Source organism: Shinella yambaruensis (assembly GCF_050859155.1).
GTDB lineage: Bacteria > Pseudomonadota > Alphaproteobacteria > Rhizobiales > Rhizobiaceae > Shinella > Shinella yambaruensis.
On record NZ_CP150638.1, the window covers coordinates 110,123 to 165,289 of the forward strand.

Annotated in this window: 57 protein-coding genes, 2 tRNA genes and 1 riboswitch (2 of these 60 only partly in view); of the genes, 42 read left to right on the forward strand and 17 right to left on the reverse strand. The window is 64.2% G+C overall.

Annotated features, from left to right (window positions below; translation table 11 throughout):
* Positions 1-350 carry the 5' portion of a hypothetical protein gene (locus WMC41_RS00565; protein ID WP_432346634.1) on the reverse strand. 79 nt of this gene lie to the left of the window's left edge, so 350 of the gene's 429 nt are visible here — the first part of the coding sequence; the start codon lies at positions 348-350; its stop codon lies beyond the left edge, outside the window.
* 197 nt (positions 351-547) lie between these two features.
* Between WMC41_RS00565 and WMC41_RS00570 the strand changes: the two genes are divergently transcribed.
* Positions 548-796, forward strand: coding sequence for a hypothetical protein (locus tag WMC41_RS00570; protein ID WP_432346636.1), 249 nt, complete (start codon positions 548-550; stop codon positions 794-796).
* A 140-nt stretch (positions 797-936) separates the two neighbouring features.
* On the opposite strand, the gene WMC41_RS00575 is transcribed toward WMC41_RS00570, so the two are convergent.
* Both WMC41_RS00575 and WMC41_RS00580 read right to left on the reverse strand, forming a co-directional pair.
* Positions 937-1,830: a M10 family metallopeptidase C-terminal domain-containing protein gene (locus WMC41_RS00575; RefSeq protein WP_432346638.1), complete on the reverse strand. Its 894-nt coding sequence runs from the start codon at positions 1,828-1,830 to the stop codon at positions 937-939.
* A 358-nt stretch (positions 1,831-2,188) separates the two neighbouring features.
* Positions 2,189-2,437, reverse strand: a complete 249-nt coding sequence (locus WMC41_RS00580) for a helix-turn-helix domain-containing protein (RefSeq protein WP_432346640.1) — start codon at positions 2,435-2,437, stop codon at positions 2,189-2,191.
* A 103-nt stretch (positions 2,438-2,540) separates the two neighbouring features.
* Between WMC41_RS00580 and WMC41_RS00585 the strand changes: the two genes are divergently transcribed.
* The 9 genes from WMC41_RS00585 to WMC41_RS00625 all read left to right on the forward strand — a co-directional run bounded on the left by WMC41_RS00585 (position 2,541) and on the right by WMC41_RS00625 (position 6,147).
* The gene (locus WMC41_RS00585; protein ID WP_432346642.1) at positions 2,541-2,882 is read left to right on the forward strand and encodes a hypothetical protein; all 342 of its coding nucleotides are present in this window, start codon (positions 2,541-2,543) and stop codon (positions 2,880-2,882) included.
* Positions 2,882-3,085, forward strand: coding sequence for a hypothetical protein (locus WMC41_RS00590; RefSeq protein WP_432346644.1), 204 nt, complete (start codon positions 2,882-2,884; stop codon positions 3,083-3,085). The genes WMC41_RS00585 and WMC41_RS00590 overlap by 1 nt, the downstream gene beginning before the upstream one ends.
* Positions 3,085-3,453: a hypothetical protein gene (locus tag WMC41_RS00595; protein WP_432346646.1), complete on the forward strand. Its 369-nt coding sequence runs from the start codon at positions 3,085-3,087 to the stop codon at positions 3,451-3,453. The genes WMC41_RS00590 and WMC41_RS00595 overlap by 1 nt, the downstream gene beginning before the upstream one ends.
* Entirely contained in the window at positions 3,454-3,723 is a 270-nt protein-coding gene (locus WMC41_RS00600) for a hypothetical protein (RefSeq protein WP_432346648.1), read from the forward strand.
* A gap of 34 nt (positions 3,724-3,757) precedes the next feature.
* Complete coding sequence (locus tag WMC41_RS00605; RefSeq protein WP_432346650.1) at positions 3,758-4,486, forward strand: hypothetical protein; 729 nt, start codon at positions 3,758-3,760, stop codon at positions 4,484-4,486.
* Complete coding sequence (locus WMC41_RS00610) at positions 4,486-4,656, forward strand: hypothetical protein (protein ID WP_432346652.1); 171 nt, start codon at positions 4,486-4,488, stop codon at positions 4,654-4,656. Before WMC41_RS00605 ends, WMC41_RS00610 begins: the two co-directional genes overlap by 1 nt.
* Positions 4,653-4,790 (forward strand): hypothetical protein, encoded by a 138-nt coding sequence (locus WMC41_RS00615; protein WP_432346654.1) that lies wholly within the window; start codon positions 4,653-4,655, stop codon positions 4,788-4,790. Before WMC41_RS00610 ends, WMC41_RS00615 begins: the two co-directional genes overlap by 4 nt.
* Positions 4,791-5,016: 226 nt before the next feature.
* Positions 5,017-5,496 (forward strand): thermonuclease family protein, encoded by a 480-nt coding sequence (locus WMC41_RS00620; RefSeq protein WP_432346656.1) that lies wholly within the window; start codon positions 5,017-5,019, stop codon positions 5,494-5,496.
* Positions 5,497-5,556: 60 nt separating this feature from the next.
* Entirely contained in the window at positions 5,557-6,147 is a 591-nt protein-coding gene (locus WMC41_RS00625; protein ID WP_432346658.1) for a hypothetical protein, read from the forward strand.
* Between the two features lie 345 nt (positions 6,148-6,492).
* Here the strand turns inward: WMC41_RS00625 and WMC41_RS00630 are convergent, their stop codons facing one another.
* The 4 genes from WMC41_RS00630 to WMC41_RS00645 form a co-directional block, all read right to left on the reverse strand.
* Positions 6,493-6,981 (reverse strand): hypothetical protein, encoded by a 489-nt coding sequence (locus WMC41_RS00630; protein WP_432346660.1) that lies wholly within the window; start codon positions 6,979-6,981, stop codon positions 6,493-6,495.
* Positions 6,982-7,078: 97 nt separating this feature from the next.
* Positions 7,079-7,345, reverse strand: a complete 267-nt coding sequence (locus WMC41_RS00635) for a hypothetical protein (RefSeq protein WP_432346662.1) — start codon at positions 7,343-7,345, stop codon at positions 7,079-7,081.
* 202 nt (positions 7,346-7,547) lie between these two features.
* A tRNA-Thr gene (locus WMC41_RS00640) sits at positions 7,548-7,623 on the reverse strand.
* Between the two features lie 126 nt (positions 7,624-7,749).
* A complete protein-coding gene (locus WMC41_RS00645) occupies positions 7,750-8,712 on the reverse strand; it encodes an NAD(P)H-dependent flavin oxidoreductase (protein ID WP_432346664.1) in 963 nt (320 codons plus the stop codon).
* Positions 8,713-9,384: 672 nt separating this feature from the next.
* On the opposite strand from WMC41_RS00645, the gene WMC41_RS00650 reads away from it, so the two are divergent.
* Positions 9,385-10,509 carry a biotin transporter BioY gene (locus tag WMC41_RS00650; protein ID WP_432346666.1) on the forward strand — a complete coding sequence of 375 codons (1,125 nt, stop codon included), beginning with the start codon at positions 9,385-9,387 and terminating at the stop codon, positions 10,507-10,509.
* Between the two features lie 12 nt (positions 10,510-10,521).
* Here the strand turns inward: WMC41_RS00650 and ppk2 are convergent, their stop codons facing one another.
* Positions 10,522-11,403, reverse strand: a complete 882-nt coding sequence (gene ppk2, locus WMC41_RS00655; protein ID WP_244767325.1) for a polyphosphate kinase 2 — start codon at positions 11,401-11,403, stop codon at positions 10,522-10,524.
* 146 nt (positions 11,404-11,549) lie between these two features.
* On the opposite strand from ppk2, the gene phoR reads away from it, so the two are divergent.
* From phoR to phoB, 7 genes are all read left to right on the forward strand, one after another.
* Positions 11,550-12,845, forward strand: coding sequence for a phosphate regulon sensor histidine kinase PhoR (gene phoR / locus WMC41_RS00660; RefSeq protein WP_272804267.1), 1,296 nt, complete (start codon positions 11,550-11,552; stop codon positions 12,843-12,845).
* A 186-nt stretch (positions 12,846-13,031) separates the two neighbouring features.
* Positions 13,032-14,066, forward strand: coding sequence for a substrate-binding domain-containing protein (locus tag WMC41_RS00665; protein ID WP_244767327.1), 1,035 nt, complete (start codon positions 13,032-13,034; stop codon positions 14,064-14,066).
* 168 nt (positions 14,067-14,234) lie between these two features.
* The gene (gene pstC, locus WMC41_RS00670; RefSeq protein WP_244767328.1) at positions 14,235-15,719 is read left to right on the forward strand and encodes a phosphate ABC transporter permease subunit PstC; all 1,485 of its coding nucleotides are present in this window, start codon (positions 14,235-14,237) and stop codon (positions 15,717-15,719) included.
* Entirely contained in the window at positions 15,716-17,044 is a 1,329-nt protein-coding gene (pstA, locus tag WMC41_RS00675) for a phosphate ABC transporter permease PstA (protein ID WP_288078403.1), read from the forward strand. Before pstC ends, pstA begins: the two co-directional genes overlap by 4 nt.
* Positions 17,045-17,057: 13 nt before the next feature.
* The gene (gene pstB, locus WMC41_RS00680; RefSeq protein ID WP_432346670.1) at positions 17,058-17,873 is read left to right on the forward strand and encodes a phosphate ABC transporter ATP-binding protein PstB; all 816 of its coding nucleotides are present in this window, start codon (positions 17,058-17,060) and stop codon (positions 17,871-17,873) included.
* Between the two features lie 54 nt (positions 17,874-17,927).
* Positions 17,928-18,656 carry a phosphate signaling complex protein PhoU gene (gene phoU / locus WMC41_RS00685; protein ID WP_244767331.1) on the forward strand — a complete coding sequence of 243 codons (729 nt, stop codon included), beginning with the start codon at positions 17,928-17,930 and terminating at the stop codon, positions 18,654-18,656.
* A gap of 19 nt (positions 18,657-18,675) precedes the next feature.
* The gene (phoB, locus tag WMC41_RS00690) at positions 18,676-19,359 is read left to right on the forward strand and encodes a phosphate regulon transcriptional regulator PhoB (protein ID WP_244767332.1); all 684 of its coding nucleotides are present in this window, start codon (positions 18,676-18,678) and stop codon (positions 19,357-19,359) included.
* A 146-nt stretch (positions 19,360-19,505) separates the two neighbouring features.
* On the opposite strand, the gene WMC41_RS00695 is transcribed toward phoB, so the two are convergent.
* Positions 19,506-20,036, reverse strand: a complete 531-nt coding sequence (locus WMC41_RS00695; RefSeq protein WP_432346673.1) for a GcrA family cell cycle regulator — start codon at positions 20,034-20,036, stop codon at positions 19,506-19,508.
* Positions 20,037-20,459: 423 nt separating this feature from the next.
* Here WMC41_RS00695 and WMC41_RS00700 point away from each other — a divergent pair, with 423 nt between their 5' ends.
* The 3 genes from WMC41_RS00700 (at position 20,460) to WMC41_RS00710 (ending at position 23,942) form a co-directional block, all read left to right on the forward strand.
* Positions 20,460-21,650, forward strand: coding sequence for an aspartate aminotransferase family protein (locus WMC41_RS00700; protein ID WP_244767334.1), 1,191 nt, complete (start codon positions 20,460-20,462; stop codon positions 21,648-21,650).
* Positions 21,651-21,677: 27 nt separating this feature from the next.
* The gene (gene argF / locus WMC41_RS00705; RefSeq protein WP_432346676.1) at positions 21,678-22,589 is read left to right on the forward strand and encodes an ornithine carbamoyltransferase; all 912 of its coding nucleotides are present in this window, start codon (positions 21,678-21,680) and stop codon (positions 22,587-22,589) included.
* Between the two features lie 360 nt (positions 22,590-22,949).
* Positions 22,950-23,942, forward strand: coding sequence for an Hsp33 family molecular chaperone (locus WMC41_RS00710; RefSeq protein WP_432348409.1), 993 nt, complete (start codon positions 22,950-22,952; stop codon positions 23,940-23,942).
* A 184-nt stretch (positions 23,943-24,126) separates the two neighbouring features.
* Here the strand turns inward: WMC41_RS00710 and apaG are convergent, their stop codons facing one another.
* Both apaG and WMC41_RS00720 read right to left on the reverse strand, forming a co-directional pair.
* Positions 24,127-24,519, reverse strand: coding sequence for a Co2+/Mg2+ efflux protein ApaG (apaG, locus tag WMC41_RS00715; protein ID WP_244767336.1), 393 nt, complete (start codon positions 24,517-24,519; stop codon positions 24,127-24,129).
* 126 nt (positions 24,520-24,645) lie between these two features.
* Positions 24,646-25,830: an O-succinylhomoserine sulfhydrylase gene (locus tag WMC41_RS00720; protein WP_432346678.1), complete on the reverse strand. Its 1,185-nt coding sequence runs from the start codon at positions 25,828-25,830 to the stop codon at positions 24,646-24,648.
* 43 nt (positions 25,831-25,873) lie between these two features.
* Positions 25,874-25,952, reverse strand: a riboswitch (SAM riboswitch).
* A gap of 162 nt (positions 25,953-26,114) precedes the next feature.
* Between WMC41_RS00720 and WMC41_RS00725 the strand changes: the two genes are divergently transcribed.
* The 8 genes from WMC41_RS00725 (at position 26,115) to WMC41_RS00760 (ending at position 34,676) form a co-directional block, all read left to right on the forward strand.
* Positions 26,115-27,224 (forward strand): 2'-deoxycytidine 5'-triphosphate deaminase, encoded by a 1,110-nt coding sequence (locus WMC41_RS00725; RefSeq protein ID WP_432346680.1) that lies wholly within the window; start codon positions 26,115-26,117, stop codon positions 27,222-27,224.
* Positions 27,225-27,410: 186 nt separating this feature from the next.
* On the forward strand, positions 27,411-28,553 hold the full coding sequence (locus WMC41_RS00730; protein ID WP_432346682.1) for an ABC transporter ATP-binding protein: 1,143 nt from the start codon (positions 27,411-27,413) through the stop codon (positions 28,551-28,553).
* 22 nt (positions 28,554-28,575) lie between these two features.
* Positions 28,576-29,808, forward strand: a complete 1,233-nt coding sequence (locus tag WMC41_RS00735) for an ABC transporter substrate-binding protein (RefSeq protein WP_432346684.1) — start codon at positions 28,576-28,578, stop codon at positions 29,806-29,808.
* Between the two features lie 90 nt (positions 29,809-29,898).
* Positions 29,899-30,843, forward strand: a complete 945-nt coding sequence (locus WMC41_RS00740; RefSeq protein ID WP_432346686.1) for a carbohydrate ABC transporter permease — start codon at positions 29,899-29,901, stop codon at positions 30,841-30,843.
* Positions 30,836-31,648, forward strand: a complete 813-nt coding sequence (locus WMC41_RS00745) for a carbohydrate ABC transporter permease (RefSeq protein ID WP_432346688.1) — start codon at positions 30,836-30,838, stop codon at positions 31,646-31,648. The genes WMC41_RS00740 and WMC41_RS00745 overlap by 8 nt, the downstream gene beginning before the upstream one ends.
* A 2-nt stretch (positions 31,649-31,650) precedes the next feature.
* Positions 31,651-33,351, forward strand: a complete 1,701-nt coding sequence (locus WMC41_RS00750) for an amylo-alpha-1,6-glucosidase (RefSeq protein WP_432346690.1) — start codon at positions 31,651-31,653, stop codon at positions 33,349-33,351.
* Positions 33,352-33,365: 14 nt separating this feature from the next.
* Complete coding sequence (locus WMC41_RS00755) at positions 33,366-34,397, forward strand: LacI family DNA-binding transcriptional regulator (RefSeq protein WP_244767344.1); 1,032 nt, start codon at positions 33,366-33,368, stop codon at positions 34,395-34,397.
* 205 nt (positions 34,398-34,602) lie between these two features.
* Positions 34,603-34,676, forward strand: a tRNA-Gly gene (locus WMC41_RS00760).
* A 210-nt stretch (positions 34,677-34,886) separates the two neighbouring features.
* Here WMC41_RS00760 and WMC41_RS00765 read toward each other — a convergent pair.
* A complete protein-coding gene (locus WMC41_RS00765; protein WP_432346692.1) occupies positions 34,887-35,669 on the reverse strand; it encodes an IclR family transcriptional regulator in 783 nt (260 codons plus the stop codon).
* A 251-nt stretch (positions 35,670-35,920) separates the two neighbouring features.
* Here WMC41_RS00765 and WMC41_RS00770 point away from each other — a divergent pair, with 251 nt between their 5' ends.
* Positions 35,921-38,005 carry a TonB-dependent receptor gene (locus WMC41_RS00770; RefSeq protein WP_432346694.1) on the forward strand — a complete coding sequence of 695 codons (2,085 nt, stop codon included), beginning with the start codon at positions 35,921-35,923 and terminating at the stop codon, positions 38,003-38,005.
* Between the two features lie 60 nt (positions 38,006-38,065).
* On the opposite strand, the gene WMC41_RS00775 is transcribed toward WMC41_RS00770, so the two are convergent.
* From WMC41_RS00775 to WMC41_RS00790, 4 genes are read right to left on the reverse strand one after another with little or no spacing between them, the layout of a single operon-like run.
* A complete protein-coding gene (locus WMC41_RS00775; protein WP_432346696.1) occupies positions 38,066-39,019 on the reverse strand; it encodes an ABC transporter substrate-binding protein in 954 nt (317 codons plus the stop codon).
* Between the two features lie 10 nt (positions 39,020-39,029).
* The gene (locus WMC41_RS00780; protein ID WP_432346698.1) at positions 39,030-40,094 is read right to left on the reverse strand and encodes a FecCD family ABC transporter permease; all 1,065 of its coding nucleotides are present in this window, start codon (positions 40,092-40,094) and stop codon (positions 39,030-39,032) included.
* Entirely contained in the window at positions 40,091-41,104 is a 1,014-nt protein-coding gene (locus tag WMC41_RS00785; RefSeq protein ID WP_432346700.1) for a FecCD family ABC transporter permease, read from the reverse strand. The genes WMC41_RS00780 and WMC41_RS00785 overlap by 4 nt, the downstream gene beginning before the upstream one ends.
* Positions 41,101-41,895, reverse strand: coding sequence for an ABC transporter ATP-binding protein (locus tag WMC41_RS00790; RefSeq protein WP_432346702.1), 795 nt, complete (start codon positions 41,893-41,895; stop codon positions 41,101-41,103). Before WMC41_RS00790 ends, WMC41_RS00785 begins: the two co-directional genes overlap by 4 nt.
* Before the next feature lie 107 nt (positions 41,896-42,002).
* On the opposite strand from WMC41_RS00790, the gene WMC41_RS00795 reads away from it, so the two are divergent.
* Positions 42,003-43,310 (forward strand): NtaA/DmoA family FMN-dependent monooxygenase, encoded by a 1,308-nt coding sequence (locus WMC41_RS00795; RefSeq protein WP_432346704.1) that lies wholly within the window; start codon positions 42,003-42,005, stop codon positions 43,308-43,310.
* A 113-nt stretch (positions 43,311-43,423) separates the two neighbouring features.
* Here the strand turns inward: WMC41_RS00795 and WMC41_RS00800 are convergent, their stop codons facing one another.
* Positions 43,424-44,272, reverse strand: a complete 849-nt coding sequence (locus WMC41_RS00800) for an IclR family transcriptional regulator (RefSeq protein WP_244767352.1) — start codon at positions 44,270-44,272, stop codon at positions 43,424-43,426.
* Positions 44,273-44,421: 149 nt separating this feature from the next.
* Between WMC41_RS00800 and WMC41_RS00805 the strand changes: the two genes are divergently transcribed.
* The 11 genes from WMC41_RS00805 to WMC41_RS00855 all read left to right on the forward strand — a co-directional run.
* Positions 44,422-45,423, forward strand: coding sequence for a Bug family tripartite tricarboxylate transporter substrate binding protein (locus tag WMC41_RS00805; protein ID WP_432346707.1), 1,002 nt, complete (start codon positions 44,422-44,424; stop codon positions 45,421-45,423).
* A 106-nt stretch (positions 45,424-45,529) separates the two neighbouring features.
* Positions 45,530-46,948: an MmgE/PrpD family protein gene (locus WMC41_RS00810; RefSeq protein WP_432346709.1), complete on the forward strand. Its 1,419-nt coding sequence runs from the start codon at positions 45,530-45,532 to the stop codon at positions 46,946-46,948.
* 45 nt (positions 46,949-46,993) lie between these two features.
* On the forward strand, positions 46,994-47,443 hold the full coding sequence (locus WMC41_RS00815; RefSeq protein ID WP_244767355.1) for a tripartite tricarboxylate transporter TctB family protein: 450 nt from the start codon (positions 46,994-46,996) through the stop codon (positions 47,441-47,443).
* A gap of 3 nt (positions 47,444-47,446) precedes the next feature.
* Entirely contained in the window at positions 47,447-48,952 is a 1,506-nt protein-coding gene (locus tag WMC41_RS00820; RefSeq protein WP_272804286.1) for a tripartite tricarboxylate transporter permease, read from the forward strand.
* A gap of 163 nt (positions 48,953-49,115) precedes the next feature.
* On the forward strand, positions 49,116-49,991 hold the full coding sequence (locus WMC41_RS00825; protein ID WP_432346711.1) for an SMP-30/gluconolactonase/LRE family protein: 876 nt from the start codon (positions 49,116-49,118) through the stop codon (positions 49,989-49,991).
* A gap of 13 nt (positions 49,992-50,004) precedes the next feature.
* Entirely contained in the window at positions 50,005-50,622 is a 618-nt protein-coding gene (locus WMC41_RS00830; protein ID WP_432346713.1) for a glutathione S-transferase N-terminal domain-containing protein, read from the forward strand.
* Positions 50,619-51,251 carry an RraA family protein gene (locus tag WMC41_RS00835; protein WP_432346715.1) on the forward strand — a complete coding sequence of 211 codons (633 nt, stop codon included), beginning with the start codon at positions 50,619-50,621 and terminating at the stop codon, positions 51,249-51,251. The genes WMC41_RS00830 and WMC41_RS00835 overlap by 4 nt, the downstream gene beginning before the upstream one ends.
* A 216-nt stretch (positions 51,252-51,467) precedes the next feature.
* Positions 51,468-52,214 carry a transporter substrate-binding domain-containing protein gene (locus WMC41_RS00840; protein ID WP_244767360.1) on the forward strand — a complete coding sequence of 249 codons (747 nt, stop codon included), beginning with the start codon at positions 51,468-51,470 and terminating at the stop codon, positions 52,212-52,214.
* 60 nt (positions 52,215-52,274) lie between these two features.
* A complete protein-coding gene (locus tag WMC41_RS00845) occupies positions 52,275-53,930 on the forward strand; it encodes an ABC transporter permease subunit (RefSeq protein WP_432346717.1) in 1,656 nt (551 codons plus the stop codon).
* A 10-nt stretch (positions 53,931-53,940) separates the two neighbouring features.
* On the forward strand, positions 53,941-54,588 hold the full coding sequence (locus WMC41_RS00850) for an SDR family oxidoreductase (protein WP_432348411.1): 648 nt from the start codon (positions 53,941-53,943) through the stop codon (positions 54,586-54,588).
* 107 nt (positions 54,589-54,695) lie between these two features.
* Positions 54,696-55,167 carry the beginning of a beta-galactosidase gene (locus tag WMC41_RS00855; protein WP_432346719.1) on the forward strand. Its footprint extends 1,550 nt past the window's final position, so only the first 472 of its 2,022 coding nucleotides appear in the window; it begins with the start codon at positions 54,696-54,698; its stop codon lies off the right edge, out of view.

Consider the following 55,167-nt stretch of genomic DNA (forward strand, 5'->3'; position numbering starts at 1 on the left):
TCGTCATCGCCGACCATGCCGAAGTTGAGAACCTGAGTGGCGCCATCGTTGCCCGAAACAGTGGCGCGCACCCGGGCTTCATCGCTGCTGGAGATGACAACCTCGGTCTTGACCCTGTCGACTTCACTGATTTTGCCGAGGAGGAACGCCATTCCAGCTTCTGCCGCGCCGTTCTCCCACGACGCCGCGATATCCATATACCAAGCTCCGTGTCCACCTGGGGGCAAATCTGCCCAAGGATGCTTCGCATAGATCCCGACGACAACATCGCCAGGCTCTTCTGCATGAGCAGGGATGAAGCCGCTGAGCAGCATCATAAGCAGGCTGGCGGAGACGGCGGCTTTTGACATTCGAGGCCCCATTGCTCGTTGTTCCCGTATTCATAGCCCTTTCGATGATGAATGGAATACGAGCTTAAGAATGTGACCTCTTCCACGCTTGCAGGAATGGAGGTCACCGCTACAGGTTCCTTTCCTCTCTTCTGCGGTCGCTGGAGGCGGCTCCCGCGCCGAGTGCTGCCGGTCCTCCAACTTGACGCAAGGTATGGATGGCAGTTTCCGCGCGGCTGGGGGAGAAAGAGGCAGACGTGGATTCCGCAATCTTTTCATCGCAGACGGAGCGCGCCGCATGGCGGATCGCAACCCATCATCTCGGCTGCGGCCAGCGCGATCCGGTGAAGATGATCGTCGATGCCATTGAGCAAGAACGGGCCCGCTGTATCGATCTCATCGAGGCCGCCGGCTTTTCCAGTGACGACCTCTCGCCGTTCATCGCAGATCCGCATGCGGACTGGTAGCAACCTCTTTTTATGGCCGGCGTTGTGGCGTTGCGATAAAAGGATTTCTTTCGATCGCCGGAACGCCCGGTTGAGCGTACGAGGCGCTCGCCGGGTTTTTGCTACGCCTATGGCATCAAGACCGCAGCGGCATTCCGATCTTAAAACTCGAATAGATCGTAGTGGAAATCGATCTTTCCCTTGAAGCGGATCATGAAGTCGGCCTTGCCGTCACCATTGGTGTCGCCCATCAGCAACGTCTCCTTGCCGCTCTTCTCGTATCGAAGCTCTCCGGCTTCCTTCGAAAACTTGTTCTTGGCGATAAAGTTGAAATCCTGCATACCCGGCTTCTTTGAGTTGGCATCCCAAAGGTGCAGGTCGATCTTGTCTCCCTGCTTGGCATTGAAGTCCGTTATGAGGTCGGCATTTTTCTTTGTCTTTCCGGTGTCGCCCTTGCGGAAGATGAAGAGGTCGGCGTCACCTCCACCTGTCATCACATCAGCGCCTTTGCCGCCCGTTATGTAGTCGATCGCCTTGCCGCCTTTGATGACATTAGCCTTGCTGTTCCCGCGAAGTTCGTTTGCGAATAGTATGTCAATTCTGACGTAAGTATCCCTGGTGAACGACGCGCCCTGCCAATCGATCAACATCCAGTCTTCACCGTATGTTATGTCGGACCGTTCAAGCCAATACATATTGGTATTAAGGCGAAAGCCGGCGATCGGGGGCAAATTGTCGTCGATATCTTCAAAGCGTGGACCATTCGGGGCGAAGAGCGTGAATAGCCCGATATCATAGAACTTGATGTCGATACCGCTTCCGACGAAATCCATGGAAAAGATCCCGCCGGTTTCATTCGTTTCCCAATACGGAGGCGGCGGCCGATGCTGAGGACTTTGCGTTTCCGCCGTCGTGATTTCTTCGCCAATTCCGACCTGCTTTCGCCCCCAGCCTGGGTAGGGCTTCCCCCAGAGGTGGTCAGGATCAGGCTTATTGACGTCTTTTACTCGGTAGAACCAATAATCAATTTCAATAAATTTTCCGTCGAAGCTCATATTCGGTTTCCAGTAATGCGAATCTCATCGGCAACGATAGATACGCCTAGCTTACCTGAGCCTTAATTCACGCAATTTGCGGTAGAGGACGTAGGATGTTTGATAGCTGCGAGCCGCTACACTAAGAAGACTGCGTTTCGCGGGGAACGAAATTGTGCATCAGCCATTTGGTCTAAACATGAATAGGCAGAGAGGTTGAGGTTTGCAGAAGCGACACCGCATTTCCGCGGGCAGACAGGTTTCCATCGCACTTGCCGTCGCGATCATAGGACTGCTGCTCTTTATGAACGCCGTCGTCATCGCCGCGGCGCTTCAGGAATTCGGCTAAAACCGCGGCTTTCGATCGAGCCTGGAATATTCAGCCACCACCACCTTTCGGCCTCGCCAGCCTCACCCCGGCACCACCCCCGTTCTCGGGAATGAAGGTAACGCCAGCCTCAATAAGTGTCCGTTCAATAGCGCGGATAGTGTTCAGGTGCCCGGTAAGCTCTCCTTCCATAGCCTCCAGCCTCTTAATCGTCGGAACGGATATCCCGCACTGGTCGGAAAGTTCTTGCTGCGACCAACGCAGCAAAGCGCGGGCGGCTCGCATCTGCTCAGCATCCATTAAATTGATCCCTTTCGGATAATTTGATCCCAATGGTATTGCAATGTGATCTTATATGGATTAAATAATCCCTAAAGGATCAAAATGCAATGGATCAACCCAGATGCCGAGCGCCCACGTTCCGGCCACCGCCGGAGGCATACCTAAATTCAACCGCTCGCAGATCATGCGCGATGCCTCGGCGCACTACCGTCGTGCACAGGCCTATGTCGCCAGGAATCCCTACCTGCGGGGCTCCGTCGTCCGCTTCGGCGATTGCCTCAGGGCGGAATGGAAGCACGCCAAGGCCCAGGCCGCCAAGGCGAAGCTCGATGCCGCCGTGGTCGTCCGCATCGATGCCCTGAAATCCGAAATCCTCAATCTCGACTGCAAGCCCTTCGGCATCCGCATTGGAGCGGAGCGCTGGGCGCTGGTGGCCGAACTGTCAACGCTGGAGGCCGCGTGATGCATGCAACTCTCATCAAAGCCGCGTGTACAGGCAGTGCCGTGTTCGCCGAAGTCGAAGCCGCCGCGAAATGCTTGGCCGACGCCATGGAACGGGCACACGGCGGGCGCTGGCGCATCCAGATTGAGCACGAGCACCAGTTCGTGACGGTCGCCCGCATTCGCGACCGAGGCCCGATCAAGCCCAAGCCGGAGATTGTGTGATGTCCGAGACCAACCTCTACTGCCTCGGCGCATCTTTCGCCGCCCTAGTGGCCGACTACCGCGCCGCTCAGTCTCAGCTTGCCGCGCTCCAGCACGAAGCCGACCGCACCGCCGCCGATGCCGGCTTGGTCTACGGTTCGTCGGCTTGGTCCGCGCACCGGTTCGCCGTAACCGGCCGCACCGTCCATCACATCAACGCGCTTTACGAGAAGCTGGAGGATCTGGCGCAGGAAATCGTGCCGATCCGCCCCGCCTGCTTTGCCGGCCTGGTGATCAAGGCCCGCGCTCACCAATTCGCCGGCAACCCCGCCGCCATCATCAACGAAATCGAAGCCCTGGCGCTCGCCAGTAATCAGGAGGCCGCATAGATGACCACGACCCGTCGCACCTTCCTTGGCGGTATTGCTGCAGTAACTATCCCGCCGGCCGCGGCCGTGGCGGTGGCTGCCGCAGAGCCGGGAACTCATTCCGTTGACCAGTTCCTCGCCGTCGCCACGCCGGCAGAGCGAGCCCGATACCACGCGGACGCGCTCAAGGAGGCTATGGCCGAAATTCACCCCGATCGGTCTTGGCGTAGCGTGATCGACGACAAGCACCACTTCGTGCTCACCATCGGCGACCCGCGCCTGGACGCATAAGCGCCAACCTCATCAGAAATTCGGAGAAACCACCATGCCGAACACGTCAGTTCAGGCCGCCGGCGAAGCTATGCCCGGCACCTTGTCCCGTCGCTTCTTCCTGTCCCGCGTCGGCGGCGCCGCTGCCGCGTCCGCTCTTGCTGCCGCACCTGCGGTTGCGGCGAACAGTCCGGAAGAGAACCCAGACCTCTTGGCGCTTGGGAAACAGTTCGATGCCGCGCACGCCGATTTCACGGAAGCCGCTGAGCGCGTTTCTGAACTACAGCCGGTATTCCGAGCCATCGCGCCGGTCTTGCCGCCTGAAATCAGCCGGACGCAGTATGACCGGCTGGCCGGCCCGAGGTACGGCGAAATCTACCGTGATCCAGCCTCACCGCGATACGAGGACATGAGGGCACCGGACGGCGGGCGGTATCTCGTCATCACGTCCTATGAGCTGGAGCGCAATTTCAGGGACGGGAAGATGCCCGCACATATCAAGAGCCTGCACCGGATCGCCAAGGACTTTGAGGCCGCGACGGAGGCTGCGCTTCAATCAAGCGGGCTAGCGGCAGCGCTGTCGAGTTACCATTCCGTGGAATGGACGTTGCGGCGGATCGCCAGCAGCCTTTCGGAGACGCGCGCAAGAACACCGGCCGGCCTCGCCATCAAGGTCAGGGCCACCGGCGCATATGCCGCCCTCGGTGCAGACGAGTGCCTTTCGGCAAGCCTCTGGCTGGCAAAATCCATGTGGGGCGACCTCGAAGAAGGGGAGGTGCTATAATGGCTGCGCTGGAGAACTTCCGCCGTTCCGAACTGGAGCGCTGGATTGACCGGGCCATTGACCTCCTCGACACCATGGACGGCGATCCGGACCTTGAGGACGACGATCTGGAAGATATCGACGAGCGCGAAGAGCCGAACGCAATCATGATGAGAGGCGCAGGCCGATGAAGCTCATTGCCCTTCTCATTGCAATCGGCCTCCTGAAGGCCGCCAAGGGCATTGCCTGGGCCGGCGAGTTTGTGGCCGACGCCGCGGTATGGATCATCGACCAGTGCGACCCGAAGACCCGGGGGCGCACGTGAGCGCCACCGATTTACGATTTAGCAACTCCTCAATTGCAGGGTGAACCCCAAGAAAGAGGATCGCTAGATGGGCGTAGTAAATTTCGAGACCGCGAGGCGTCGATCGAGGCGAGCATTCGCAGGACTGGTTCTTGGCGCGTCTGTGGTGGTCTTCGTGGCTACGGTTGTCGTAGGTACTCATTGGCAGTCCATTGCCACCGCCGCGGCGAATGCAGTGAGGACAGCCATGGACGCTGCTACCGAATTTGCGGCTTCCGACCCGACCGCGTACGCATCCGAGACGGACGCCAATGCGATAGGTAGCATTCCCGAAGAGGTTTCCCTTATTCCAAGACAAAGCCCAACGGGGCAGCGAGTGAGCCAGGCCTTCACCATATGCGGCGGGTCAAAGCGCGTTACATGTATCGTCGATGGCGACACATTCTGGCTGAATAGCAAGAAGATCCGCATAGCCGACATAGACACGCCCGAAATCGGAACGCCTCAGTGCGCGCGAGAATTGGCGCTTGGACAAAAGGCGAAGATGCGCTTGCAGGTCTTGTTAAGTGCGGGGCCGTTCGAAATGCACGCGTTGCCGGATAGGGAGGCCGACCAATACGGTAGGTCGCTCCGCATCCTCATGCGAAACGGCCAGTCGATCGGCGACAAGCTGGTGGCTGAAGGTCTCGCTCGCACCTGGGAGGGGCGGCGCCGGCCATGGTGTTAGAGGTCTCTCGACTCCGGCGCGAATTGGTGTGATCCTGCGTCATGGGTTGAGGGACAGGTTATGAGATTGGTATTCCTGACACCAGTGATTGTCGTCACCCTTATCGGGAGCGCGGCAGCGGCGGAGGACACAATTCAGTGGGGGACCGTCGCGGGGTGGAATATCGCGTCCGACAAGACCTTGGGTGGGTCGTGCTTCATGGCCACCTTCTTCGAAAACGGCATAGTCCTGCGTCTAGGGTTTCAGCAAAGGGGCGCACAGTTTCCTGCCTACTTCGCACTGGCTAGCAACGATTGGAAATCGATCGAGGTAGGGAAGGAATATCAACTTCGGATTCAGTTGGACAACAAAGATCCATGGGATGCGCCAGCAGTTGGCTTAAACCTCAATGGCCTGCCCGCGCTCATGGTCAGCTTCGGAGAGGCCAAATTTATAGGTGAGTTTGTCCGGCAGCATGCCTTCAAGGCGACCTTCAATGGAAGCCTCATCGCAAATTTGAGCCTGAAGGGGTCGGCGGTTGCCGCCCGGGAATTGGCGACATGTCAAAAGACAATTGATGGCATTCTCGACAATGGCACGCCTTCGACGAAAAGGGACCCTTTTTCGGTGAATGACCCTGCGCCGGAGAAGCGTGATCCATTCGCGCTCTAACAGCTTCCGCTTTCAAGGTTCCGGTATCGAGCTTGGTGCCGGTGATCATGTCGATCACTTCGGGGATGACCTTCTCGTCGCGCTCGGCATCGCGGCGGACGGTGCGCTCGTCTTTGCCACTGACCTTCGCCGTCTCGGCCGCAAACGATGCAGTGGACAAGTTGTCCGTTGCATTCCATCGCGCGTCCGCCCCTGCTACGCCGGCCCTCGTCTCGGGATGCAGTTCCTCGTAGATCGCCTTCCGCCGCGCCGTCTGCGAAGCCCGCTCTGCCGGAGACAACTCATGCCGGAGCTGAGGTCAGGAACCCTCGCTCTCGCCCCCCGACCCTAAGAGAGTATGGAGGCTCAACGCCCAGTCTTTTTCGGTTTCTCTCGCAAATCCCGAGCGGCCTTCAACGCGGCCGCCAGCGCTATCTTAGCTCGCATCTCCTCGGGGACCTTGGCGCCCGCCTGCCTTCGCGGCTCAGGTGAAGGCAAATGCGTAGCAGGTAAGCTAGGTTCGGCCAGGCGTTCTATCCGCTCGACCTCCCCGCCTCGTATACGCATCAATTTTCCGCTTAGCCGGAAGTAAGGCAGTCGATTGGTCCGCATGAGGTTTCGGATGTGTCTCTCGGAGCAGTTCCAGCGCTCGGCGAGTGAGGCGGGTGAAAACACAGCCGGTATCGCTTGTGGTTCGCTTTCAGGCTGATCTGCCGCTTGCATCGTATTTGCCCCTAGGCCGATTGATATCGAGCCATCTGCGCCGAGATCGATCGCAACACCTTTCTCGCGGGCTATATCCGCCGCCGCGCAAATTTCCTCTGCTGACCATCTTCCCAATGTTGAAAGAGCCATGTTTTCGTCCTTCTGCCGTCAAGAAGCATAACACAGTGGGGCGACCTATCAGCCTGGGGCCTGGTATAAAAACCGGGAACGTCTTTAACGAGTTGGATCAGGCCTGAAGAGGAAACAGGTCTTCACCACCGGAGTGCAGACGTGTGTGATGTCGCCGGCAGAACCAGCGGACAACAAGGGGCTTTCCATAATCGTCGTGGTGAGCGTCGACGCTCTCGCCGCCACAGACCTCGCAAACGCCCTTGGTCAGTGTTCCGCTCTTCAAGGCCCGTTGGACGGCTAGGTGTGCCCGATACTTCTCGGCATTGGCTCGACGCCAGTTCGCCTGCCGGGTATCCGTCTTCAGGTTCAAATCGTCCGTCATGCTACTCCCCAGCCGTGGCGACTCATCCGCTTAATTTACTAGAAGAGTACAGCGTCCTCGGCGAGGCTGGGTTTCGATGCTTTATCGTGGTCACGAAACCGTGAAGAGATTGAAGCGAGCACGGGAAGGTGGGCTAAAAGGTGGACCGAAATGCAATGCTTCGGCTGTAGCGCCTGAAAAACCGGGGTTTCTCTGAGAGTTATGGTGCCGCTTACGTGACTCGAACACGTGACCCCATCATTACGAATGATGTGCTCTACCGACTGAGCTAAAGCGGCCCTTGCCGGGTCCCGAAGCGTGTCGGGACCGGAATGGGTGCGCTGATAACCGCAATGGGAGGAGATTTCAAGCGGGGAGTTTCAACTTCCGCATTTTTCCTGTGCGGTGCAGCGGATCGAGGCGGGTCATGCGGCGCAGAGACGGCTCTTGGCCGCGTGATATTCGCGGTCCAGTCGGGCGACGAGGTCCTCGACGGGGGCGACGGCCTTGATCGCGCCGATGCCCTGGCCGCAGCCCCAGATGTCCTTCCAGGCCTTCGCCCCGGTGGTGGCCTTGTCGAAGTCCATCTTGGAAGGGTCGGCTTCCGGCAGATGGTCGGGATCCAGGCCGGCGGCGGCGATGGAAGGTTTCAGGTAGTTGCCGTGGATGCCGGTGAAATAGTTGGAATAGACGATGTCGGCACTCGCGCTGTCGACGATCGTCTGCTTGTAGGCCTCGCTCGCTCGCGCCTCGTTCGTCGCGATGAAGGGCGAGCCGATATAGGCCATGTCGGCGCCCATCGCCTCCGCCGCGAGAATGGCGCCGCCGGTCGCGATCGCGCCGGAAAGGAGGAGGGGGCCGTCGAACCATTCGCGGATCTCCTGGACCAGCGCGAAGGGCGAGAGGGTGCCGGCATGTCCGCCAGCGCCCGCGGCCACCGCGATCAGGCCGTCGGCCCCCTTGCGGATCGCCGAATTGGCGTGGCGGTTGTTGATGACGTCGTGCAGCACGATGCCGCCATAGGAGTGGATCGCCGCATTCACCTCCGGCACCGCGCCGAGCGAGGAGATGACCACCGGCACCTTGTATTTCACGCACATCATGAGGTCGTGCTCCAGCCGCTTGTTGGAGCGGTGGACGATCTGGTTGACGGCGAAGGGGGCGGCGGCGCGGCCGGGGTTCTTCGCATCGTGTGCGGCAAGGCCCTCGGTGATCTCCGCCAGCCATTCGTCGAGCTGGGATTCCGGGCGCGCATTCAGCGCCGGGAAGGCGCCGATGACACCGGCCTTGCATTGTGCAAGGGTCAGCGCGGGATGCGAGACGATGAAGAGCGGCGCACCGATGACGGGCAGGCGCAGCTTGTCCTTGAGGATCGCGGGCAGGGCCATGAGGGATGTCCTGTATGGTTTTGACGTTTACGAAAACGTCAAAACCATAGCAGCGAGCACTCCCGCTGAAAAGGGGCGGTGGGACGGCGGTCGCGGCGGGGCTTCGAGAGCATGTCCGCCAGAAGCGCGAAACGGGCTTGCGCCCGCAATCCCAGGGAAACCTGTCCCTCGCGATACCGGGGCATCGCATCGGAGCCGCAATCTCTTCCTGCAAGGAGCAGGGCGATCGCATATGGGGCTGAGGCGCCTCTCCCTTCTCCCTGCGGAGCGGAAGGGGAGAACGGTAACGTCGAACTCCATGGGCGATTGCCTTCTGCAAGGAGGGACATGCCCCGCTGCATTGTCCGCACCAGGAACGCACCAGGCCTGCCTCCCCTGACGGCGGAGCGGAGGCGAGCACGGGCACATGAATGAAGTGTCTGTCCGCGACAAATGGCGGGCGTCTGCGCAGGGGGCGAGGATTGCTGGGACCTGCGCCAGCGGGCCCGCCGCACGCGATCCATCGCCCCGTCGCGGCGCTTATCCCCGGCCAAGCAGGGGCAGTTTCGGCTGGAAGGCTTGCGCAAATTCCCGGCAAACGTTACGCAAATGCTAACGAAAGCCGGAAAGTGGAGCTCGTTCCACAGTGTATCATGGCCGCGGTCTCGCGCGGCTCCCGCAGAAGGGTCGGATGTGAGCGGACTGGAGACGGCAATCAGAAACGCGCTGGCGCGCTCGGAACGCGCCAATGCCGAAGTTCGGGCGCGGATCTACCAGTCGGCGCGCAACGCGCTGGAGGCGGGCCTGCGCAAGCAGGAGATCAACGACCCCGAGACGATCGCCGGCCAGCGCCACCGGCTGGAAGCCACCATTCACCAGATCGAGGCGGAAGAGCGCGCGCAGCTTTCGGCGGCGCCGGCCCGCGAGGTTCGCGTCGAGCCGGCGGTCGAGGCACGGCCGGAACCGGTGCTGCGCGCCGAGCGGGAGGATCGCCCCGAGCAGCGCCTGGAGGCGGATCGGCCGTCGGCGGCAAGCGATATCGGTGCCCTCCGCCCCGAACGCGAGGACGGCTTTGCCAAGAGCACGCCGAATACGGCCTCCGCTGCCGCTGCCGCCAGCGAGGCATCGGATTTTCGTCCCGAGCGGGTCGCCAAGGCGCGCAAGCGGCGCGGCCGGCTGTTCTCCTTCCTGCTCGTCGTGGCGACGCTGATTGCTGCCGGCGGTGCGCTTGCCTGGTGGGTGCAGACGAGCGGCCTGCTCCAGGAACTGCGCAGCGGCGCGGACGGCTCGACGCCGCCGGCCACCGTTTCCGGCGAGGACTTTTCCGGCGAGGACCCCATCAAGAAGGCGCTCGACACGCAGAGCCGCTTCTCTTCCGACTGGCGGGCCGTGTTCTCGCCGGGCGATGCGGCACGGCTGTCCGCCGGCACGTCGGGCCGTTTCGAGGCGGTCAGCACCAATGAGGGGCCTGCCGTGCGCGTAACCTCCACCAATCCGGAGCGCGAGGGCGCGGTGCTGATCGAGGTTTCGCCCGAAATCCTCGGCGAGATGGGCGGCAAGACCTCGACGATCGCCATGACCGTGCAGTCGGTCAACGGCAAGCCGGTGCAGGTCGCGGTCGAATGCGATTTCTCCACCATGGGCGGCTGCGGCCGCCATCGCTTCACCGTGTCGGAGCGGACCGACATCCTGTTCCAGGTGGAATTCGACCGCTCGCTCTCGCCGAGCGAGCCGGGCCATCTCGTGCTGAACAGCGACATCACCGGCGGGGATGCGAGCGTGAACCTCTACGCCGTCCGCATCCTGCCGGGCGAATGAGCCGCCTGCCGCCTACTTGAGGAAGCCCGGCCCCGCGCCGACGATCTTTTTGTCGATCTCGCCAATCGCCTTCTCGTCCTTGCCCTCGTAGTCGAGCGTCCCGAGGATGTGGCGGATCAGATTGATGCGGGCGCGGCGCTTGTCATTGGCGCGGATCACGGTCCAGGGGGCGTGGTCCGTATGGGTTTCCTTCAGCATGCGATCGCGCTTGTCCGTGTAGTCGCCCCACTTGTTGAGCGCGGCGATGTCCATCGGCGAGAGCTTCCAGACCTTGAGCGGATCGTGTCGGCGGTCGTGGAAGCGCTTCAGCTGCATTTCCCGGCCGATGTTGAGCCAGAACTTGAAGAGCTGGATGTCTTCCGCGACGATCATCTTCTCGAAGCGCGGCGTCTCCTTCAGGAATTTTTCGTATTGCTCCGGCGTGCAGAAGCCCATCACCGGCTCGACGCCGGCACGGTTGTACCAGGAGCGGTCGAACAGCACGAACTCGCCCGATGTCGGAAAGGTCGCGACATAGCGCTGGAAATACCATTGGCCGCGCTCGGTCTCGGTCGGCTTCGTCAGCGCCACGATGCGCGCGGAGCGCGGGTTCATGTAGGACATGGTGGCGTGGATCGCGCCGCCCTTGCCGGCCGCATCCCGCCCCTCGAACACCGCCATCACGCGCTTGCCGGTCTTCTGCTGCCAGAACTGCACCTTGACCAGCTCGATCTGCAGAAGCTTCAGGGTCCTTTCGTAGTCCTTGTTGTCGAGTTTCTTGTCGTAGGGATAGTCGTCGGAGCCGAAGGCCTTTTCCTCGATCCAGTCGGGCAGCTTGGGATCGTCGATATCGAACACCCGCTTCTTGCCGCCGATGTCCAGTTCAACGGCCCGGTTTTCGACCTTTTCCGCCATCGTCCACTCCTTGAAATCACAGGGCGCGGCCGATGCCGCATCGCCGCAGGTGGCCACAACCGGATTGCGAATTCAAGCGCGCCGTGAAAAACATGTCATGAAGCCGCGCTATCCATGGAGAATCGATGGAGGCCGCGGAGGACGGGATGCTTGCGAGGGAATGGGTGGCGGTGACGGATCAGCGGACGGGTCTCGGCTGGCTGGCGGCGCAACTGTGGGGCGAGCGGGTGCTCATTGCCTCGGCCGTCTTCGTCGGCTTCATGATGTGGCTCGCGGGCCTGCATCTCGGCTGGGTGTCCTTCGCCGTTCTCCTGCTCGTCATTGCCGGCCTCTTGCGCACGGAACGGCGCCTGGTGGAGGCCGGCGGCAGGACCATGGCGGCCTCCGCCAGTCCGGTGCCGGAGGTTCAGGCCGCCGTCCCGCCTGCCGATGACCTTTCCGCCATTGCCGCGGTTCTCGGCGCGCTTGATGCGCCCGCCCTGCTGCTCTCGGGCCGCGAGACGGTCAAATTGCAGAACCGCGCGGCCGAGGCGATCTTCGGCGTGATCCCGCGCGGCAGCGACCTGGCCGGCCGCATCCGCGCCCCGGGTATCCTCGACATGGTGCGCGACGCGATCGCCAGCGGCCAGACGCGGGAGACCGAGCATGCCGAGCGTCTGCCGTCGGAAACGGTCTATGTCGTGCGCATCGCGCCGCTCGCCGAGCGGGCGGGCGAGCCCCTGTGGCTGCTGACCTTCCGCGACGTCTCGCAGGCCCGCCGTATCGATCGCATGCGGTCCGATTTCGTCGCCAATGCCAGCCACGAGCTGCGCACCCCGCTCGCCTCGCTGCGCGGCTTCATCGAGACGCTGCAGGGCCCGGCGAAGAACGATGCGAAGGCGCACGAACGCTTCCTCGGCATCATGCACGAGCAGGCGACGCGCATGAGCCGCCTCGTCGACGACCTGCTCTCGCTCTCCCGCCTTGAGCTGCGTTCGAACCTGACGCTGGACCAGACCGTCGATCTCGTACCGCTGCTCGGCCATGTGCGCGACAGCCTGCAGCCGCTCGCCTCCGATCTCGGGGTGGAGGTTGCGCTCGACCTGCCGAAGCACCCGGTCACCGTTCCCGGCGACCGCGACGAACTGGTCGAGGTCTTCGAGAACCTGATCGAAAACGCCTGCAAATACGGCCAGGAGGGCAAGCGGGTGGATGTCGTGCTTTCCGGCGGCGGCGACGTTCCCGTCGAATTCTCCGTCACCGATTACGGCCCCGGCATTCCCCCGGAGCATGTGCCGCGCATCACCGAACGTTTCTATCGGGTTAACGTGGAAGCGAGCCGGTCCAAGAAGGGCACAGGCCTCGGCCTTGCCATCGTCAAGCACATCCTCACCCGCCACCGGGCGCGCCTCGTGGTGAAGTCCGAGGTGGGCAAGGGCACGGTCTTCACCGTCAAATTCTGACACAAAGGATGGCGCTCCTGTCGTCCCGATGAAAATAGCGCAGCAATTTCAGATATTTGTTGTGTCACAAATGTTTCGTCAAACTGACATAAAAGGGAGGGCGATCGGGGTTTAGAGAAGGGCCGCCGGTCAACGGCAGAGAGCGCAGAACAGCGCACCACACACGTCCTCTTCGGGAGAACCCAGATGAAATCTCTTAAGCTCACTGTTGCGGCGCTCGTTGCCTCCGCCGCATTCGCAGGCGTTGCCGTTGCGCGCGACCAGGTCCAGATCGCCGGCTCGTCCACCGTTCTTCCCTACGCCAAGATCGTCGCCGAGACGTTCGGCGAGACCTTCCCCGACTTCAAGACGCCGATCGTCGAGTCCGGTGGTTCTTCCGGCGGCCTGAAGGAATTCTGCAAGGGCGTCGGCCCGAACACCATCGACATCGCCAACTCCTCGCGCCCGATCAAGGACAGCGAAGTGGAGGCCTGCAAGGCAGCCGGCGTGACCGAGATCCAGGAAGTCAAGATCGGCTATGACGGCATCGTGTTCGCCACCGACGCCGGCAATGCCGACCTGAAGCTCGAGCCGAAGGATCTCTACCAGGCGCTCGCCGCCGAAGTCGTCGTCGACGGCAAGCTCGTCGCCAACCCCTACAAGAAGTGGTCGGAAGTCAACAAGGACCTGCCGGACGTCGAGATCGCCGCCTATATCCCCGGCGAAAAGCACGGCACGCGCGAAGTCTTCGAAGAGAAGATCCTCGCTCACGGCTGCAAGGACTCGGGCGCCCAGGACGTCATCAAGGCGGCCGTCGCTGACGAGAAGGAACAGCTCTCCAAGTGCGTAGCCGTCCGCAAGGATGGCCTGGCCGTTGACATCGACGGCGACTACACCGAGACGCTCGCCCGCATCGCTGCCAACAAGTCCGGCATCGGCGTGTTCGGCCTCTCCTTCTACGAAAACAACGCCGACAAGCTGAAGGTCGCCACCGTCAACGGCATCGTTCCGTCGACCGAGACGATCGCTTCGGGCGAATACCCGGTTTCCCGCCCGCTGTTCTTCTACGTCAAGAAGGCACATCTCGGCGTCATCCCGGGCCTGAAGGAATATGTCGAGTTCTTCACGAGCGACGACATGATCGGCCCGGATTCCCCGCTGGCTGAATACGGCCTCGTCGCCGCTCCGGATGCCGAGCGCGAAGAGATCCGCAAGACCTTCGCCGACGGCAAGATCATGTAATGAACGTCGGCCGGCACGGTATTTCGCAAGAATGCCGGGCCGGCCACTCCCTTTGGGCGGTTTCGCCCACGTCATGTTCTTCGACCGGGAATGGGGCGCCTTGTCGAACGGTCGGGGCGGGCACTCGGCACGCTCAGGGCGGATGATCTCGCCGGGAGAATTTTCTCAATGAGTATTTCCCTTCTACTGCTTATCGTCGCCGTCATCGGCGTGGTGGGCTATCTTATCGGCAGCTGGCGCGCCAACGCGCTTGCCGGCGGCAAGCTTTCCAGTCTGCATTCCCGGCCGGGCTACTATGGCTCCTTCGTCGCCATCTGGTCCATGCTGCCGGCCATCGCCATCCTGCTGGTCTGGATCATCGCGAGCCCGATCTATATCGGTTCGGCGGTGCGCGGCGGCTTCCCCGACGAGGTGAAGGCCGAGCCGCAGGCGACGCAGAACCTCAACTACAACATGATCGGCGCCATTGCCCGCGGCTTCAAGCTGCTCTCGGCGGAAGAGCGCGATGCGCTGTTCAAGGACGGCACCGCCGCCCGCGAGGTGCTGGGCAGCAAGGGCGTGCCGCTCGCGGCCGACCCGGCGCCCTACATGCTGACGGCCGCCGACGACCTCAACCGCATGACGACGGCAAGCAGCACGTTCCTGTCGATCCTCGTCGTGATCGCCGCGCTTGCCGGCGGTGCCTTCGCCTACCGCGCGATCGCGCCGAAATTCCGCGCCCGCAACCGCGTCGAGGGCGTCATGCTGGTCGGCCTCATCGTCGCCTCGTCCATCGCGATCCTGACGACCGTCGGCATCGTCGCGTCGATGGCGACGGAAGCGATCAGCTTCTTCAACATGGTCCCGGCCTGGGAGTTCTTCTTCGGCACGACCTGGGACCCGCGCTTCGCCGCCGCCGGCGCCACGGATTCCTCCGGCCAGTTCGGCCTGATCCCGCTGCTCGCCGGCACCCTCTATATCGGCTTCGTCGCCATGCTCGTCGCCGTGCCGGTCGGCCTCTTCGCCGCCATCTACATGTCGGAATATGCCTCGCGCCACGTCCGCTCGGTGGCCAAGCCGCTGCTCGAAGTGCTCGCCGGCATCCCGACCATCGTCTACGGCTTCTTCGCCCTGGTGACCGTCGGCCCGTTCCTGCGCGACATCTCCGCCCAGCTGAGCGGCCTCGTCACCGGCAACTATGCCAGCTTCATCCAGGCGCAGAGCGTTCTGACGGCCGGTTTCGTCATGGGCATCATGCTGATCCCCTACGTCTCCTCGCTGTCCGACGACATCATCACCGCCGTGCCGCGGGCGCTGCGTGACGGTTCGCTCGGCCTCGGCGCCACCCGCTCGGAAACGATCAAGCGCGTTATCCTGCCCGCCGCTCTTCCTGGCATCGTCGGCGCGCTTCTGATGACCGCGTCCCGCGCCGTCGGCGAAACCATGATCGTGGTGCTGGCCGCCGGCGTTGCCGCCCGCATGCAGCTCAACCCCTTCGAGCCGATGACGACCGTGACGGTCAAGATCGTCAACCAGCTGACGGGCGACCTCGAATTCACCTCGCCGCAGACGCTGGTGGCCTTCGCGCTCGGCATCACGCTCTTCGTCATCACGCTTTGCCTCAACATCTACGCCCTCTACATCGTGCGCAAATACCGGGAGCAGTACGAATGAGCCAGGTCTCCACGAGCCCCTCGATGACCGCCCTCGGCGTCACCGCAAAACCCGAGCGCCGCGATATCGGCCTCGGTCGCCGCTACGCCGCAGAGCGCCGCTTCCGCCTCTACGGCATGGCAGCGATCGCCTTCGGTCTCCTCTTCCTGTTCCTCCTGCTCTTCTCGGTCGTCTCCAAGGGCTACACCGCGTTCCAGCAGACGATGATCACCATCCCGGTCGAGTTCTCCGCCGAGATCATCGACAAGGACAACGAGCGCGCCACCAACCCGCAGAAGCTGGTTTCGGCCAACTATCCGGTCGTTGCGCGCAATGCGCTCGCCAAGGTGCTGGGCGTCGGCGAAGACGACCGTGCCGGCCTGAGGGCGGTCAACGGCATGATCTCGGACAGCGTCCGCGTGCAGTTCCGTAATCTCGTCACCGCCGATCCGTCGATCATCGGCACGACCCGGACCGTGACCTTCCTCGCGCACGGCGACCTCGATTCCGCCTTCAAGGGCCAGATCGACCTCGCCGTGCCGGAAAACAACCGCAAGGTCTCCGACAAGCAGGTCGGCTGGATGAACACGCTCGCCGAAAGCGGCGCGCTCGCCAAGCACTTCAACACCGGCCTGTTCACCAATGGCGCATCCAGCCGTCCGGAAGCCGCCGGCGTCGGCGTCGCGGCCATCGGCTCGCTCTACATGATGCTGATCGTGCTCGTGCTCTCGCTGCCGATCGGCGTCGCCGCCTCGATCTATCTCGAAGAGTTCGCCCCGAAGAACCGCTTCACCGACCTTATCGAGGTGAACATCAACAACCTCGCCGCGGTGCCCTCCATCGTCTACGGTCTTCTCGGCCTTGCCGTCTTCGTCAACTTCGCGGGCTTCCCTCGCTCGGCGGCCCTCGTCGGCGGCCTGGTGCTGACCCTCATGACGCTGCCGACGATCATCATCGCGACCCGCGCCGCGCTGAAGGCCGTACCGCCGTCGATCCGCTCGGCGGCCCTCGGCCTCGGCGCCTCGAAGATGCAGACCGTGTTCCACCATGTGCTGCCGCTCGCCATGCCGGGCATCCTGACGGGCACGATCATCGGCCTTGCCCATGCGCTCGGCGAAACCGCGCCGCTGCTGCTCATCGGCATGGTCGCCTTCGTCGCCGATGTGCCGGCAACGCCGATGGATCCGGCGACGGCCCTTCCGGTGCAGATCTACATGTGGGCGAACGAGGCGGAGCGCGCCTTCGTGGAGCGCACGTCCGGGGCCATCATCGTGCTCCTCATCTTCCTCATCCTCATGAATGTTGGCGCTATCCTGTTGCGCCGCCGTTTCGAACGGCGCTGGTAGAAGGACCGGTCTTATGAACATGATGTCAGAAGCAGCAGTCGAGAAAGCGCTGGACAAGAAAATGAACGACATTTCCTACAAGATGATCGGCAAGGACGTCTCGGTCTATTACGGCGACAAGCGCGCCCTCTACGACGTCAACCTGAACGTCCGCGAGAACACCGTGACCGCGCTCATCGGCCCGTCGGGCTGCGGCAAGTCGACCTTCCTGCGCACGCTGAACCGCATGAACGACACGATCGACGGCTGCCGCGTCACCGGCCGCATCACGCTCGACACGGACGATATCTACGATCCGGCGATCGACGTCGTGGAACTGCGCGCCCGCGTCGGCATGGTCTTCCAGAAGCCGAATCCCTTCCCGAAGTCGATCTACGAGAACGTCGCCTACGGGCCGCGCATCCATGGTCTTGCCAAGTCGAAGGTCGATCTCGACGCCATCGTCGAGCGGAGCCTGCAGAAGGCTGGCCTGTGGAACGAGGTGAAGGACCGCCTGCAAGAGGGTGGCACCGGCCTCTCCGGCGGCCAGCAGCAGCGCCTGTGCATCGCCAGAGCCGTCGCCGTCAGCCCCGAAGTCATCCTGATGGACGAGCCCTGCTCGGCGCTCGATCCGATCGCGACCGCCAAGGTCGAGGAGCTGATCCACGAGCTGCGCGCCAACTTCACCATCGTCATCGTGACGCACTCGATGCAGCAGGCGGCCCGCGTCTCGCAGCGCACCGCCATGTTCCACCTCGGCAACCTCGTCGAGGAGAACGACACCGACAAGATGTTCACCAATCCGGATGACCAGCGCACGCAGGACTACATCATGGGCCGCTTCGGCTGACGGCTAACGGCTGACGCTGAACCCCTGAACCCCGAGTGCATTAAGGACAAAGCCATGTCATCGAGCCATATCGTCTCCATCTACGACGAAGAACTGAAATACCTTTCCCGCCGCATCTCCGAAATGGGCGGCACGGCCGAGCAGATGGTGGCCGATTCCGTCCGAGCGCTCGTCACGACGGATGCCGCGCTGGCCCAGAAGGTCATCTCCGAGGACGTCATCCTCGACACCGCCGAACGCCAGATCAACGACAAGGCGATCGTCACCATCGCCAAGCGCCAGCCGATGGCGGCGGACCTGCGCGAGATCATGGGGGCGATCCGCATCGCCGCCGAGCTGGAGCGCGTCGGCGACCTCGGCAAGAACACCGCCAAGCGCGTCATCGCCGTCCAGAGCTCCGGCATGCCGCGCAAGCTGGCCCGCGGCCTCGAGCACCTCGCCGAGCTCGCGCTGATGCAGCTCAAGGAAGTGCTCGACGTCTACGCCACCCGCTCGATCGAGAAGGCCAAGGCCATCCGCGAGCGCGACGACGAGATCGATGCGATCTATACCTCGTTGTTCCGCGAGCTCCTCACCTACATGATGGAAGACCCGCGCAACATCACGCCCTGCACGCATCTCCTGTTCTGCGCCAAGAACATCGAGCGCATCGGCGACCATGCGACCAACATCGCCGAAACCATCTACTACATGGCGACCGGCTCGCAGCCGGAGGGCGAGCGTCCTAAGGACGATACCTCGACCTCCGTCGTCGCGGCCGGCGTCGCCGACGCGTCCGAGTAAAGAGAGCAGGATTCGCTTCATGGTGCCCAGAATTGCCGTCGTGGAAGACGAGGAGGCTCTCAGCGTCCTCCTGCGTTACAATCTGGAAGCGGAAGGTTTCGAGGTCGATACGATCCTCTCCGGTGACGAGGCCGAGATGCGCTTGCAGGAGCGCATGCCGGACCTCCTCATCCTCGACTGGATGCTGCCCGGCGTCTCCGGCATCGAACTGTGCCGGCGCCTGCGCCAGCGTCCGGAAACCGAGCGCCTGCCGATCATCATGCTGACGGCGCGCGGCGAGGAGAGCGAGCGCGTGCGCGGCCTTGCCACCGGCGCGGACGACTATGTGGTCAAGCCCTTCTCGACGCCGGAACTCGTCGCCCGCGTGCGGGCGATGCTGCGCCGGGCCAAGCCCGAGGTTGTCTCGACGGTGCTGCGTTGCGGCGACATCGAGCTCGACCGCGAGACACACCGCGTCCACCGCCGCACCCGCGAGGTCCGCCTCGGCCCGACGGAGTTCCGTCTCCTGGAATTCCTGATGACCTCGCCCGGCCGCGTCTTCTCGCGCTCGCAGCTTCTCGATGGCGTCTGGGGCCACGACATCTATGTCGACGAACGCACCGTCGACGTGCATGTGGGGCGCCTGCGCAAGGCGCTCAACTTCGCCAACATGCAGGACGTCATCCGCACCGTGCGCGGCGCGGGCTATTCACTGGAGGCCTGAGCGAACGGGATTCCTCCCAAGGACGGAAATGGGCCCTCAGGGGCCTGTTTGCGTTTGTGCGGGGCCGGCGGATGAGGGGCTATCCTGCGCCGCAAACGAAAACGGACCCTTTCGGGCCCGCATCGCATGTCCTGCCGTGGGAAACGTTACCGCATCCGCCGGCGCTCGGCCGAGGGCTGGTAGGCGAGGCGCTGGTGGTAGGTGCAGTAGGGCGAGTTGTCCGGGGACTCGTTGCCGCAGAAGTGGAAGTCGTCGTTGAGCGGGTCGCCGATCGGCCATTTGCAGGTGCGTTCGGTGAGCTGGGTCAGCTCCAGCCGGCGCGACATCGGCACGACCACGTTGTTGCCGTTGGCCGGAACCGGGAGCTGCTCGGCCTGCGTCTCGAAATCGATCTCTTCCTTGGGGATGGTGTTGCCGGCCGGCCGGGCGACGGCACGGGTGGTGACCGGACGGGCCGTGAAATTCGACGGGCGCGGCGTCGCCGGGGCCGGGCGCTTCGGGCGTGCCGCGGCCTGCGTGCCGCCGGCCTTGGCGCGGCCGGGCAGGTTCAGCCGGTGCACCTTGCCGATGACTGCGTTGCGGCTGACGCCGCCGAGCTGCGCCGCGATCTGGCTCGCGCTCAAGCCCTCGCTCCAGAGTTTCTTGAGTTTCTCGACGCGCTCGTCTGTCCAGTTCATGTTTTCGTCTCCGCTCGGCGCCCAGGATGCGGGAATCCCTCGTCGTGTTCCGGACGGGTCCGGAACCTGAACGCCCTAACTCTTTTGGTGACTAGTTCCGCCGCATGCAGTCTAGTAATTGGTCTTCAACCTAGAGACCGGTGGACTCTGTGACAAGAGTCGCCGGAATCCGGGCGAATCGATTTCGGAGTTTTCCCCAACTTGCTGGTCGGGTGTGACTCGATAGAGACACCTTCCGTGCGTGCCGCGAATCCTCACCTTGCGGGATGTTCAGCGCCATTTCGGGCGCGATTTTGTTGACATCCCAATGGGAAATGCCGATAGTGCGGCATGCCGCCGAAAGGCGGCTTTTGGTTTTTCTGAAGCCCGGAAAAGTCAAGCCGCATTCCTGTTTTTCCGCATCTCTTTTCGGAGGATCCGTGCATGGCCGATGTCGCGCCGCTCTATGAAACCTATATGCGTGCGCCGCTCAGGTTCACGCGCGGGGAGGGCGTGTGGCTGATCACCGAGGATGGCGAGCGATATCTCGATTTTGCCGCCGGCGTCGCCGTCAATTCGCTGGGCCATGCACATCCCCATCTCGTCGCCGCGCTGAAGGACCAGGCCGACAAGGTCTGGCACCTGTCGAACCTCTACGAGGTTCCGGGCCAGGAAAGCCTTGGCCGCCGGCTGACGGAGGCAACCTTCGCCGACAAGGTGTTCTTCACCAATTCGGGCGCCGAGGCGCTGGAATGTGCGATCAAGACGGCGCGGCGCTACCATTTCGCCAAGGGTCATGCCGGCAAGTACCACATCATCACCTTCGAAGGCGCCTTCCACGGCCGCACGATCGCGACGATCGCCGCCGGCGGTCAGGAGAAGTATATCGAGGGCTTCGGCCCCAAGGCGCCGGGCTTCCTCAAGGTTCCCTTCGGCGATATCGCGGCCGTCAAGGATGCGATCACCGAGGAAACGGCGGGCATCCTGATCGAGCCGGTGCAGGGCGAGGGCGGGCTGCGCCCGGTGTCGAAGGAGTTCATGCAGGAGCTGCGCCAGCTCTGCGACGAATACGGCCTGCTGCTCATCCTGGATGAGGTGCAGACCGGTGTCGGCCGCACGGGGCGCCTCTTCGCCCATGAATGGGCAGGGGTCACGCCCGACATCATGGCGATCGCCAAGGGCATCGGCGGCGGCTTCCCGCTCGGCGCGTGCCTTGCCACGAACGAGGCGGCGGCCGGCATGGTCGCCGGCACGCACGGCTCCACCTATGGCGGCAACCCGCTCGCCATGGCCGTCGGCAATGCCGTGCTCGACGTGGTGCTGGAAGACGGTTTCCTCGAGCATGTGCGCGACGTCGCGCTCGTCTTCCGCCAGGGGCTGGCCGCGCTGAAGGACCGTTTCCCCGACGTCATCGAGGACATTCGCGGCGAGGGCCTGATGCTCGGCATCAAGGCGAAGATCCCGGTCGCCGACCTGCTGAAGGGCGTGCGGGCGGAAAACCTGCTGGCCGTGCCGGCGGGCGACAACGTACTGCGGCTGCTGCCGCCATTGACCGTGACCGCCGAAGAGGCGCGCGAGGGGCTTGCCCGCATCGAGCGGGCGGCGGAAAAGCTGACGGCCGCCAAGGCCGCGTAAGCAGCGAACGGACAGACAGGACATATCATGGCCAAGCATTTTCTCGACCTTTCCGCCGTTTCGGAAAGCGATCTCCGCGTCATCATGGACGATGCGCACACGCGCAAGGCCGCCAGCAAGGCCGGCACCGAAGCCAAGCCGCTCGCCGGCAAGATGCTCGCGATGATCTTCGAGAAGCCTTCCACCCGCACGCGCGTCTCCTTCGACGTCGGCATGCGCCAGCTCGGCGGCGAGACGCTGTTCCTGTCGGGCACGGAAATGCAGCTCGGCCGCGCCGAGACGATCGGCGACACGGCCAAGGTCCTCTCGCGCTATGTCGATGCCATCATGATCCGCACGACGGACCATGCCCGCCTGCTGGAGCTTGCCGAGCACGCCACCGTGCCCGTCATCAACGCCCTGACCGACCTGACGCATCCCTGCCAGATCATGGCCGACATCATGACCTTCGAGGAGCATCGCGGCTCCACCAGGGGCAAGACCTTCGCCTGGACGGGCGACGGCAACAATGTGCTGCATTCCTTCGTCGAGGGGTCCGCCCGCTTCGGCTACAAGATGAAGATGGCCGTGCCGATGGGCTCGGAGCCCGACGACAAGATCCTGAATTGGGCGCGCGACAACGGCGGCGACATCTTGCTCGGGCATGATCCGGAGGCGATCGTCGATGGTGTCGATCTCATCGTCACGGACTGCTGGGTCTCGATGAACCAGGAGCACCGCGCCCGCGGCCACAACATCTTCCAGCCCTACCAGGTCAACAAGCAGCTGATGGCGCGCGCTAACAAGGATGCGCTCTTCATGCACTGCCTGCCCGCCCACCGCGGCGAGGAAGTGACCGACGAGGTGATCGACGGCCCGCAATCCGTGGTCTTCGACGAGGCGGAGAACCGTCTCCACGCGCAGAAGTCGATCCTCGCCTGGTGCTTCGGGGCCGTCTGACGCCGACCTTGAAAAGCGCCCCCGGCAACACGATCTAGGGGCCATCACGGAGCGCCGCGAGGCGCCTGGTTTGCTGATAAGCATCGCCCACTCTCTGTCGTCATCCTCGGGCTTGACCCGGGGATCCACACGGCACCCGCGGCCGTGGATGGTCGGGTCAGACCCGACCGTGACGGAGGAGAGGTTTGCGGACGTTATCAGCAGTCCGGGCGCCGCAAGGCGCTTTCTCTGGCGCATGCCCGTCCGGTATGGAATGATCGGGTAGGAGCGAGCGCGGTATCACGGTAGAACGCCTGTCGGAAGCAGGCCGGGCCCATGGCCTCGGCGGCGCCGAAGCGTGCAAGGAGCAGAATGATGATGATGGCGGAAAATGCCCTGAAACTCGGTGAACCCGGCTTTGCCGGCGATGATCATGTCCTGCCGTTCCAGGTGGAGGGTCTCGACGTGCGCGGCCGCGCCGTGCAGCTCGGCCCGATGCTCGACGGCATTCTCGGCCGGCACGACTATCCCGCGCCCGTTGCCCGGCTGCTCGCCGAGGCGATCACGCTGACCGTGCTGCTCGGCACCTCGCTGAAGTTCGAGGGCAAGCTGATCGTCCAGACCAAGGGCGACGGCCCCGTCGACCTGCTGGTGGCCGATTTCGCCGCGCCGGAGAACGTGCGCGCCTATGCTCGCTTCGACCAGGCCGCGCTCGACGCCGCGATTTCGGTCGGCGCGACGGAGCCGCACGAGCTTCTGGGCAAGGGCATCCTCGCCTTCACCATCGACCAGGGCGCCCATACCCAGCGCTACCAGGGCATCGTGCCGCTCGACGGCCATACGCTGGAAGAGATCGCCGGCGTCTATTTCCGCCAGTCGGAGCAGATCCCGACCAAGGTGCGCCTCGGCGTCGCCGAGCTCTACGACCGCGATGCCGCCGGCAAGGCGCGCCATCGCTGGCGTGCGGGCGGCATGGTCGCGCAGTTCCTGCCGCAGGCGCCGGAGCGCATGCGCCAGGCGGACCTTCCGGGCGGCGACGGCGAGGAAGCCGGCCACAAGATCGCCGATGATGACAACTGGGCCGAAGCCAAAGCCATGGTCGAGACGATCGATGCCGACGAGCTGACGGATCCCAATGTCGGCACCGAACGGCTCCTGTTCCGCCTCTTCCACGAGCGGGGCGTGCGCGTCTACCAGCCGCAGCAGGTCTTCGACCGCTGCTCCTGTTCGCGCGAGAAGCTGAAGGGCGTTCTTTCCGGTCTCAGCGCGGAGGAGATCGCGCACACGGCGGACGACAAGGGCGAGATCGCGGTCACCTGCGAGTTCTGCTCGACGACCTACCGCTTCGAGGCGGCGGAAGTCCTGCCGCAGTAGGGACGCTCGCCCCTCATCCGGCTGCCGCCACCTTCTCCCCGCAAGCGGGGAGAAGGGAAGGATGCGAAGTTTCATCCTTTATTCACGGTCTTGATTTCAGGAAAACAAGGCGGCTTGGTCCCTTCTCCCCGCCTGCGGGGAGAAGGTGGCCGGCAGGCCGGATGAGGGGCGATCTTCTCCGCGCCTAGTTCAGCGTGCGCGCCTGCCCCGGCGTATCCAGCGAAAAGGCCGGTATCGCCACATCGAACGCCTCACCGTTTTCCGCTTCCATGCGATAGCGGCCGAACATGATGCCCGAGGGCGTTTCGAGCGGGCAGCCGGAGGAATATTCGTAGGTGTCGCCGGGGCGCAGCACCGGCTGCTCGCCGATCACGCCATGGCCGTTCACCTCGTCGACCTGGCCGTTCTGGTCGGTAATGTGCCAGTAGCGTGTCATCAGCCGCACGGCGACGTCGGAATGGTTCGCGATGACCACCCGGTATCCCCACACATAGCGGCTGTCGTCGGGATCGGACTGGTCGGCCAGATAGTACGGCTCTACGGTCACTTCGATGTCGCGGGTCAGCGCACGATACATGGGCAAGCCTTGAACTGATTAGCTTCTGCTATTCTACACGAATGTGGTTTCGTCAAGGATAAGCAAAGAAAGCACCGGCCTCCTCGGCCGGTGCTTCCGCATTTGTCCAGCGATGGGGCGAAGGGCTCAGGCCCTGATCCTGGAGAGCGCGCGGGCAAAATCCTCGATGAGGTCTTCGCTGTCCTCTATGCCGGCCGAAAAGCGCACGGTGCCGGCCGAAATGCCGAGCTCGGCGCGTGCCTCGTCCGTCAGGTTCTTGTGCGTCGTCGTTGCCGGATGGGTGATGAGGCTCTTGGCATCGCCGAGATTGTTGGAGATCTTCACCACCTCAAGCGCGTCCTGCAGCGCAAAAGCCGCGTCCTTGCCGCCCTTCAGCTCGAAGCAGACGAGCGTCGAGCCGCCCGACATCTGCTTGGAGATGATATCGGCCTGCGGATGGTCCTTGCGACCCGGATAGATCACGCGGGCGACCTCCGTCCGGTCGGCGAGGAAGTCCGCGATGCGGCTGGCATTCTCCGTCTGCTGCTTGACGCGCAGCGGCAGCGTCTCGATGCCCTTCAGCAGCGTCCAGGCGTTGAACGGCGACATGGCCGGGCCCGTGTGGCGGAAATAGTCGTGCAGGTTCTCGTCGATCCACGCCTTGTCCGACAGCACCACGCCGCCGAGGCAGCGGCCCTGGCCGTCGATATGCTTCGTCGCCGAATAGACGACGACATGCGCGCCGAGCTCCAGCGGCTTCTGGAAGAGCGGCGTCGCGAAGACGTTGTCGACGACGACCTTGGCGCCGATCTGGTTGGCGAGCCGTGCGACGCCGGCGATGTCGATCACTTCCAGCGTCGGGTTTGTCGGGCTTTCGAGGAAGAAGACCTTGGTGTTCTTCCGGATCGCCTTTTCCCAGTTGGAGAGGTCGCGGCCGTCGATCAGCGTGCATTCGATGCCGTATTTCGGCGCGAGCGTCTCGACCACCCAGCGGCAGGAGCCGAAGAGCGCGCGGGCAGCGACGATATGGTCGCCGGCCTTGAGCTGGCAGAGGATCGCGGCGGAGACGGCGGCCATGCCGGATGCGGTGGCACGCGCATCCTCGGCGCCTTCCAGCATGCACATGCGCTTTTCGAACATGTCGTTGGTCGGGCTGCCGTATCGGGCGTAAATAAAACCGTCCGTCTCGCCCTTGAAGCGGGCTTCGGCCGCCGCCGAGGTGTCGTAGACGAAGCCTTGCGTCAGGAAGATTGCCTCTGCGGTTTCGCCGTGCTGGGAGCGGGTGGTTCCGCCGTGAACGAGTTGGGTGGCGGGGCGCCAGGACTTGCTCATGTGATCGTCGCCTTCAAACAAAAAAACCGGCCGCAAAAGCAGGCCGGTTTCGAACCCGGCCTTTTTAGCTACTTGTTTTACGTGGCTGCAAGCCGGCCGGCCAAATCACCACGGGATAATCTGCTAATACTGCGCCCCCGCGCTTGCGTCAATTGGCGGCTTTTGGTTTTGTGCGGGCCTTCCGGGTATTGTTCCGAAACGTGGGCATCGGTTTTCGGAAGAAGCGATACGAAAAGCAGACGGCCGGACCATCCGGCCCGCTGCTCTGACGGGACGGTATGACGATGGGTGGTTCTGCGACACGCAGCACGGGCATTCTGGCGGACAACGCCATTCGCGGCCTGTTCGACAGCGGCAGGCTGGCGAGCGAAACGGTGCTGGATGACGACCAGATCCAGCCGGCCAGCCTCGACCTGCGGCTCGGTGCGAAAGCCTTCCGTGTGCGGGCAAGCTTCCTGCCGGGGCCGTCCCACCTCGTTGCCGACAAGCTCGACCGCCTGCAGCTGCATGTCATCGACCTCACGCAGGGCGCGGTGCTGGAGACGGGCTGCGTCTACATCGTGCCGCTGATGGAGAGCCTGGACCTGCCGGCGGAGCTGGCGGCGTCGGCCAACCCGAAGAGCTCCACCGGCCGCCTGGATATCTTCACCCGCGTCATCACCGATCGTGCGCAGGAATTCGACAAGATCCCCGCCGGCTATTCCGGCCCGCTCTATCTCGAAATCTCGCCGCGCACCTTCCCGATCGTCGTGCGCCGCGGCTCGCGCCTGTCGCAAATCCGTTTCCGCAAGGGCAATGCCCTGCTCGGCGAAGGCGAACTGCTCGCCCTCCACGGCACGGATACGCTCGTCGCCAGCGAGACGCCGAACGTCTCCGGCGGCGGCATCGCGCTTTCCATCGACCTCAAGGGCACCGGCCCGGACGGGCTGATCGGCTATCGCGGCAAGCACCACACCTCCGTCGTCGATGTCGACCGCAAGAACCAGCACGACATCTTCGATTTCTGGGAGCCGCTGTTCAGCCGCGGCCGCAACGAACTGATCCTCGATCCCGACGAGTTCTATATCCTCGTCTCCCGCGAGGCCGTGCACGTCCCGCCGCTCTATGCCGCCGAGATGACGCCCTTCGATCCGCTCGTCGGCGAGTTCCGCGTGCACTATGCCGGCTTCTTCGATCCCGGCTTCGGCCATGCCCCGGCCGGCGGCTCCGGCAGCCGCGCCGTCCTGGAGGTGCGCAGCCACGAGGTGCCCTTCATCCTCGAGCACGGCCAGATCGTCGGCCGCCTCGTCTACGAGCACATGCTCGACGCACCCGAGGGGCTCTACGGCTCCGGCCTTGGCTCCAACTATCAGGCACAGGGCCTGAAGCTGTCGAAACATTTCCGCGCCGGATGACGCTGCTCCCGCAAGGGCGTGCGCCGGCTGCATCGCGGCCGGTTCCCTGTCGTGGCGATAGGCTCCGGCGGGGAGTTTCGTTCGTTTCATTTTCCGCTTTACAAATGAAGTTAAACGTTTTTATTATGATATAAACGTTTAACAAGGGCTGGGAGCCCGGACGTTTCGCCGACAGGGAGGACGTCGTTGGCATCGATCCGCATCGAGAATCTCCGCAAGGGTTTTGGCGCTCTGGAGGTGCTGAAGGGCATCGACCTCGATATCGCCGATGGTGAATTCGTCTGCTTCCTCGGCCCCTCCGGCTGCGGCAAGAGCACGCTGCTGCGCTCCATCGCCGGCCTGGAGGAACTGGACGGCGGCGCCATCCGCCTCGGCGACCGCGATATCACCCATGTGCCTTCCGCCAGGCGCGACATCGCCATGGTCTTCCAGAACTATGCGCTCTACCCGCACATGAACGTGCGCAAGAACCTCTCCTTCGGCCTGGCGCTGAACGGCATGAAGCGTGACGAGATCGACCGCCGTGTCGAAAGCGCCGCGGACATCCTGCGCATCAAGGAATTGCTTGCCCGCAAGCCGCGCCAGCTCTCGGGCGGCCAGCGCCAGCGCGTCGCCATCGGCCGCGCCATCGTGCGCGAGCCGAAACTTTTCCTGCTCGACGAGCCGCTGTCGAACCTCGACGCGGGCCTGCGCGTCACCATGCGCGTCGAGCTTGCCGCCCTGCACGCCCGCCTCGGCGCGACCATGATCTACGTGACCCACGACCAGGTCGAGGCGATGACGCTCTCCGACTGCGTGGTCGTGCTCGACAAGGGCAAGGTCAGCCAGTTCGGCACACCGCTGGAGCTGTTCTATCAGCCCGCCAACCTCTTCGTCGCCGGTTTCATCGGTTCGCCGCGCATGAATTTCGTGGAGGCGGAGGTCGCGGCGCAGGAAGGCGTGCACATCACGCTGGCGGGCGGTGGCCTGAAACGGCCGGTCGTCTTCGAGGCGGAAGCCGCGCCGAGGATTGACGGCAAGGTTACCCTCGGCGTCCGGCCGGACAGGATCGAGATCGTCCCGCCCGGCGAAGGGGAACTGACAGGCATCGTCCGCCTCGTCGAACGGCTCGGTACGGAAAGCCATGTCCATCTCAGCCTCGAGGATGGCCGCGACATGACGGCGGTGGTGCGCGGCACGCATCCGGTCGCGAATGGCGAGACGGTCCATCTGAGGCTGCCCGCGCCGCATTGCTACCTGTTCGACGCGGAAGGCCGGGCGGTGCGCCGCCGCCTCGATGCGGAGACCGAGGCGCTCATCGTCAACGAGAAGGGCAAGCGGGTCGCCTGACCCGTCAAAGGAGGAAATGGGAATGAGGAAGAACACGACAGTCATCGCCGGCTCGCTGGCCGCCTTCCTGCTGGCGGGCAGCGTCTCGGCGCGCGCCGAAGAGGTGCTGCGCTTCGCCACCTGGGATTCCGACGAGAGCCTCGCCATCCAGCAGGCGATCGCGAAGCAATTCGAGGAGAAGCATCCGGGCGTGAAGGTGCAGGTCGAGCCCTATGCCGACGGCTACGACCAGAAGCTCGTCGCCGCCTTCGGCGCGGGCAGCCCGCCCGACGTCATGTATATGTGGAACTTCCCGCAATACTACACGTCGCTGATGCCGCTCGACGACCTGATCGCCAGGGACGCCGCCGAGATCAAGCCGGACGACATTCCGCAAGGCCTGATGAACACGACGCGCGTCGAGGGCAAGACCTACGGCATGCCGTCGGGCTTCACCACCCAGGTCGTGTTCTACAACAAGGACATGTTCAAGGCCGCGGGTGTCGAGGAGCCGAAGGAGGGCTGGACCTGGGACGACCTGCGCGCCAAGGCCGCGAAATTCCGCGACAAGGACAACAAGGTCTACGGCTTTGCGGTCGATGCCAAGCCGGACCCCTATGATTTCGAGCAATTCCTCTGGTCGAACGGCACGAAATACATCTCCGACGACGGCAAGACGATCGACGGCTACATGAACAGCGATGCGGCCGCGGAGGTCCTCGACATGTTCGGCGACATGGCCAGGAAGGAAGAGGCCGCCACGCTGCATCTCGGCGATGACACGTCCGGCGATACGCTCTTCAAGGGCGGCAAGATCGCCATATTCCAGAGCGCTATGTGGTCGAAGGCGGGCATCGATGCCGCGGGCTTTGGCTACGGCGTCGCGCCGCTGCCGAAGTTCGGCGACAAGCCGGCCCATTCGGCGCTCGGCGTTTCGGCCATGTCGATCGCCAAGGATGCCAAGCAGCCGGACCTTGCCTGGGAATTCGTCAAGTTCTTCTCCTCGCCGGAGGCGGTCGCCATGCGCACCAACGACCTTCCGGTCCGCACCAGCGTTGCGGAGGAGAAGGGCATGACCAGCGACCCGGTCTACAAGCCGTTCTTCGACATCCTCGCGACCTCCGATATCGAGACCCATGCATTCCTGAAGAACCGGAACTGGGGCAAGGTGCAGGACAATCTCGCCCGCGCCATCGAGGCGACGATGATCGACCAGGGCAATGCCAAGGCGCATCTCGACGATGCCGTGAAGCGCTCGCAACGCTTCCTGAAATAGGCGGCCTTGCCGCTGTCCCCCTTCTCCCCGCCGGGGAGGAGGGGGCAAGCCACCCTTTTCGTTCCAGGCGAAGTCTTGGGGGAGTGAAACGTGACCATCGCAGCCACCGCGCCCACGGTCGTGCAGAAACGGCGATCCGCCTTTTCGCGCCACCTGACGGCCTATCTCTTCATCTCCCCGTGGATCCTGGGTTTCCTGTTCTTCACCCTCGGCCCGCTGCTCTTCTCGCTCACCATGAGCTTTCATGACTGGCCGGTCGTCGGCGAGCGCACCTTCGTCGGTTTCGACAATTACCGCACGATGCTGCTCGACGATCCGCAGTTCTGGGAAAGCCTCTGGATCACGGTGAAATTCGCCGCGATCTACGTGCCCTTCAACATCGTCATGTCCTTCCTCATCGCGCTGATGCTGCATCACGCGACCTTTGCCAGCGGCTTCTTCCGCACGGCCTTCTATCTGCCGAGCGTCATTTCCGGCGTCGCGCTGGTGACGATCTGGAGCTGGATCTACAGCCGCGAATACGGTCTCCTGAACTTCATGCTGTCGCTCGTCGGCGTGGACGGGCCGAACTGGCTCGGCGATCCCGGCCTTGCCATCGTCGCCATCATCATCGCCAGCCTCTGGGGCTTCGGCGGAACCATGCTGATCCTGCTGACGGGCCTCAAGGCCATCCCGAAGGAACTCTACGAGGCGGCGACCGTCTCCGGCGTGCCGGGCTGGGCGCAGATGCTGTTCATCACCCTGCCGATGCTCGGCCCCATGCTGCTCTTCACCTTCATCACCTCGATCATCGCCGCCTTCCAGCAACTGACGATCGCTCTCCTGATGACCAAGGGCGGCCCGCTCGGCTCCACCTATTTCTTCGCCATGTACATCTACGACAACGCCTTCAAGTATTTCGACATGGGCTATGCCGCCGCCGGCTCCTGGGTGATGTTCCTCATCGTGCTGGTGCTGAGCCTGCTCGTCATGCGCTGGTCCTCCGCCTGGGTCTATTACGAGGGCGAGGTGAAGGGAGGCGACCGCAATGCGTAAGACGCTGCTCTATTCCGCCCTTGTCCTGCTCTCGGCGCTCTTCATCGCGCCCTTCTACTGGACCTTCATGACGGCCATCAAAAGCCAGGCCGACCTCTACCGGTTCCCGCCGGTCTTCTGGCCCTCCGAATGGCACTTCGAAAACTTCGCCATCGCCTGGAACAAGCAGCCCTTCGGCACCTACCTGACAAATTCGCTGATCGTCGTGGTCTTCTCGACCATCGGCCAGCTCATCTCCTCGTCTCTCGTCGCCTACGGCTTCGCCCGGTTCCGCTTCCCCGGCCGCGATCCGCTGTTCATCCTGCTGCTCGCCACCATGATGATCCCGTGGGACGTGAAGATGATTCCGCTCTATATGGAGTTCAACCTGCTCGGCTGGATCAACACGCTGAAGCCGCTCATCGTGCCCGCCTATTTCGCCGATGCCTTCTTCGTCTTCCTGTTGCGCCAGTACATCATGACGGTGCCGGTCGAGATCGACGAGGCCGCGCGCATGGACGGGGCGAACGCCTTCGACATCTACTGGCGCATCCACCTGCCGCTGATGATGCCGGCGCTGGTGCTGGTCGGCACCTTCCATTTCATGAATGCCTGGAACGACTATCTCGGCCCGCTGATCTTCCTCAACGACCAGTCCATGTACACGCTTACCCTCGGCCTCTCCATGTTCAAGGGCCTGCATGAGGTGGACGTGACGTCGATCGCCGCGATCACCGTCGTGCTCTGCCTGCCGCCGCTGGCGCTGTTCTTCCTGGCGCAGCGCTACATCATGGACGGTGCCGTCGGCTCCTCGGTCAAGGGATGACGATGCTGTTCGACATCGACCATATCCCGTTCAGCAGGCGGGGCCGCTTCCTCACCCTGTCGATGATGACGGTGCCGGGCGGGGAGGGGATACGCGCCCTCTATCTCCGCTTCGTCGCCGGCGGCGACGAGCGTCCCTCGCTCGGCCGGCTCTGCCGCGTGGAATTTCTCGACGAAGCCGGCAACCGGGCGACGCCCGCCTTCGAGCTTGCGCCGGAACAGCTCATCGCCCGCATCGGCAAGGGCGAAATCGCCTTCGCCATCGGCGAGGGCGAGTGCCTCCATCTGCGCGGCCGGGAGGCCGGTGTGCGCTTCCACCTGGAAGGCTCGCGCTACGACTACGTCTATCGCACGCCGCAGGGCGAACAGTGCCTCGTCGCAGCCGTCGAAAACGTCAAGTTCATCCCGCGCACCGTTGCCGGCACGCTCGACGTCACGGGTGCATGGCAGCGGGACCATTCGGAAAAGGTCAGCTTCGCCTTTTCCGGCAAGGCCTTCGAGGCCAGCGTCGATTTTTTCCGCACGGTACCGTCCGCGGTGCATCCGGGCCACTACGCCGATGCGCTGGCGGGCGTATCGGCGGATTTTTCCGCCTGGCACGCGCGCATGCCAAAGGCCCTTGCCGGGCAGGAGGAGGCCCAGCGCCTTGCCAGCTACCTGCTCTGGGCGAATGGCGTTCCGGCCGGCGGCGCGCTGACACGCCCGGCGATCTACATGTCCAAGAACCACATGATCAACATCTGGAGCTGGGACAATGCCTTTTCCGCCCTCGGCGTCGCCTGTGTCGATGCGGACCTCGCCTTCGACCAGCTCGCCGTCATCTTCGATCACCAGGACGCCTCCGGCCTCTTGCCGGACTATATCAACGACCACGACGTGCTCTTCGCCTTCACCAAGCCGCCGGTGCACGGCTGGGCCGTCTCGCTGATCGAGGCCGATCATCCCGGATTCCTGACGCCCGACCGCAAGACCTATCTCTGCGAAAAAATCGGCAGGCAGGTCGACTACTGGCTCACCCACGCCCGCGCCGATGATAAAACACTGCCGGGCTATTTCCACGGCAACGACAGCGGCTGGGACAACGCCACCTTCTTCGCCGAGGGCGGTCCCGTCGTCTCGCCCGACCTTCCGACCTTCCTGATCCTCGCCTGCGACACGCTCGCCACCCTTCTGGAGGACGATCCTGTCCGTGCCGCCGAATGGCGGGCAAAGGCGGAGGACCTGCAAAACCTGCTGGTCGAACTCCTGTGGACGGGCGAAACGTTTTGTGCCCGGCTTGCCAACGACCCGGCGCGCATATTGCCCGACCGGAACCTCATCCAGTTCATGCCGCTCCTTCTGGGTGACCGCCTGCCACGCGACATGGTGCAAAAACTCGTTGCCCGGCTAACGGACGGCGGCTTCATCACCGAATGGGGTCCTGCGACGGAAAGCCCGCAAAGCCCGTTCTACGAGGATGACGGCTATTGGCGCGGGCCGATCTGGGCGCCGACGACGCTGCTCCTCTGGGATGGCCTTCGCCGGCAGGGGGAAATGGAGCTTGCCAGGACGATCGCGGAAAAGTTCTGTTCTCTTGCCGCCAAAAACGGTATGGCCGAGAACTTCGATGCCCGGTCGGGGAGGGGCTTGCGGGACCGGGCTTTCGCCTGGACATCCGCCGCCTATATGCTCCTCGCCGCCTCCCTCAGCCAGGACCAGCCGTAGCGAGCCGAGACGCGATGCACAGACCGACGATCAAGACCATCGCGCAGGAAACCGGGCTTTCGATCGCCACCGTATCGAAGGCGCTGAACGACAGCCCGCAGGTGCGCCCGGAAACCCGCGCCATCGTCGTCGCCGCCGCCGAGCGCGTCGGCTACCAGCTCAACATGCATGGCGTGCAGCTGCGCACCGGAAAGACCTACCAGGTCGCCGCCATCATGACCGCGCCCGGCCCCAAGCAGAACGAGTGGGAGGGCGTGGAATACGCCCAGCTTCTCAGCGGCATCTCCTGGGCGCTGGAGGAAAGCCCCTACCGCGTCTCGCTCTATGCCGTGCGCAATTTCGAGGAAAGCCTTGCGACCATCCGGCAGATCGTCTCGCTGAAAAAGGCCGATGGCATCATCGTCTCGGGCACGCGGGCGGACGATCCGCGCGTGCGCATCATGCAGGATGCGGATTTTCCCTTCGTCACCTATGGCACGACGATCCACAATGCGCCCCATGCCTATGTCGATGCCGACAACGAGCAGATGATCCGCCATTCGGTGGCGCGCCTTGCCGAGCGCGGCCACCGCCGCATCGCGCTCATCAATCCGATGGCCCAGCTCAGCTACGCCATCACGCGCCTCGACGCCTACCGCCGCGCCCTCGAAACGGCCGGGCTTGCCTTCGACCCCGCCCTCGTCGCGCATGGCCACCTGACCCCGGCCTTCGGCCGCGAGAACGTACTCCTCATGTCGGACCTGCCGGACCCGCCGACCGCCTATATCTGCGCCAACGAAGCCTCGGCGCTCGGCGCCTTCTCGGGCTTCCATGCCCGCGGCCTCGTGCACGGGCGAGATGCGGTCATCAACGCGACCGACGACCTCAATGTCAGCCAGTACTTCGCCCCGCCGATCACCACCTATTTCCTGCCCATCCACGAGCCGAGCGAGTTGCTCGGCAGCTACATCCTGCGCCGCATGGAGGGCGAAGCGCCTGAGGCGCTGCAGACCCTCATCATGCCCAAGCTGATCGAACGCTCGGACGATCGGCTGGCAAAGGACTGAAGAATAGGATCGCCCTTCGTGATGCCGAGGGCGGTCATAGCGCCCTGTCCTGCCATGGCGGAATCGCGGCCGGCCACACCCGGGACGGGGCGGCCCAGGGTGCATCGCCGTCCAGAAGGAAATCGGACGGATTGACGGCGCTTCTCCGCGCCTTCGCTTGACACGCCCGGCGAACTGTTGAATGACTGCGCCGTCGCGCTGCCTTGCGGGTATGATGTAATGGTAGCCTGTCAGCTTCCCAAGCTGAACGCGCGGGTTCGATTCCCGCTACCCGCTCCAGTTCCTGCTCGCTGAGTTTCACTGGGATTTGCAGCTGGAATCCAACGGCTATGCCGTTTTCCCATTCCGGTGCCTTCTCCTGAAGGCGGTTGCTGGCAGACGCTGTGCCGCCATCGCCGGAGCGAGCCTTGGCAAAGCCCGGTGGTCTGTTCAGACGCGCGCCCACCAAGCCTGGCGCTTGGGGGACACGGTCGATCCGAGCCCGCGCCGCTATCCGCCGTTCGTCTCCTTGTTGGCGGCTTGTGCGGCGTGCAGGAGAGCGTCGCGGTCTTCCGGCGCGCGCATCTGGCCGAGGTCCGTGACGGTCGTCACGACGCATACGAGCTCGTTCTGCGCGTCGAAGACCGGTGCTGCCTGCCCCGTCACGCCGGAAAGCAGGTGGCTGGTCAGTTCGGCCCAATTGGCGGCGCGGATGGCGGCCAGCTGTTCCTTTTTCGCCGCCGCGCCCCTGAAATGCGAAGGCTGCAGGTGCCGGGCCTTCCTGATCATTTCCTGAGGAAGGAACGCCTGAAACATCAGCCCGCAGGCGGTGTTGTCGATGGGAAGGACATCGCCCAGCCCGAGCGAGCTGATCGAAAAATCCGCGCTGCGATACCAGCGGACCAGCACCGGGCCGCGATCGGTCCAGATCGCGACCCCGCCGCTGACCGCGTGCTTGCGCGCCAGCTCCTTCATATGGCGCGCGGCGATCTCGACCGGCTCGATCCGCTTCAGGGCGCTGACGCCCATGTTGAGCGCCGTCGAACCGAGATCATAAAGTCCGGTCGCCGGATCCTGCGCGGCAAGTCCTTCCTTGATGAGGCTTTGCATGTAGCGGTGGGCAGTCGACAATCCGGTGCCGGTCTCTCGGGCAAGCAGGCTCAGCGAAAGGGGGCCGGCGGCGCTGGCGAGCGCATTGAGAAAGCGCGCAGCGATGGAGATGGACTGAATGGTTCCCGATCGTTTTCCCGCTGGTGTCCCGTCGGCAGTGCCGGAAGAGGAGCTTTGGGGCAAGTCGTTCCTTTCGGCGCGATAGCTGCGCCAGTCTAGCAGCCGCAGGCTGCGGCTCTCCGTGCGGCCGCACGATAGAGGCCGATCCCCGTTTCATCAACCACGACAGCGAAGCCGCGGCATGCCGTTGCGCGCGGGCAACAGGGTGGGCCGGTTTTGCGCGGCGTGGATATTGTCTGTGCCCGGCTGTTGAATTGTGGAATTCATTCTGTAATGTGGAACTTGACTTATGGAGTCAAGTTTGGGGTTCGGGGATGAAACTGAGCACATATTGCAGGCTGATGAACGGCGTGAGCGCGGCTGCGCTCTGCGCGTTGGTGGAAACGCAGGCCCTGGCGCAGGATGCCGCGGAAAGTTCCGGCGCGACGGAACTGCAGGCGATCGTCGTGACGGGTGAAAAGGTCGCGCGCAGCATTCAGCGCACGGCAAGCTCCGTCGTGGTGATCACGGCGGAAGACATAGAAGAAAAAGTCCAGGCCGCGCATGTGGACGATTTCCTGCGCGACACGCCGAACGTCCTTTATCATGACACGGTCAGTGCGCCGGTCATCCGCGGGATGGACGGACAGGGGTCCAACTTCGGCTCGGGTGCGTTCTTCGGTGGTACGGTGCCGCGTGCGAGGATCAATCTCGATGGTCACAATCTCGGTTTCTGGGAAACCGTGTTTGGAACGACGAGCGTCTGGGATGTCGAGAATATCGAGGTCTTCCGCGGCCCGCAGACGACGACGCAGGGTGCAAACAGCATCGCCGGCGCGATCATCGTGAATACAAAGGATCCGACCTTCACACCCGAAGCCGCCGCGCAGCTTGAATACGGCAGCGGCAACAACAAGCGGGCGTCCGTGGCCGTGTCGGGTCCGATCATCGAGGACGAGCTGGCGGCTCGACTTTCGCTGGATTACAGCGGCCGGGATACCTTCATCGACTATATCAATGCCCTCTACAACAAGGGCGACACCGATACGGATTTCGAGGCCTTCAGCGGGCGCTTCAAGCTGCTCTGGCAGCCTGCGGAAATCCCGGGGCTCGAATCCAAGCTGACGATAGCGCACATGCGGTCGAACCGGCCGACATCGGAGGCCGCGTCCTTTCCCTATGACGACCTGAACAGTGCGACCCTGTCGATGCCGACCTATGAGGCGCGCACATGGACCGGCATCCATGACCTCAGCTATGATTTCGGGACCGGCATCAAGCTGAGCAATCAGTTCCAGTATTCGGACGGCCATACCAAGCGCGTCGCCGAGCCCTTCGCCAACGGCGGGGCGACGATGGACTACAAGGACGTCTCGAACGAAACGCGCATCAACTTCGGCAGCGAAGACGACGTCATCAGTGGCGTCGCCGGCATCTACTACAATCACGTCACGTCGGAAGACCTGCTTTATACGCGCGGCGTGTCCCATTTCGACGATACCAAGGACAGCCTCGGCCTCTTCTCCGAGGCGACATGGCGCTTTGCGGAACAGTGGTCCCTGACCGGCGGCCTGCGCTACCAGTACGACCGGGTCCAGCGATTCGGCACCTCCAGCTTCAGCACCCAGGCCCTCGATTTCGACGAAAGTTTCGATGCCCTGCTGCCGAAGATCTCGCTCGCCTACGACATCACGCCGGATGTCACGGTCGGCGCCCTTGTCAACCGGGGCTACAATCCCGGTGGCGCGGGGCTCAGCTTCGTGACGGGGCAGTATTATTCCTTCAAGCCCGAGACGCTCTGGAACTACGAGCTGTTCACCCGCATCCGCACGCTGGATGACCGTCTGACGGTGAATGCGAACGCCTTCTACACGCGGCACAAGAATTCGCAGCGCGTCGTGCCCGACTATCTCAACGGCGTTCTCTTCGGCAGCATCGTCCTCAATGCGGACAAGGCGGAATCCTATGGTCTGGAAGTCAGCGCGGACTACGAGGCGCTCGACAATCTGCGCATTCGCGCCGGGGTCGGTTTGCTGCACACGGAACTCAGCCGCTTCACGAATCCGGCTGGCGCGGCCTTCGAGGGCAACGAGTTCGGCAAGGCGCCGAGCTATACGTTGAGCCTCGGCGTGGACTGGGACGTCACGGAAAACGTCACCTTGAGCGCCGATGTCCGGCATACGGATGGTTATTATTCAACGGATGAGAACTATCCCGCCTACTGGGTGGATTCCTACACGGTCGCCAACGCCCGTCTGACCTACAAGCCGCAGGAGAACTGGCAGCTCTACGCCTATGTCGACAACATATTCGACGAGCGCGCGCCGACCTGGAAGTATGACGATCGCACGGCCGGCGGCATCGTCGCCTCCATGCTGGAGCCGCGTGAATACGGCGTCGGGCTCAGGGTGAAGTTCTGATTGGAAACAGGAACGGGCGAGCCGGAGCCGGCCCGCCCGTTCTCCCGTCGATCTTTCCGTCTACCGCTTGATCCAGGCTTCCACTGCATCGAGCGTGTGTTCGGCGCTCGCGATGGTCGGCATCGCCACCTTGGCGGAATCGAGATAGAGCACACGTCCTTCCTTCGCCGGAGCCAGGAACCGTTCCCACCCCGGAACGATGCGCTCCAGCGCGGCCTTTGTCCCCTGTGCGTCGCGCGCGTCGCCCATATAGGTATTCATCAGGACCAGGAGATCGGGATTGAGGCGCCCGAACGCCTCCGCGCCGAGTGGCACGAGCAGCATGGAGCCGCCCTGGCCGGCCGGCGCTTTTTCCGCAGCCAGCGACAGGCGGGTGTAGCCGAGGTCCTCGAGGGCCTGCACCGCGCCGGACATGTCCCCGAGGGCATTGAGCTGGTCGGTCAGAAACACGGCTAGATAGGTCTTCTTCTTTCCATCGTCCGGCAGGGCCTTGCGAACGGCCGCCAGCCGGGCGGCATAGGCGGATCGGCGCGCGGCGAACGCTTCCTTTCGTCCGACGACGTTCGCGAGTTCTTCCTCCACGCTGAAACCGTGCGCCTTGCCGGTGCTGACATTCTGCAGATAGACCGGAGCCACGGTGGAAAGCTGCTCGACCTTCTCGACATCGAGTTCCATGCCGACGATGAGGTCGGGCGCGAGTGCCCGGAGCTTTTCGAGGTCGATCTGCCCGACGGGCCCGATGCCGCGCGGCTTTACGCGGCCAGGTCCGAAGACCGTGTCCACGAAATCCACCGGGGTGACGAAGCTGCCGTCGTCCTTGCGGCCGTAGCTGCCGACGACGTCGACGCCGAGTTCCATCAGCGGAAGGCCGAGCAGCGGCTCGTGCATGACGACCACGCGGGCAGGCTGCTCGGGAATCGCAACCGAACGTCCCGTGTCGTCCGTGACCGTCCGGTCCGCGGCCAGGGCCGAGCTTGCTGCGAGGATTGCGGCGAGGAGGGTGGGAAAGCGCATGGCGAACCTTTCAGTGGAGCTGCAATCGGCGAAGCGCCTGAAGGCGCAGCGCGAGGATGAAAAGCGGAACGCCGATCAGCGTGAGGCCGAGGCCGATCGGAAGAGGCAGGTCTCGAACAACCGAGCGAGCGAGCGTGTCGGCCGCAACCACCAGGATCCCCCCGGTGAGCGCCGCGAGGAAGAGCCGGGCGCGCCCGGTCGCAGGGGACAGGAAACCCGCGAGCTGCGGCGCGAGCACGCCAAGGAAGGTGAGCGGCCCGACGGCCGTCACCGCTGACGCAGACAGAAGGACCGCGAAGATCAGGAGAAGCGGACGCGACCGGCGCACCGGTTCGCCGAGGGCCATCGCGAACTCGTTTCCGAGGTCGTAGGCGCTTGTGGCGCGCCCAAGCAGGAAGAGGCCGAGCAAGCTGGCGCAGAACAGCGGGGCAAAGGTCGCGATTGCGTTCCAGTTCGCCTGGAAAAGCGATCCCGCCATCCAGTCGGCAAGGGCAAGCGAGGTCTCCGGCGGGGTATAGAGCAGGAGGAGGGACCCGACCGAGGAAAGAAAGGTCTCGACGGCAATGCCCATCAGCAGGATGGCGAGCCCGCTCGCCCGTTCGCCACCCACCAGCCAAAGAAGCAAAAGCGCGACGGCAAGCCCGCCTGCAAGGGCGGCCAGCGCGACGGCAACCTTCGGTGCGGCCGGAACGAAGACCAGCAGCAGCATGATGGTCGTCATCGAGCCCTGGCTGAGGCCGAGGAGACCCGGATCGGCAAGCGGATTGCGGGTGATGGACTGCAGCATGGCGCCGGCGAGCGCCACGGCCCATCCCGCCATGAAACCCATGACGATGCGGGGCAGCCGGACCGTCCAGAGCGCATAGGCCTGATCGGCAGAAGCCGGCTCTCCCGCCAGGAATCGCAGAAACTCGCGGAAGCCCGTCTCCGTTATGCCGGAGCCCAGCGAGACGAGCGCCAGAAGGATCGCCCCGGCAAGCAGGGCCGCGGCGGCGGCGAGATTGCCGACACGGATTTCCAGCCCGCAGGAAAAGCGCAGCACCCGCCTGCCGTCGATGGCCCGCGCGGATCTCATGCCTGGTCTCTCACGGCAGGTGACAGATAGAAGCGCTTGACGATCATCGCAAAGGCGAGCCCGCCAAGAAGGTCCATGACCAGTCCCGTGTGCAGCACATAGGGATGGAAAGCCTCTCGCGCGCCGAAATCGGCAAGAAGGCAGATGCCCGCCCCCGACAGCAGGCAGCAGGGAAGGGCGAGGGCGACATTCGCGCCGGCGAACGGCCGGACAAGATGTGGCACGACGAGGCCGATGAAGCCGATAGGGCCGCAGATCGCGACCGCCGAACCCGCGCCGACGACGGCGGCGGCAAGGGCAAGCGTCGAGACGGGCCTGACATTGACCCCGGCGGATGCGGCCTTTTCCGAGCCGAGCAGGATGAGCGTCAGGGCGCGGGAAAGCGCGCCGAGGATGAGCAGGCAAAGGACGCCGATCCACCAGAAGGCGTATAGCCGGTCGATGTAGACGTGATTGACGTTGCCGCTGACCCAGCTGAGGAAATCGGCGCGCCGCATGGGATCGGACAGCATGAGCGCATTGGTCGTGCCGACCAGGAGCATCGACACGAGCGCGCCCGACAGGATGAGGGACAGGCCACGCGGGTCGTTGTTCCTGCCCGCCAGCCGCGTGACGGCAAGGCTTGCAAGGAAACCGCCGACGGCACCGACGAGGGCGGCGAATCCCTGCGCCTCAAGACCGAGATCGAGCAGGAAGACCCCGGCGATGACGGCGAGCGTCGCACCGGAATTGATGCCGAGGGTTGATGGAGAGGCAAGCGGATTGCGCACCAGCCCCTGGAGAACGCAGCCGGCAGCCGCCGTCATCGCGCCGGTATAGATCGCGATCAGCGCGCGCGGCAGACGCTGGAAGAGGACGACCGACTGGTCGTAGCTCTCGGCCTCTCCGCGCGACAGCGCCGTCAGCGCCTCGGTGACGGGAGGCGCGTCACGGCCGAGGAAGAGGTGCAATCCCAGCGCAGCCAGGAGCAGCAGCGACAGCACAGCCGGGAGAAGGGCGCGGCGTCTCATGCCGAGGCCGATGCGGAAGGGGCAAGACGGGGCAGGCAGACAAGCCGGCCGTCGTGGGGGAAGATGTCTGCGTCGAGGTCGAAAACCCGGGCGATATTCTCGCTCGTAATGGTCGCGCTGACCGGTCCGGTTGCCAGGATATGACCGGCATTCATCAGAACGATATCGTCGGCGAAGGTCGCGGCGAGGTTGAGATCGTGCAGCACCATGATCACCGTCTTGCCGTGTTGCCGCACCAGTGCGCGCACCAGGCCGAGAACCGCGTACTGATACTTCACGTCGAGATGATTGACCGGTTCGTCCATCAGGATGATGTCGGTGTCCTGCGCGAGCACCATGGCGATCCAGGCGCGCTGGCGCTGCCCGCCCGAAAGCGTGTTCACCTGAAGATGGGCCTTGTCCGCCAGGCCGACCGTCTCCAGGGCCTCGCGGAAAAGTTGCCGGTCGCGATCGGACGGGCCGCCGACGAGCGCGTAGCGGGAATAGCCGGCAAGCTCGACGAGCTCTCCCAGCGTCATGTAGTCCGGGCAGAAGCTCTCCTGCGGCAGATAGGCGATGCGTCTTGCCAGCCTGCGCCGGCCGATTTGCCCGATGGGCTGTCCGTCCAGGATGATGTCTCCCTGCATTTTCGGCAGGAAACCCATGACCGCCTTGAGAAGGGTCGATTTGCCGCAACCGTTCGGTCCCGCGAGCACCGTCAGCCGGCCGGGCGAGAATTCCGCGGAAACCCGCATCAGGACAGGCGTTTGCCCATAGGACGCCGTGAGATTGGACAATGTGAGCGATGACATGAAACCGTTCCGAAGCGCTTGTCGCGACGCTAAACTGGAGTAATAGAGGAAGCAATTACAGAATTGGAATAGCTTCCGCAATGCGGGATGGCCCGGGGTGGTGGATCATGGATGCCTGCAGGAGAATTCACATCGGCATGTCGCTCGCCCCGACCTGGCTCAGCGGGGACGCCTGGCGCCGTGCCGACAGTGGCGTCGAAGGCATCCTCTCAAGCGATTATTATGTCGATGTCGCGCGGCGTTCGGAGGCCGCGCATCTCGATTTCGTGTTCCGCCCCGACACGCTGTTCCTGCCGCCGCACATGCTGGAAAGCGGCCCGGGCTTCACAAGCCTCGACCCGACGGTCCTGCTTGCCGCGCTGGCGCGGGAGACGACGCATGTCGGCCTGCTCTCGACCGTCTCCACGACCTTCCTTCCACCCTATATCGTGGCCCGGCAGATCCAGTCGCTGCATTGGCTGAGCAAGGGCCGGGCGGGCTGGAACATCGTCACGGCGCTCGATGGGAACGAGAATTTCGGCCTTGCGGAAATGCCCTCCGCCGAGGAGCGCTACGAGCGCGCGGCGGAATTCACCGAGGTCGTGCGCCGTCTCTGGCAGAGCTATCCGGCGGACGCGATAAAGGCCGATCGCGCGAGCGGGGTCTATGCCGATGCCGGGCGGGTCAGGCCGATCGAGCATGTCGGCAAGCACCTGAGCGTCAGGGGCCCCCTGACATTGCCGGATTTCGGCAAGGCGCGCATCCCGCTCATCCAGGCCGGCGCATCGGCGGCAGGGCGGAACTTCGCCGCGTCGGTCGCCGACGCCGTCTTCGCTTCGACCCCGGACAAGCAGGCGGCGATCGACCTGCGCCGCGACCTCCGCGGCAGGGCGGCGGGCCATGGCCGCAAGGCCGACGATATCCTGCTCATGCCTGGCCTCAGTCTTTATCTCGCCGATAGCCGCGCGGAGGCGCGCGACCTGTTCGCCGCGACGCATGCCCGCGCCGACCGCGCACGAACACTTGCCTCCATCCGCGCGATGACCGGCCTCGATCTCACCGATTGGCCCGACGACAGGAGGATCGCCGCAAAGGACCTGCCGCTCCCGCCGGAGGCGCCACGCAGCCGCACCCACAGCGAGCTTTTGCGCCGTGCGATCATTCAGGGCGAGCCTACGGTCGGCGAGCTTTTGCGCCTGCCGGAGGTCATGGCGTCCGCCCATTGGCAGATCGTCGGCACGGTCGAGGACGCGGTCGCCGAAATCCGGGACTGGACGGCCGATGGGGCGATAGACGGGTTCATCGCCGTGCCGGGCGGTTCCGTCACGTCGATGCGGATGGTCCTGGAAAAGCTTGTGCCGGCACTGGCCGGAGAGGGTCTGTTCAGGCAGCGCTACGAAGCCGGCACGTTCATTGGGCACCTGAAGGAAAGGTAGCTGCCAGTTCCATCGCCTGTGACTCCGGGCGGCGCAATCCGATCCGGGGCCTGGAGCATTTCCAGCCGATGCGAAATCGCTTCGGCGTCGGATAATGCGGCAAAAGCAAGAGTCTAGACGTGTTCCACCAGACTGCCGAGGATTGCGGCATCGTCCTCGATGGCTAGGGTTCCAGCGTCGCGCGCGGAGGATGCGCCCATGCCCGCCTGAAGCTCCTCGGAAAACTGCCGGGCGGCGTCGCGGACGTCGGCGGCGAGGTCGTCGTCGGATTCGGGATGGGACCGCTTCAGGATGCGCGCCAGGCTGCCGATGACGACGCCTTCGTCATTGAAGATCGGCGCCGCGATGGCGGCGAGGCCGGATTCGAAGGTGCCGACCGTGATGCAATGGCCGGCCTTCCGGATGGCGGTCATGCGCCGGCGGAAATCCGTCCAATTGTCGCCGAGGCCGGCTTCCGCGATGTCCGAACTGCTGCGCAGGAAGAGAGACTTCATCCGTGCCGATGGAAGATTGGCGAGGATCGCAAGCGAGGCGGCACCCTTGTACAGGGAGAAAGGCAGGCCGCGTGCTCTGAGGAGCCGGAGCGGCGCCTCGCCGGACGGGTCGCTGTTTTCCTGGCGCAGGCAGAGCACCCGGTCGCCCCACAAACCGCATAGGATCATGACGCTGTCCGGCACGGCGCGGGCGCGTTCCGGCATGATCCGGTTGCCGACGGAGGTCATCGGGTCGCTGATCTGGATCTTGCGTTCGAGTTCGACGATGCGCGGCCCGAGCGAATAGTTGCCGCGGCTCAGCTGAACGAGAAGGCCAGCATTACAAAGCACGCGCAGATAGCGATAGGTCGTGGACCGCGACAGGTCGAGCGTCTCTGCGATCTGCTCGGGCGAGACCGTCGGACTGCTTTCGTCCAGGAGATCGAGGATCTCAAACGCCCGGTCGATGCTGGTTTTTTCCCCTGCCACCTTTTCCATCGTCTGCAATGCCTTCCGCTGTTTGAAGGCACCATACAGAAAATAGAAAATATCGCAACATTCAGAACTTGATGTTTTTCCCAAATAATGGCACAAACTCCAAATCGGAAATGGGAGCCGATCGCTGAACGGAGGAAAACATGACCACCCGCAGAACCTTGATTCGCACTTTTGCCCGCCTCGGCCTTGCCGTATTGGCCAGTGGCGCGCTTGCCGGTGCTGCGCCCGTTATGGCTGCGGCCGCAGGCTTTCCCGATCGTCCGGTGACGATTGTCGTGCCCTTCCCGCCGGCCGGCCCGCCGGATCTCCTGGCCCGCGCCATCGGCGAACACCTTTCGAAGGCCTGGGGCCAGCCGGTGCTGGTCGAAAACAAGCCCGGGGCCAATGGGGTGGTCGCGACGCAGTTCGTCGCCAATGCGCAGGCGGACGGCTACACGATCCTCGTCGGCAGCGTCGCCACGCACGCCATGAACCGCGCCCTGCGGCCGGATCTGCCCTTCGACACGCTGACGGCGTTCGAGCCCGTCACCCAGCTCGGGTTCACCCCGATGCTCATAACCGCCCATCCTTCGACCGGCATCACGACGATTGCGCAGCTCGTCGAGAAGGCGAAGGCCGAGCCGGAATCCATCACCTATGCCTCGGTCGGGCAGGGCAGCGCGGCGCATCTGGCGGCCGAGCTTTTCCAGGCTGCGGCGGGCATCAGGCTGGTGCACGTGCCCTATGACGGAATCGCCCAGGCGAGCCTCGACCTGATTTCCGGCCAGGTCGATCTCGGCTTCTCGAATGTCGTCAACATGTTGCCCTATGTGAAGGACGGCAAGAGCAACGCTCTGGCCGTGACCGACACGACCCGCGCTGCCATCCTGCCGGATGTGCCGACGCTTGCCGAAGCCTATCCCGGCATCGACGTGCGCCTCTGGTGGGGGATTTTCACGCCGGCGGGAACGCCCTCCGACGTGGTCGACAAGCTGTCCGCGGAGATCAACGTTGCGCTGAAGGACAAGGTGCTGATCGACAAATGGGCTGAATCGGCGACGACGATCGTCGGCAGCACCCCGGCCGACTTCAAGGCTCTCGTCAATGCCGACGCCGAGAAATGGGGCAAGGTCATCAAGGATGCCAACATCGTCGCCCAATAGGCGACGAGCGGACTGGAGCGGTTCCAGCAGGGGTACGGAGCGGCTTTGCGTCCGCAATTGTGCCGAGACAAGGAGTTGGAAACGCTCCAAGCAAGAGGATATGCCCGTGAGTGCCAGTCTTTCGCTCGGCCTTGCCGAGTTTGTGAAGAATGCGGATATCGCCGATGCCGGCGAGGATGCCGTCGAACTTGCCAAGCGCGTCATCGTCGACACGGTCGCGGTGATCCTGTCGGGCGCCGGCAGCGAGGTCGCCGGACCCATGCTCGACTATGTTTCCCGCATGGGGCAGGGCGCCGTGCCGCTGATCGGAACGGATGCGTCCGCCAGCGCACCGGCAGCAGCGCTGGTCGGCGGCACGTTCGGCGCGGCGCTCGATTTCGACGATGTCCTGTCGATGATGCCGGGACATCCCGCCGCCGTCATCATGCCGGCGCTGATTGCCCAGTGCTACGATGCGCCGATCTCCGGCCGCGACTTCGTCGATGCCTATATCGTCGGCCTCGAAGTCGGCTCCAAGCTCTCGCAGGGCGTCGGCATCCGTCACTATCAGCGCGGCTATCACACGACCGGTACGATCGCGCTGTTCTGCGCTGTGGCGGCGCTCGCCCGTCGCTTCGATCTCACCGTGGACGAAACGCGCATGGCGATGAGTCTTGCCGCCTCGACGGCCTCCGGCATCCAGGCCAATTTCGGCACGATGACCAAGCCGCTGCATTCCGGCTGGGCGGCGCAATCGGCGGTCATCGCCGTTGACCTCGTCCGCGCGGGCTTCACCGCCTCGCTCTCGGCGCTGGAGGACAAGGGCGGTTATCTCTCGGCCTATGGCACGGAGGAGAGCGACGCCGGCAAGGTCCTGCCGCTTCTCGGCAACCCGTGGACGATCGTCTCGCCCGGCATCGCGCTGAAGAAGTTCCCGACCTGCTATGCGACGCACCGCGCCATCGATGGTGTGGCGGAAATCGAGCGCGAGGTCGGGCCGCTGCTCGGCCAGCTTGAAAAGCTGACCTGCCGCGTCGTTCCCGGAGCACTTCTGCCTTTGCGGTTCAACCGACCGAGGACCGGTCTCGAAGGCAAGTTCAGCATGCCCTATGGCCTCGCCGTCGCCATGCTCGACCGTCACCTGACCATCGCCTCCTTCGAGGACGCCGCCGTGCTGCGGCCGGAGATCTGGTCGCTCTACGACCGGATCGAGGTCGTCGAGGACGAGGCGTGCGGCGCGGAGGACCCGGACTACAACAGGAAGAGCGCCGGAACGCGCGGTTTTGTCGTCGTCGAGGCTCGGCTCACCGACGGTCGTACCGTCATGCGCCGGGTCGACACTGCGCCCGGCCATCCCAAGCGCCCGTTGAGCTGGGCGGATCTCAACACCAAATTCCTCGATTGCGCCAAAAGCTGCGGCGTGGACGCCGGCGTCGCGCAAGCAGCTTTCGAGGCGTTGAAGGACCTCGAAAAGGCCGCGGACGTGGCAGCGCTCCTGCGCCCGCTCGCGCCCTCGGCGAAACGACGCGCGGACGCCGCGCAATAGGACGATCAGGACGCTGGTCCAGGCCGGCGTCCGGGAGGAGAACCCATGAGGACCAGATTTTACGCCACGGCCGATGGCCAGGCAGGATTATTCTTTGCGCTGTTCGGGTTGTTCGTCGCCTGGCAGTCGCTGCGATATCCCCTCGGGCGCGGCGCCCAGATGGGGCCTGGCATGTTTCCCCTGGCGCTGGGCGTGCTTCTTGTCGTCGTCGGGCTGCTCGTGACGGCCAAGGCGATGCGGGCCGGGCATCCGGCCGCGCCGCCCTTCGAATGGCGGTCCGCCATCGTGGTCACGGCGGCCATTCTCGTGGCGGGAGCGCTGCTGCTGACGGCCGGCCTTTTCGTCGCCATTCCCGCGCTGGTGCTGATCTCGGCGCTCGCGGCGCGCAACAGCCGCCTTCCGGCCGTGCTCGTCTCCGCCGCCGCGCTGACCGTCATGGCCTGGCTGCTGTTCATCGTCGGGCTGGATCTGCGGATCCCTACTTTCTGGATGTGAACGATGGACCTTTTCACCAATCTCCTGGCGGGTTTTGCGACATCCCTTCAGCCGGCGAACCTTCTCTATTGCCTGGTCGGCGTTATCGTCGGCACGGCGATCGGCGTCCTGCCGGGCCTCGGCCCGCTGGCGACGATCTCCATGCTCCTGCCGCTCACCTATGCGCTGGATCCCGTGTCCGCGCTCATTATGCTGGCCGGCATCTACTACGGCGCGCAATATGGCGGCTCGACGACGGCGATCCTCGTCAACCTGCCGGGCGAGGCCTCCTCGGTCGTCACCGCCATCGACGGGCACAAGATGGCCAATGCCGGCCGCGCCGGCGCCGCGCTCGCCATCGCCGCGCTCGCCTCCGTCTTCGCCGGCACCGTCTCGACCTTCTTCGTCGCGGGCTTTTCGCCTGTCCTCGCGAATGTCGCCCTGTCCTTCGGTCCCGCGGAATATTTCTCGCTGATGGTCGTCGGTCTCGTGGCGGCGGTCATCCTGGCGCACGGCTCGCTGCTGAAGGCGGTTGGCATGGTGCTCGTCGGCCTCGTTCTGGGCAGCGTCGGCATCGACAATAACAGCGGCGCCTATCGCTTCACCTTCGGCTCGCTGGAGCTTTCGACCGGCATCGAGTTCGTTTCGGTCGCCATGGGCCTCTTCGCCTTCGCCGACATCATCGCCCATGTCGGCGAGAAGACCAGCAACACGCCGGTCCTTCACCGGATCACGCGGCTGTGGCCGTCGCGGGAGGATTTTCGCGATGCGACGCCGGCGGCGGCGCGCGGCACGCTGCTCGGCTCCGTCCTCGGCATTCTGCCGGGTGGCGGCGCGGCGCTCGCCTCCTTCTCCGCCTATACGCTGGAAAAGAAGGTTTCCCGGCACCCCGAGCGTTTCGGCAATGGCGCGGTCGAAGGCGTCGCCGGTCCGGAGGCCGCCAACAATGCGGCGGCGCAGACCTCCTTCATCCCCATGCTGACGCTCGGTATCCCCTCGAACGGCACCATGGCCCTGATGATGGGCGCCATGATGATCCACAACATCGCGCCCGGCCCGCAGGTCATCACCCAGCAGCCGGTGCTCTTCTGGGGCCTCATCACGTCGATGTTCGTCGGCAATGTCATGCTGGTGCTGCTCAACCTGCCGCTCGTCGGCATCTGGGTGAAGCTGATCTCGGTACCCTACCGCTATCTCTATCCGGCCATCCTCGTCTTCTGCGTCATCGGACTCTACAGCATCCAGAACCAGACGTTCGAGATCATGACTGCGGCGGTCTTCGGTTTCGTCGGCTACCTTTTCATGCGCATGAAATGCGAGCCGGCGCCGCTTTTGCTCGGCTTCATTCTCGGGCCTATGCTGGAATCGAACCTGAAGCGCGCCTTGCTTCTCGCCAAGGGCGATGCGACGACCTTCGTGACGCGGCCGGTCTCCGCAGTGCTGCTTCTGGTCGCCGCGCTGCTGTTGGCAACCGTCATCCTTCCCCAGTTCCGAAAGAAGCGCGAGGAGGTCTTCACGGAAGAAGCCTGAGCCGCCGGATGGCGATGCGCCGCCCGCCGGCGCGTCGCGGCCACCCCCGAAAATGCCTTTGTCCGCGCTGCGGACGGCGACCGGAGATTTCCTTCCGGCGCACGGATTCCCGCGTCCGAACGGACGCCCCTTGAAACGACATGCAAAGGAGCAGCAGAGAACGATGACGCAAATCGAATGTGTCGTGAAATCCGGGGACCAAGTCGGCGAAGTGCCGGTCTGGTGCGACCGCACCAATCTCCTCTGGTGGATGGACGTCCGCCGTCCGCGGGTCCAGTCCTTCGACCCGGCGACGGGCGAACACAAGGTCTACCTCACCGGCGGCCGCGCGCTCGGCAGCTATGCGCTGCGGGAAAGCGGCGGCATGATCCTGGCGCAGGACGACGGCCTCTATGCCTTCGACCCCGGTGGCGGCGAGCGCGAAAAGATCTTTCATCCCGAGGAGGATCTGCCGGACAACCGCCTGAACGACGGTCGGTGCGACCGCCGCGGCCGCTTCTGGCTCGGCAGCATGAACGACAAGGTCCGCCAGGACGACGGCAACTTCTGGCGCATCGGAACGGACTTCTCCGCCAAGAAATTCTTCGACGGGATCAACATCCCGAACGGCGTCTGCTTCAGCCCCGACGACAAGACGATGTATTTTGCCGATACGCCGAAGCGCATGATGTGGGCCTTCGATTTCGACATTGACGACGGCGTCATCTCGAACCGCCGCGTTTTCGCCGACCTGACGGCCAATCCCGGCCGCCCCGACGGCTCGACGGTGGACGCGGAGGGCTTCATCTGGAACTGCGAGTTCGCCGGCAAGCGCATCGTTCGCTACGCACCGGACGGTACGGTCGACCGCGTCGTCGAGATGCCCGTCACCAACATCACCTGCGCGGGCTTTGCCGGCCCCGGCCGCGACGTCCTTTACGTCACCACAGCCTGGCAGGGCCTCAGCGAAGAGCAGCGCGCGGCCGAGCCGGATGCCGGCGGGCTCTTCCGTCTCGATGTCGGCGTCAAGGGCCTGCCCGAGCCGCGGTTCCAGGGTTGACAGGAGAAAAGCGATGAAACTTCTCTATGGCGGGCTTTCGCCCTTCGTCCGCAAGGTCATGATCGTGGCGCACGAGAAGGGGTTGGCCGACAGGCTCGAACGCGTGCCCGCGCCGGTAAACCCGCTCCAGCCGCTCGACCTTGCCATCGCGGTCAATCCGCTGGGGAAGATCCCGGCGCTGACGCTCGACGACGGCACCGTCCTCTACGGCTCGACGGTCGTCGCCGAATATCTCGATGCCCTGGACGGCGCCCCCTGCTTCTTCCCGAGCGGTGCCGCGAGATGGGCGGCGCTGCGCCGCAACGCCCTTGGCGACGGTATCCTGGAGGCCGGCCAGCTTGTCCGCATCGAAGGGCTGCGCCCCGAAGAGAGGCGGTGGGACGACTGGAAGAAGGTGCAGCTTCTGAAGGTCATGAACGGACTGGATGCGGCGGAGAAGGAGGCGGCGGATCTCGCCACCGAGACGCTGACGATCGGCGAAGTGGCGCTTGTCTGTGCGCTCGGCTGGTTCGACGTCCGCCTGCCGGATGCGGCCGGCTGGCGCGAGGGCCGGCCGGCCCTTGCCGCCTGGTTCGAGACGGTGTCGAGGAAGGCGTCCGTCGCCGCGACCGCGCCCAGGGTGCCGGCATGAAGGCGGCCATCGAGCGGGCGATCGCCGCTGGCGTCGGCGTCGGGCAGATCAGCGATGCCATGGACGAGCTCGGCCTGCCGCAGAATGCCGGTGGCGGCTACCGTCTGCTCGGTGGTACAGGAGGCACCGCCTTCGGGCGGGCCTTCACAGTGAAGCAAGGCCTGGCCGAGCCCGGCCAGCCAGGCGTGGTGCGGCAGGGGGAGGCGGCGCTTTCCCTTGCCAGCCCCGGCGACATCCTCGTCATTGACGCCGACGGGAACACGGATATCGCGACCTGGGGCGAGGGGCATTCGTTGCGCGCACAGGCCAACGGATTGAACGGGATCGTGCTGCATGGCGCGACGCGCGATGCCGAAGCCCTGGCGGCGGGCTCCCTTCCCGTGCTGTGCCGCGGCACATCCCCGCTGCGAAGCAAGGGCCGGTTTCATTCGGTGTCGGTCGGCGCGCCCGTAACGGTGGCGGGAGTGCGCATAGCCCCTGGGGATATGGTTGCCGTCAGTCTTGATGGCCTCGTGTGTGTTCCCAGGGAGTTTGCCGACCGGGTCCTCGCCAAGGCCGAGGCCATCCAGGGCCTCGAAGAGGAACGCGACGCGATTTTGCGCCAGCAGCGTTCCTCGGCACGCCGCTGACCCGTAAATACCGGGAGCGGCTTCATCCGGAGCTCGCAGAATAAAAACGTTTATATTTCATCTTGAAAACGTTTATATTCCTTGTTACCACTTTCACCAAGGCTGGAGCATGTCCGCCTGCGGCAGGAAGATGCCGGGGATGGAGCCGTTGCCCGGTGAGGGGATTTGTCGAGGGCCTTCCGCATGGGGCGGGCACCGACGGTTGAGGAGGAAGAGATGAAAAAATTCGTTGCAACACTTGCACTTGCCGTCTTCGCGACAGGGGCCGTGCATGCGGCCGATCTCGGCGGCAAGCTTCTGAAGGTCGGCTCCGACACCACGTCGCCGCCGATGGAAAGCGTGGACCCGGCGAGCGGCCAGATCGTCGGCTTCGATGTCGACGTGGTCAATGCCATCTGCGCCAAGATCAACTGCCAGGCCGAATTCGTGACGACCGGCTGGGACGGCATCTTCGCCGCGCTCGACCAGGGCAGTTTCGACCTCGTGGCCTCGGGCGTCTCGATCACCGACGAGCGCAAGAAGGCGATGGATTTCTCCGATCCCTATATCGTCAACAGCCAGGCGGTGCTGACGCGCGCCGAGGACCAGGGCATCACGCTGGAGACATTCAAGGCCGAAGGCCGGAAGCTCTCCGCCCAGGCCAATACGACGGACGCCCAGGTTGCCGAAGGCGTCGTCGGCAAGGAGAACGTCATCGCCTATGACAGCTTCAGCGCCGCCATCATCGCGCTGAAGAACAAGGATGTCGATGGCGTCGTGATCAACGGCGCCAATGCCGCCGCCTATGAACGGGAATTTGCCGGCGAACTCGTCGCCTCCATCAAGGACCTCGAATCCGATCCGCTCGGCCTGGTCTTCCGCAAGGGCGACGAGAATGTCGCGGCCTTCAACGAGGGCCTGCAGGCGATCAAGGACGACGGCACGCTCGACCAGCTCATCGCCAAGTATTGGGGCCTCAAGTAAGAGGTTTTGCCGGAAGCACCGTGCGGGCGCTTCCGGCATGTCGTGATGCCGGAGGCCGAAATGTCGTTCGTCAGAAGCGTGAGGCCCAGCAATCTGGTGATCCTCGCCGCGTTGCCCTTCATCGTCTACCTGTTCGCCGCGTCGGCGGACTACCAGCGCTCGTTGCGCGCCATCCTGGGCGTGGAATTGGGTTCGGGCGCCTTCGTGCCGGGTTTCCTGCTGCTCGCGGCCGCCTTTTCCGCCGGTTTTGCGGTGCTCGTCCTGTCGCGCGGCAAGGTGGCGCGGCCGCGCCTCACGATGGCGGTGGGCCTTGCCGGGCTTCTGGCGACAGCCGCCATTCTCGCGGGTGATCTCGTCCATCCCTTCATCGCCTCGGTCGTCGCGAACGGTGTCGATCCCTTCAAGTCCGATCTCGTCGTCAAGGGCGCGACGCCCCGCCAGCTGACGGATGCGGCCGACCTCATGGTGCGCGGCGTGGAGGCCTGGCTCTGGCCGATCTATGCCGTGCTGCTCGTCGCGGGTCTCGGCCTCACCTTCGCCGGCAGCCGCGCGCCGGTTCCGGCGGAAAGCCGCCTGCGCCGGGCAGGCGCCTGGCTGCTCGGCCTCGTCAATGGCGCCGGTCTTGTCTTCGTCTTCCTCTTCGCCCACCTCGCCTTCGCCTCGGGCCTTGCCACGACCATCCGCGCGGCCATCGCCGCCTATATCCTCGCGGCCATGCTCGGTCTCGTCTGGGTGGGGCTCCTGAAGCTGCGCTATACGCGCCGGAGCCTCTATTTCTTCGCGGCGATGACACTCGCCTTTGCCGCGCTCTCCGCCTGGTTCCTGATGCAGCCGCGGGACAACTACGTGCTGGCCGGCACGCTGGAGGGCAGGGTGGGCATCATCACCGGCACCCCGTCGGGCCTCATCGGTGCCGTGCGCTTCGGCCAGTACGAGGGCGGCCCGACCACCGAGACGCCGGTGCGGACCTTCGTCACGCCCGAGCAGGCGATCGAGGCGATCAGTAGAAAAGAGGATGTCAGCGGCGCGTTGTTGCCTGCCGCGGCCGCACCCGCCGACTGGCCGCGCCTCTGGCAGGTCGAGGCGCTGAACGATCGCGACCGCGCCGCCGGCATCACCTTCGCCGTCATCGCCATCGTGGCGGGCCTCTTGACCTTCGGCGGTTTCCTGCACCGCCGCCATCCGCTGTCCATCGGCTCGGAATTCATCGTCGATACGATCCGCGGCATTCCGATGCTCGTCATCGTGCTCTATGTCGGCCTGCCGCTTTCCGGTGCCTTGAAGGATGCGACGGCCGGCGTCTTCGATCCGCCGAACCTGATCCGCGGCATCGTCGCCATGGCCATCGCCTATTCCGCCTATCTTGCGGAGATCTTCCGCTCGGGCATCAACGCCATCCCGGCCGGGCAGATCGAGGCGGCGGGCAGCCTCGGCCTCAACCGATGGCAGACGGCGCGGCTCGTCATCCTGCCGCAGGCCTTCCGCATCGTCATCCCGCCGCTCGGCAACGAGCTGATCGCCATCCTGAAGGACACTTCGCTGCTGTCGATCCTGTCGATCCGCGACATCACCCAGCGCATGCGGGAGTTCCAGTCGGCGAGCTTCCTGCCGTTCGCGCCCTATAACTCGGCGGCGATCCTCTACATCCTGCTGACGCTGGCGGCGGCAAGCCTCATCAGCCTCATCGAGAAGAAATATGACACCAAGCACCGCTGACACAGGAACGGTGCTTGTCACCGGTGCCGGGCGGGGCCTCGGCCGGGCGCTGGCCGATCTCTATGCGGCAGCCGGCTTCCGCGTCATCGCCTGCACGCGGCAGGGGACAGGCGATGCCCCACCGCTCGATGTGTCGGACGCGGCCTCGATCGCCGCGCTCGGGGATCATCTGGCGGGCGTGCCGATCGATATCGTCATCAACAATGCCGCGATCCGCGGCGATACCGGCGGCCTTGCCTCGCTGGAAACGCATGGTTTTCTGGAGGTCATGCGCATCAACGTGCTCGCCCCGCTGCTCGTCGCCCGGGCGCTCAGGCCCAATCTCCTCGCCGGCAGGCGCCGGGTGATCGCCAATATCGGCAGCCGTGCCGGCTCGCTTGCGGAAGGCACGATCGACGACGAGGACGGCGACTATGCCTATCGCTGCTCCAAGGCGGCGCTGAACATGGCGACGGTCAAGCTGGCGCAGGATTTCCGGTCCGACGGCATCGCCGTCCTCTCGCTGCATCCCGGCTGGGTGAAGACGGATATGGGCGGCACGGAGGCGGCGGTCGAGGTGGCAGAAAGCGCCCTCGGGCTGAAGCGGCTTATCGACGACGCGAGGATGGCAGAGACCGGAAGCTTCAGGGCCTATGACGGCCGGACGGTGCTCTGGTAGCCGCCCGGCCCGGCGGAATTTTGAACGGTGATATAAACGTTTATATTGCAATCGTGACGAAAGCGGACCGGCCCGGCCGGCGCCGCGGAGAATGAAGGACGATACTGGTGCACAAGCCGCTCACCAAACAGAACCGCTTCGACGCTGCCCGGCCGGAGGCCGGCATGCTGGAGCTTGGCGTCTGCTACTATCCGGAGCAGTGGCCGCGGGAGAAATGGGACGAGGACGCCCGCCGCATGGTGGAGCTGGGCCTTGCCTGGGTGCGCATCGGCGAGTTCTCCTGGTCTCAGATCGAGCCGCAGGCCGGCGTCTTCCATTGGGAATGGCTGGACGAGGCGATCGAGGTGCTCGGCTGCGCCGGCCTCAAGGTCATCCTCGGCACGCCGACGGCCGCCCCGCCGAAATGGCTGGTCGACCGTTATCCGGATATCCTGCCGGTCGATGCGCGCGGCGTGGTGCGCAAGTTCGGCGCACGCCGGCACTATTGTTTCTCCAGCCGCCGCTACCGGCTGGAGGCGGCCCGCATCACCGAGGCCATGGCGCGCCGCTATGGCGAAAACCCCTTCGTGCATGCCTGGC

Excerpts from the sequence above, each read along its gene's own strand:
- WMC41_RS00585 (WP_432346642.1), top strand. The coding sequence starts at position 2,541 with ATGCCGAGCGCCCACGTTCCGGCCACCGCCGGAGGCATACCTAAATTC.
- WMC41_RS00835 (WP_432346715.1), top strand. The coding sequence starts at position 50,619 with ATGAAGGCGGCCATCGAGCGGGCGATCGCCGCTGGCGTCGGCGTCGGG.
- WMC41_RS00610 (WP_432346652.1), top strand. The coding sequence starts at position 4,486 with ATGGCTGCGCTGGAGAACTTCCGCCGTTCCGAACTGGAGCGCTGGATT.
- WMC41_RS00825 (WP_432346711.1), top strand. The coding sequence starts at position 49,116 with ATGACGCAAATCGAATGTGTCGTGAAATCCGGGGACCAAGTCGGCGAA.
- WMC41_RS00665 (WP_244767327.1), top strand. The coding sequence starts at position 13,032 with ATGAAATCTCTTAAGCTCACTGTTGCGGCGCTCGTTGCCTCCGCCGCA.
- WMC41_RS00770 (WP_432346694.1), top strand. The coding sequence starts at position 35,921 with ATGAAACTGAGCACATATTGCAGGCTGATGAACGGCGTGAGCGCGGCT.
- argF (WP_432346676.1), top strand. The coding sequence starts at position 21,678 with ATGGCCAAGCATTTTCTCGACCTTTCCGCCGTTTCGGAAAGCGATCTC.
- apaG (WP_244767336.1), bottom strand. The coding sequence starts at position 24,519 with ATGTATCGTGCGCTGACCCGCGACATCGAAGTGACCGTAGAGCCGTAC.
- WMC41_RS00780 (WP_432346698.1), bottom strand. The coding sequence starts at position 40,094 with ATGAGATCCGCGCGGGCCATCGACGGCAGGCGGGTGCTGCGCTTTTCC.
- WMC41_RS00615 (WP_432346654.1), top strand. The coding sequence starts at position 4,653 with ATGAAGCTCATTGCCCTTCTCATTGCAATCGGCCTCCTGAAGGCCGCC.
- WMC41_RS00785 (WP_432346700.1), bottom strand. The coding sequence starts at position 41,104 with ATGAGACGCCGCGCCCTTCTCCCGGCTGTGCTGTCGCTGCTGCTCCTG.
- WMC41_RS00710 (WP_432348409.1), top strand. The coding sequence starts at position 22,950 with ATGGCGGAAAATGCCCTGAAACTCGGTGAACCCGGCTTTGCCGGCGAT.
- ppk2 (WP_244767325.1), bottom strand. The coding sequence starts at position 11,403 with ATGGCGGAAAAGGTCGAAAACCGGGCCGTTGAACTGGACATCGGCGGC.
- WMC41_RS00725 (WP_432346680.1), top strand. The coding sequence starts at position 26,115 with ATGGGTGGTTCTGCGACACGCAGCACGGGCATTCTGGCGGACAACGCC.
- phoU (WP_244767331.1), top strand. The coding sequence starts at position 17,928 with ATGTCATCGAGCCATATCGTCTCCATCTACGACGAAGAACTGAAATAC.
- WMC41_RS00595 (WP_432346646.1), top strand. The coding sequence starts at position 3,085 with ATGTCCGAGACCAACCTCTACTGCCTCGGCGCATCTTTCGCCGCCCTA.
- WMC41_RS00815 (WP_244767355.1), top strand. The coding sequence starts at position 46,994 with ATGAGGACCAGATTTTACGCCACGGCCGATGGCCAGGCAGGATTATTC.
- pstA (WP_288078403.1), top strand. The coding sequence starts at position 15,716 with ATGAGCCAGGTCTCCACGAGCCCCTCGATGACCGCCCTCGGCGTCACC.
- WMC41_RS00700 (WP_244767334.1), top strand. The coding sequence starts at position 20,460 with ATGGCCGATGTCGCGCCGCTCTATGAAACCTATATGCGTGCGCCGCTC.
- WMC41_RS00645 (WP_432346664.1), bottom strand. The coding sequence starts at position 8,712 with ATGGCCCTGCCCGCGATCCTCAAGGACAAGCTGCGCCTGCCCGTCATC.
- WMC41_RS00795 (WP_432346704.1), top strand. The coding sequence starts at position 42,003 with ATGGATGCCTGCAGGAGAATTCACATCGGCATGTCGCTCGCCCCGACC.
- WMC41_RS00735 (WP_432346684.1), top strand. The coding sequence starts at position 28,576 with ATGAGGAAGAACACGACAGTCATCGCCGGCTCGCTGGCCGCCTTCCTG.
- WMC41_RS00695 (WP_432346673.1), bottom strand. The coding sequence starts at position 20,036 with ATGAACTGGACAGACGAGCGCGTCGAGAAACTCAAGAAACTCTGGAGC.
- WMC41_RS00575 (WP_432346638.1), bottom strand. The coding sequence starts at position 1,830 with ATGAGCTTCGACGGAAAATTTATTGAAATTGATTATTGGTTCTACCGA.
- WMC41_RS00600 (WP_432346648.1), top strand. The coding sequence starts at position 3,454 with ATGACCACGACCCGTCGCACCTTCCTTGGCGGTATTGCTGCAGTAACT.
- pstB (WP_432346670.1), top strand. The coding sequence starts at position 17,058 with ATGAACATGATGTCAGAAGCAGCAGTCGAGAAAGCGCTGGACAAGAAA.
- WMC41_RS00840 (WP_244767360.1), top strand. The coding sequence starts at position 51,468 with ATGAAAAAATTCGTTGCAACACTTGCACTTGCCGTCTTCGCGACAGGG.
- pstC (WP_244767328.1), top strand. The coding sequence starts at position 14,235 with ATGAGTATTTCCCTTCTACTGCTTATCGTCGCCGTCATCGGCGTGGTG.
- WMC41_RS00620 (WP_432346656.1), top strand. The coding sequence starts at position 5,017 with ATGGACGCTGCTACCGAATTTGCGGCTTCCGACCCGACCGCGTACGCA.
- WMC41_RS00830 (WP_432346713.1), top strand. The coding sequence starts at position 50,005 with ATGAAACTTCTCTATGGCGGGCTTTCGCCCTTCGTCCGCAAGGTCATG.
- WMC41_RS00630 (WP_432346660.1), bottom strand. The coding sequence starts at position 6,981 with ATGGCTCTTTCAACATTGGGAAGATGGTCAGCAGAGGAAATTTGCGCG.
- WMC41_RS00750 (WP_432346690.1), top strand. The coding sequence starts at position 31,651 with ATGCTGTTCGACATCGACCATATCCCGTTCAGCAGGCGGGGCCGCTTC.
- WMC41_RS00570 (WP_432346636.1), top strand. The coding sequence starts at position 548 with ATGGCAGTTTCCGCGCGGCTGGGGGAGAAAGAGGCAGACGTGGATTCC.
- WMC41_RS00820 (WP_272804286.1), top strand. The coding sequence starts at position 47,447 with ATGGACCTTTTCACCAATCTCCTGGCGGGTTTTGCGACATCCCTTCAG.
- WMC41_RS00845 (WP_432346717.1), top strand. The coding sequence starts at position 52,275 with ATGTCGTTCGTCAGAAGCGTGAGGCCCAGCAATCTGGTGATCCTCGCC.
- WMC41_RS00635 (WP_432346662.1), bottom strand. The coding sequence starts at position 7,345 with ATGACGGACGATTTGAACCTGAAGACGGATACCCGGCAGGCGAACTGG.
- WMC41_RS00605 (WP_432346650.1), top strand. The coding sequence starts at position 3,758 with ATGCCGAACACGTCAGTTCAGGCCGCCGGCGAAGCTATGCCCGGCACC.
- WMC41_RS00775 (WP_432346696.1), bottom strand. The coding sequence starts at position 39,019 with ATGCGCTTTCCCACCCTCCTCGCCGCAATCCTCGCAGCAAGCTCGGCC.
- WMC41_RS00805 (WP_432346707.1), top strand. The coding sequence starts at position 44,422 with ATGACCACCCGCAGAACCTTGATTCGCACTTTTGCCCGCCTCGGCCTT.
- WMC41_RS00745 (WP_432346688.1), top strand. The coding sequence starts at position 30,836 with ATGCGTAAGACGCTGCTCTATTCCGCCCTTGTCCTGCTCTCGGCGCTC.
- WMC41_RS00755 (WP_244767344.1), top strand. The coding sequence starts at position 33,366 with ATGCACAGACCGACGATCAAGACCATCGCGCAGGAAACCGGGCTTTCG.
- WMC41_RS00590 (WP_432346644.1), top strand. The coding sequence starts at position 2,882 with ATGCATGCAACTCTCATCAAAGCCGCGTGTACAGGCAGTGCCGTGTTC.
- phoB (WP_244767332.1), top strand. The coding sequence starts at position 18,676 with ATGGTGCCCAGAATTGCCGTCGTGGAAGACGAGGAGGCTCTCAGCGTC.
- WMC41_RS00790 (WP_432346702.1), bottom strand. The coding sequence starts at position 41,895 with ATGTCATCGCTCACATTGTCCAATCTCACGGCGTCCTATGGGCAAACG.
- WMC41_RS00625 (WP_432346658.1), top strand. The coding sequence starts at position 5,557 with ATGAGATTGGTATTCCTGACACCAGTGATTGTCGTCACCCTTATCGGG.
- phoR (WP_272804267.1), top strand. The coding sequence starts at position 11,550 with ATGCTTGCGAGGGAATGGGTGGCGGTGACGGATCAGCGGACGGGTCTC.
- WMC41_RS00720 (WP_432346678.1), bottom strand. The coding sequence starts at position 25,830 with ATGAGCAAGTCCTGGCGCCCCGCCACCCAACTCGTTCACGGCGGAACC.
- WMC41_RS00580 (WP_432346640.1), bottom strand. The coding sequence starts at position 2,437 with ATGGATGCTGAGCAGATGCGAGCCGCCCGCGCTTTGCTGCGTTGGTCG.